The organism is Paraburkholderia sp. SG-MS1 (assembly GCF_012275575.1).
In the GTDB taxonomy this organism is placed as follows: domain Bacteria; phylum Pseudomonadota; class Gammaproteobacteria; order Burkholderiales; family Burkholderiaceae; genus Paraburkholderia.
The window spans coordinates 1-43,758 of sequence record NZ_NPIH01000006.1 but is presented as its reverse complement, the minus strand read 5'-3'; the positions used below and the strand labels follow the sequence as shown (position 1 = coordinate 43,758).

The following is a 43,758-nucleotide window of genomic DNA, read 5'->3' as shown; positions in this document are numbered from 1 at the left end:
AGTCGTGGAGGACAGACTTGGCTCCGTACGTGATGCGCGCCTATCGGGAAAGATGCTAGGCGCGCAGTGAGTACGTTTCCAGGAGCTCGAACTTTCATGTACTCAAAAACATACTCACTCGACGTCGGCTTACCGTGGGACGCGAGCATCTTTTAGGCGCCCCAAAAACAAAAAGCCCGCAAAAGCGGGCTTTTCATTAACATCAGATCTAGCAATTGATCTGGACCTATTTTTCTGGTGCCCAGGAGAGGACTCGAACCTCCACGGTGTTGCCACCGCTAGGACCTGAACCTAGTGCGTCTACCAATTCCGCCACCTGGGCACGTCTTCAAGCTAGACCGCTATTTTAGCAAGCCGATTCAGCGTGTCAATCCCTACTTCAAACAAACATCGCTTTATCAACCGCCCGGCCAAGTCGTGCAACGAAGCGATGCTTCACTACCCAACTTGCCGTCCTGCCAACCTCGCAAACTGATCGCTCAAACGAGTTGAATCGGTCACGAAGCTTCCTACAAAAATTAGAGCCGCCCGCAGGCGGCTCTAATTTCGAATCTGGTGCCCAAGAGAGGACTCGAACCTCCACAGTGTTGCCACCGCTAGGACCTGAACCTAGTGCGTCTACCAATTTCGCCACCTGGGCAGGTGATGAACAGCAAAGACCGCCATTATAGCGACAGATTAGGGCCTGTCAAGCGTTTCTCAAAACTTGCTTAAACATCTCGCCGACCAGCCCGCACGCGCCTCCCGGCGACCATTGACAGGCCGCGTGGCGCGCAAGACGGGTGTTAGAATGCCTCGCAGTAGTTCGTTGGTACGGTGCACACACGCCCGTCGACTCAGCCTTGAACGAGCCGGACCCGAGCAGTCTTTTCTGTGCATTTGCAGGTGCAACCAAGCGCAACGCAAACGCTTCTTCAGCCGAGCTACATCGCCGACCGACGTCCATGCAACGAGAAAAAATCATCGACAAGCCCTTGAGCAAATTTCCGTATCCGATTCCAAGCCGCGAAGAAATTCTGGGCGTCCTGCGCACGAGTGAAACGCCGCTTGCCGCGAACGACATCGCCGAAGCCCTGTCGATCAAGCGCCAGGAGCGCGAAGGATTTTTCAAGCGCTTAGGCGCGATGGAGCGCGACGGCCAGATCCGGCTCGACCAGCGCAATCTCTATCAGTTGACGCATCCCTCGAACTTCGTCGCGGGCCGTGTGCAAGGTCATCGCGACGGCTACGGCTTCCTGATTCGCGACGACGGTCAGGACGATCTGTTCCTGCCCACCGGCGAAATGCAGAAGGTCATGCACAACGACCGGGTGCTCGCGCGCATCGTCGGTTATGACCGGCGCGGCCGTCCGGAAGGGCATATCGTCGAAGTGACGGATCGCGCCAACAAGCGCGTGATTGGCCGCCTGCTCAACGAGAACGGCGCGCTGATCGTCGCGCCCGAAGACAAGCGCATCGGCCACGACATCCTGATCACGCAGAACACCAAAAAGGCCAAGGTGGGCCAGGTGGTGGTGGTCGAGCTGACCGATTTCCCGAGCCGTCATTCGCAGCCGCTCGGCCGCGTGGTGGAAGTGCTCGGCGATATCGACGACCCCGGCATGGAAATCGAAATCGCGGTGCGCAAGTACGGCGTGCCGCACGAGTTCAGCCCGGACGCGCTCGACGAAGCCTCGAAGCTGCCCGACGAAGTCCGTCCGGTCGACGCGCGTCACCGCATCGATCTGCGCGACGTGCCGCTCGTCACGATCGACGGCGAAGACGCCCGCGACTTCGACGACGCGGTGTATTGCGAACCGGTGCAGGTCGGCCGTGGCGAGGGCTTCCGTCTGATCGTCGCGATCGCGGACGTGTCACACTACGTGCTGCCGAAGAGCGGGCTCGACGCCGATGCGATCGAACGCAGCACGTCGGTGTATTTCCCGCGCCGCGTGATTCCGATGCTGCCGGAGAAACTGTCGAACGGCTTGTGCTCGCTGAACCCGCACGTCGATCGTTGCGTGCTCGTGTGCGACATGATCGTCACCGCGCGCGGCGAAGTGAAGGCGTATCAGTTCTATCCCGGCGTGATGCATTCGGCCGCGCGTCTGACCTATACGGAAGTCGCCGCGGTGCTGAAAAACACCAAGGGTCCGGAGGCCGCGCGCCGCGCCGCATTGCTGCCGCAATTGCAGAATCTGTATGGCGTCTACAAGTCGCTGTTCGCGGCGCGCCAGAAACGCGGCGCGATCGACTTCGATACGACCGAGACGTACATCGTCTGCAACGCGCAGGGCAAGATCGAGCAGATCGTGCCGCGCACCCGCAACGACGCACACAAGCTGATCGAAGAATGCATGCTGGCCGCGAACGTCTGCGCGGCCGACTTCCTCAAGCGCAACAAGCATCCGGGTCTGTTCCGCGTGCACGCCGGGCCGACCGCGGAAAAGCTCGAGAATCTGCGCACCTTCCTGCGCGGCATGGGCTTGACGCTCGCCGGCGGCGACACGCCGCACGCGAGCGACTACGCCGCGCTGATGGCCCAGATCCGCGAGCGGCCCGATGCGCAGATGCTGCAAACCATGCTGCTGCGTTCGATGCAGCAGGCGGTCTACAGCCCGGAGAACATCGGCCACTTCGGCCTCGCATATGAAGCGTATGCGCACTTCACGAGCCCGATTCGCCGTTATCCCGATCTGCTCACGCACCGCGCGATCTACGCGATCCTCCAGGGCCGCAAGTATCAGCCGGAGCCGCCGCAAGGCGTCGAGCTGAATACCGCGCTGTCGCCGCGCGCCCGCGCGATGCAACAGGCCGACGACGAAAAGCGCGGTCGCCAGCGCGGCAACAACGTCGCGATCTGGGAAGAGCTCGGACTGCATTGCTCTGCTAACGAACGCCGCGCCGACGAAGCCTCGCGTGACGTCGAAGCATGGCTGAAGTGCTATTTCATGCGCGACAAGCTCGGCGAAGAGTATGGCGGCATGGTGAACGGCGTGACGTCGTTCGGCATCTTCGTGCAGCTCGATTCGCTCTTTATCGAAGGCCTCGTGCACGTGACCGAACTCGGCTCCGACTACTTCCAGTACGACGAGATCAAGAACGAGCTGCGCGGCGAGCGCACCGGTATTCGTTATCGTCTGTCGGACCGGGTGCGGGTGCAGGTGAGTCGCGTCGATCTCGACGCGCGCAAGATCGATTTCCGGCTCGTGCGCGACACCCCGATCAAGCCGCCTGCGGCGCGTGCGGCGCTGGCCGACAAGGGCGCGGGTGAAAGCGGCGGCGCGCGGGTGCGTTCGCTGCCGCCGGCCGAAGCCGCCGCGACGGCGCCAAGCGGCGCACGGCGCAAGAAGGCCGCGCCCGCGCAAACCGTGGCGGTCAAAGAAGCGCGCGCGGCGCGTGGTGCGGCGAAGAAGTATGGCGCCGCGGCCAAAGCAGCGTCGAAACCGCAGGCACGCAAGAAACGCTGAAGCGGTCGCACCGCCTGAACCGCGCGCATCGGGTACGTTCATACGTGCCGGTTGCGCGCGGTCTGCGTTTTATCGCGGCGCGCAGACAAGCCACGAGCGCGGCAGGCAGGCAAAAGTATTCACGCGAAGTACTCAAACTCGTATTCATCACAGCAGCGCGTGTCGCAATCGCGCTCAATCAAAGGTTGTTCAGTCATGGCACGTCTCAAGGTTTTATACGGTTTCCACGCAGTGACCGCGCGTATCCGGCACGATGCGTCGACGGTCGAGGATGTTTATTACGACGCGACGCGCAAAGACCGTCGCATGACCGAATTCCTGCACTCGGCGAAGGAAGCCGGCGTGCGTCTGATCGCCGCCGACGAAACGCGTCTGTGGGGCCTCGCGCACACCGAGCGTCACCAGGGCGTGGTGGCCCGCGCGGGCGACATGCCGCTCGCGCAGAATCTGGCCGAACTGCTCGACGGCATCAACGGTTCGCCGCTGATTCTGGTGCTCGACGGCGTGACCGATCCGCACAATCTCGGCGCCTGCCTGCGCGTGGCCGATGCCGCCGGCGCACATGCGGTGATCGCGCCGCGTGATCGCGCGGTCGGTTTGAACGCGACCGCCGCGAAGGTCGCGAGCGGCGCGGCCGACACCGTGCCTTACATCACGGTGACGAATCTGGCGCGTGCACTGCGCGAATTGAAGGACGCGGGCGTGTGGGTCGTCGGCACGGCCGGCGAGGCCACCAAGAGCCTCTACGACACCGAGCTCGACGGTCCGGTGGCGCTCGTGATGGGGGCCGAAGGCGAGGGCATGCGCCGTCTCACGCGCGACACCTGCGACGTGGTCATGCAGATTCCGATGGCGGGCACGGTCGAAAGCCTGAACGTTTCCGTGGCGTCGGGCGTCTGTCTGTTCGAAGCGGTGCGGCAACGGGCGGTGAAGAAGTAATCGCCCGGCACTCGTGCATCACTCCGGTAAACTAGCGGTTCTATCGCTTTAACTGCTCGCCAGCCACTTCCATGACTCAAGACGAACTCAAACAACTGGTCGGCCAGGCCGCCGCCGACTATGTGAACGCCAATGTGCCCGAAGGCGCGGTGATCGGCGTCGGCACGGGCTCGACCGCGAACTGTTTCATCGACGCGCTGGCCGCCAGCAAGGCGCGCTATCGCGGCGCTGTGTCGAGTTCGCTCGCCACCACCGCGCGTCTGCAATCGCACGGCTTCAAGGTGCTCGACCTGAACGAAATCGATTCGCTGCCGGTGTACGTGGACGGCGCCGACGAGATCGACCGCAGCGGCGCCATGATCAAGGGCGGCGGCGGCGCGCTGACGCGCGAAAAGATCGTGGCGTCGGTGTCGGACGTATTCGTGTGCATCGCGGACGCCAGCAAGCTGGTCGACACGCTCGGCAACTTCCCGCTGCCGATCGAAGTGGTGCCGATGGCGCGCACCGCGATCGGCCGCCGCGTCACCGCGCTCGGCGGTGTGCCGGTGGTGCGTGTGACCAAAGAGGGCGTGCCGTTCATCACCGACAACGGCAACGAGATCATCGACGTCAAGGGTCTGCGCATCAGCGACCCGCGCACGCTGGAAACGCACATCAATGCCTGGCCGGGTGTGGTGACCGTGGGCCTGTTCGCGGGGCGTGGCGCGAACCTGTGCCTGCTCGGCACGGACACCGGCGTCGAGACGATCGAGTACAGCAAGGGCTGATCGACGGTGGTTCTGAAATCGCGCGTCACTCTGCAATGTGCAGGGTTGCGCGCGATCTGCTTTTGTATGAATCGTCTGAACCGACGCGCGGCTTGCCTGATTGCCGGGCCAAGCCCTGCCAACATCGAGTCGCCGCAGACGTAAGCCGCGCATCGTTTCGCGCGTCGCTCCGTGAGACGCTATGTGAGTGTCCCACCGGTGCGCAATGTCCTGATCATTGCGGCGAGCACAGCGCTTCTGTCACACCTCATCTCTTCGCCGATCACTACCCCGAACCGGCTCTGCCCAGTCGGCGTACGCCGGCGCGTCGCCTCATTCTTCCGGTCCGCGCGAACCCATGGCCCGAAGGCGAGCAGAGCCTTTCGCCGCCACATGCGCAAGCCACCGTTTCGCTCACGCATACGAACATCCAGCCGATTATTCGCGCACTGTCGCGCGTCGAATGTGGGCACCCGCACGCACAGCAATCAATGCGGCACATACACTCGTTGCTAGGCCCAAGAGGTGCGTTTTTCCCGACAGCTAGGAGAGGTCATGAAAGTGGCGATCGTGCACGACTGGCTCGTCGCATCCGGCAGCGCGGAGAAAGTGCTCGAGCAGATCATCGAGTGCTTTCCCGACGCCGACCTTTTCAGCCTGGTGGATTTTCTCGATGATCGCCGGCTGCTGCGCGGCAAGTCCGTCACGACGTCGTTCATTCAGCACCTGCCGTTCGCGCGGCGCCGCTATCGCGCGTATTTGCCGTTGATGCTGCGTGCCATCGGGCAGTTCGATCTCGCGGATTACGACCTGATTATCACGAGTTCGCGCGTGCTCGCCAAGGGTGTGCCGGTGGGCCCGGAGCAGACCCATGTGAGCTACGTGCATTCACCGATGAGCGAGGCGTGGGATTTGCAACATCAATATCTGCGTGAAGCGAGGCTGACGCACGGGCCGAAGTCGTGGGCAGCCCGCGCGTGGCTGCATTATCTGCGCAGTTGGGACACCCGTTCGACGAGCGGTGTCGACAGCCTGATTGCGAACTCGCAGTGCGCGGCGCGTCGCATGATGAAGACTTACCGGCGCGAGGCCGCCGTGATTCCGCCGCCCGTCGACGTGCATGAATTCGAAATGCGCGCGCAAAAGGACGACTTCTATCTGAGCGTGTCGCGCAGGGCGTCGGACAAGCGCCTCGATCTGATCGTCGACACCTTCAACGCAACGCCGCAGCGCAAGCTGGTCGTCATCGGCGACGGGCCGCAGATGGCGGCGCTGCGCGCGAGAGCCGGACCGAACGTGACGATCCTCGGCCCGCAGCCGCTCGAGGTTCTGAAGGATTATCTGCAACGCGCGCGGGCCTTCGTGTTCGCAGCAGAGGAAGATTTCGGCATCGCTCCGCTCGAAGCGCAGGCGTGTGGCACGCCGGTGATTGCCTTCGGCAAGGGCGACGCGCTGGACATGCTGACGCCGCTTGGCGACGCGCGTCCCACGGGCATATATTTCGCATCCCAAACGGTCGTGTCGATGCGCGAGGCGATCGAGCGCTTCGAACGGCTGCGTGAACGCATCACGCCAGCGGCTTGTCGCGCGAATGCCGAACGGTTTTCGGCAGCGATGTTCCGGCGCGCATTCATGGCCGAGGTCACCCGGACGATCGCTGCCGCCGGCATGCGTCAGCGCGTTGGAACGGCGCAGGTGGGTGAGCACGATCTGGAGACCGAGGACCTTGCATGGTCGGACAAGCCCGCCTCCAGGAGCAATTTGGGGCCGTGATGTGCTTGCGCCGGATTGTGGCGGGTGACTCGGCGTGATCCATAGTTGGCTCGGGGTATCTATTTATTCGCATCTTGAGAATGAACAACATGCGAATAAATAGATTTTCGTCGCACCGTAGTAGGCCGCACATGGCCGTCCGGGCTATACCAGTCCGACCGGCTATCGCTGTCGATCGGCTCCGTCTGGCCCTGCACGTATCCGCGCATCTTCGCTGCGCGCATACGTGCGGAGGAAGACGATGCGGGTCATTTCAAAGAAGGCGTTGCAGGACTTTATAAAGAGACATCCGGGGTGCGCGCAGTGCGCTATTGACGTGGCAGTAGCGCAGGCTTGCCTCGCGTATGGCTATAACGACCTGAAGCAGACGTTCGCCAGTGTGGACCAGGTGCCGCCGCAATACACCGTTTTCGGTGCAGGCGGCAACCGGTTCAGGATCGTCGCGGCGATTCACTACAACAGGCTGTCGTCATTCGTTCGTCATGTATGACGCATGCGGAGTACGACCTTTGGACGAGGAAGAACTTAATCTCATGAACGCCGATCGCCTTCCGGGACCTTTTCCCGACGTTGCCCAAACCTGGGTCGCGCTGCAAAACCAGTTGCCGATCACGCCTATTCGTACCGAAGAGGACTACCAGCAGATGGTGCGGGTCGCCAACTCGCTCGCCGATCAGCTGAACGGCAACAAGGAAGATCCTCTGGCCGACCTGTTCGCGATCGTCACGGAACTGGTCGCAAACTGGGAAGCGCACAACGTGACGATTCCCAAAGCGGAGCCACGCGAAGTACTGCGGCATCTGCTGGAAACCCACGGACTCAAGCAGAAAGACTTGATAGGTATCGCTTCGCCCACCGTGGTGAGCGATATTCTCGCGGGGCGGCGCGCCATCAGCAAGAAAGTGGCGAAGGCGCTTGCCTTGCGTTTTCATATCGACGTCAGCGCGTTTCTGTGAAGATCGCGCAACGCGGGCTTCGTGCCGGGCGCGGGGTGGAGCGTTAGCAGGCCGGCTCGCACTTGACCGTTCCATCCGCACGGGCGCTGACGGCTTGCCATCCTACCTTTGGTGTCGGGGCAACTGCATCGACGCGGCGACCGTTTGAGAGAGCGCAGGAGTGCGCCGTGGCCCGCGCCGGCACGGCCGCTTGTGCTGCATATGCCGGCTCACGTGACGGAACGGGCGCGTGGCGGCGCGAGGGCCTTGCCGCCGCAACCGGCCCGGATTGAAAGCGAAGGGTGGCTGCCTCGTGCGAAGCGGCTGCTTGGCCCAGTCAGCGTATCGCTTCCTGCCACGCGCCGCGCATTGCCCGCAGACCCACTCGCCATTTACGCAGCGCGAGCGCCACGCCGCCGCGTTCGAATGCGAGCGACAATGCGCGCAGAAAGCCCGGGTCGGCGCGCTCGCCGATCAGCGTCGAGTAAGCGACGAACGCCCATCGGCCATGCGGGCTCAGGTATTCGCACATGATGAGGCGGAGATTGAATGACGCGTTGTAGAAGGCTGCGTCGTTGAAAGCGAAGCGCGGATCTTCATCGCTGCGCGGCACGGGAAAGTGCTCGACCAGCAGCGAAGGGTCATAGATCAGAACCCAGCCGCGCCGTTGCACGTCAAGACTGAACGCCATCTCGCAGTGAGCTTGTGCGCTGTGGCCGCGCAAGCGCGAGTCGAACCTCAGCGCGCCGATCGCCTCGCGGCGAAACGCCATGTTGACGCCTTTGAGTACGTGCACCCGGCGTGCTTCGCCATGGCCGATATGGTGGTTACCGATGATCCGTCCATACCAGCGCACGAGGCCCACCCGCGGCGTGTGGCCCTGCAGGATGCCGTGGCGTTCATGCACGATGTCGCGGCCGCCCAGACCGCCGAGCGTGGGATCGTCGTTGAACGCGCGAGCGATTCGCGCGATCCAGTCGCTATGCGGCGCGGCGTCGTCTTCCGTGAAGCAGAGCACATCGCCGCTTGCGCTTTCGATGCCGAGGTTGTACGCGGCAACCATACCCGGCTTGCGCATCAGCACGACGAAGCGGCGCGGATCGGGCCGGTTGGCTTCGCGTGTGCGCAGCCAGTCGAGTGTGGCGTAGTCGTCGTGGCGCGCAACCACGATTACTTCGTCGGCGCGACGCTCCTGCGCGTCGAGTGCCGCAAGACAGCGGGCCAGGTCGGCCGTGCGCCGGTGCGTCGGCACGATCACCGACACTTTCACGAACGTTTGCCGCACTGGCATGGTCAGAACGCGTTGCGGCCGACGAAGCCCTTGAAGATGGTGATGAACACGATCTTCATGTCGAACCAGAACGACCAGTTCTGAATGTAGAAGAGGTCGAACTTGACGCGCGCTTCCATCTTTTCCACTTTGGTGGTGGCGCCGCGATAGCCGTTCACCTGAGCCCAGCCGGTGATGCCCGGCTTGATCCGGTAGCGGTGCATGTAGCCGTACACCTGATCCTTGTAGAGATCGTCGTGTTCGACCGCGTGCGGGCGCGGGCCGACCACCGACATCTGACCGAGCAGTACGTTCAGGAACTGCGGCAGCTCGTCGAGACTGGTGCGGCGCATGAAGCCGCCGAGTTTCGTCACGCGCGTATCGTTTCGCGAAGCCTGGGTGACCTGGCCGTGCGTTTCGTGATGAACGGTCATCGAGCGGAACTTGTAGATCGCGAACGGCTCGCCGTCGACGCCCTTGCGCGTCTGCCGAAAGAACACGGGTCCGGGCGAGCTGAGCTTGATGCCGATCGCGAGCACGAGGAACACCGGCGCGAGCACGAGCAGCGCGAGCGCAGCGAACAGCCGGTCGAACATTAGCTTGGGCCACATCTGCGGCGGCGAGAAGGGCGTCGCGCTCAGATTGAGCGTGGGTAACCCGACGACGTCGACCAGCGCGTGGTTGAACAGCGAGAGGCTGCGTACATCGGGAACGAAGCGCAGATTCACGAAGTCGTGTCTGAAGATATGCGTGAAGCGATAGATCGTATGTTCTTCGGAAAGCGGCAGCGCGAGCCACACTTCGCTTACACGCTCGTTGCGCACCTTGTTGACGAACGCATCGAGATCGGTCAGCACCGGCAGGCGCTTCAGGCGCGTGCCATAGTTGGCGGCGCCTTCGATGCTGGTGTCGAACACGCACACCGGTTTGAAGCCGGCTTGCGGCGCATGTTCGAGATGCGCGAGCAGCGTACGCGAGAAGCCGGGCGCGCCGACGATCGCGACGGTGCGAAAATTCATCCCGCGTCGCCGTACGCTGCGCAACACCAGGTGCGTGATGCAGCGGGTGGCGATGATCATCGCGCCGGAGATCAGCGTCGAATAACCGAACCACAGCCGCGACACCGCGTCCATACGATGCAGCGTGAACACCAGCACGAGGCCGGTAACGGACACCACCAGCCACGCCGCTGTGATTCTCGCCAGCACAGGCGCCAACGCCTTGCCGCGCCACGTTTCATACACGCCGAAGCCCGGAAACAACAGCAACACGAGCAGACAGTTGAACGCGATCAGAAGACGCTCGGTGTCCGACAACTCGATCGGCGTCGAGAAGCGCAGCCAATGTCCGAGCAGGCTTCCGGCAATCACGAAAAGCGCATCGAGAACCCGCGTAGTATTCCTGAACATATTTTTCTTTATTCTGTTGGTCGGTCGGCACCTGGCTTATTCGACGGTTTCGGCCTGGCGCAGGCGCGGCAGCAGACGGTCGAATTCGCGCTTGACGAGTCCGTAGCATTCGCATGCACGCGCTTCGAGGCCCTTGCGATCGAGCACCTTGATGTGGCCGCGGCTGTGATGAATCAGGCCTTCGTCGTGCAGCTTGCCGGCGGCTTCAGTGATGCCTTCGCGGCGCACGCCGAGCATGTCGGCGATCAGTTGCTGGGTTACCGTCAGATCATTCGACGCGACGCGGTCCACTTCGATCAGCAGCCAGCGGCACAGCTGCTTGTTCAGCGCGTGGTGACGATTGCAGGCAGCGGTTTGCGCGACTTGCGTGAGCAGGGCGTGCATATACAGCAGCATCAGGCGGCGCAGGAAGTCGGAGCGGGCGAATTGCTGTTTGAGCGCCTGTGCGCTCATCCGGTAGGCGAAGCCGGCGCATTGCACCTGCACGCGGTTCGGCATGGTTTCGCCGCCGGTGAGCACCGGCACGCCGGTCATGCCTTCGCGGCCGACCGCGGCGATTTCGACCGAGCTGCCGTCTTCCATCGTCGAGAGCATCGAGATGATCGCGGTCGTCGGGAAGTAGACGTGATGAATGCGTTGACCCGAGTCGCACAGCAACTGCTCAGTGCGCAGATGAACCAGTTCAAGATGGGGAGCTAGCGCTTGCCATTCGTGCGACGGCAATGCTCCGAGCAAGTGGTTACCGTGCAGATCGGATTGAAGTGTCAACATGATCGGTCCTCGCGTGAAAGTCGCGTTGAGGGCGGCTTTCTGTTTTTGATCCGATGTCTGCATCCGTGAAGGATCACAACTGCCTGGCGGCAGTGAAAGGATGGACAGACTCGGCCCCGTATTGGCTTGGTGCGCCGCCGCCGTTTTTGTGGACCCTGCTGCGGTGACGCTGCGTTGCGCTTAGCTATTAGCGAGGAGTGTGCCAACGCTACCTGAAGCGAGCGCTGGTGCGGCGCAGCGAACGAAACCTTAGCGACGCGCGAAGCGAAATGTGACTTTTTGTTTCAAATCTGTACAACGGGCCGTTTGGAGCTCCGCGTTTCGCGGGCTTGTTCCAAACGACCGAAGTCATTGGTGGTATTGGCCTGGAGCGTGTCGGCGGGGTTCACGCAGCAGGGGTCCCAGCGGCGAAATAGCCCCACCATGGGCGTTGTGGTGCGATGTCCGCGATGTGCCGGAATTGATTCAGATGTGTTCAATGCGCTGCGTACGCTGCCGCACGGAGTGACTATCCGACGGTCCCGAAGTCGCAAAAAAACCAACAGTGATCCGCTCCAGCAGACACATGGGCTCGCCAGGTGTGAGGTTTTATGCGGCTCGCGCGCGATACCTAGATCAGCGCGACATCTAGCGGTAGAAGGTGGCGGATATTGCATTGATCGCGCGCACTTCGCCGGCGGGTGTCGCGCATGTTGCATCAGCGTTAACCGTGGAGCTGGATGCGTGCGCAACGATTCGTTCTTGCGACGCGGTTGACGTCAGAGGAATCAATGGCACGGTAACGGGGCGATGCGCAGCGAGGTGAAACCAGTCGCGTGCAGCACGATAGTGTGGGTCGATGATATGAACAAAGCGTGCGAAGCGTTTCGTTTCGATGACGAGCTGCCAGCCGTCGCCGCTGCGCTCGACGAGAGCAGTCAGACCGAGGTCGTGACGCTCGCTCACGCGGCGATCGGGCAGATGAAACGCCTCGCAAACGATTTCTTCGCTTGCCACGTCGCGCAGTGTCGCCAGCGTGACATCATGCGCGCGCGGGCCGAATCGGTAGGCGTGCGTAAAGTCGAAGAACTGGCCGAGGCATGCGGCCGCGCTGAGACGTTGCGCGCTGCGCGGCGGCAACTCCACGGGGCAACTCGCGGACACGACCTTCACGCTGCCATCGCGCAGGCAGACCAGATCGAGTCGTCCGCTAAACGTTTGCGCGCGCTCGTTGATCAGGTGAATATCGAGGCCGTTGAGACCTTCGTCGGTCAGCGTGATCTGGATGGGTTGCAATGTGTGCGCGAGCCCGTGCAGCGCGCTTTTGGGCCGTCCTGTGGCGTCGATCACACCCCAGCCTGCGCCCGCGCGCAGATCCTGCAATTGCCAGACCAATCCGCCGGCACAGGTGGAGTCCGCGCGTCGCCATTCGGCGAACACGTCGCTCATCACCTCCGCCACCACCGCGCGCGACAGATCCAGATAACGCTCGGGGTCTTCATAGCGCAACTGCACCGGCTCGACGCCGTACAGCGTGCGCAGGTAGTGGTCGCGCACGTCGTCGAAATCCCAACCCGCGCCCGGGTCGCGCGGCACGGCAGCCTTCCAGCGCGGATCGTGCGAATGGACCGTGCCCAGCGCGCCGTGCAAGGTCGCGTCGTCGGGGACGTTGGCGAAGGCGAGGCATTCGGCGGCAAAGCGCACCCGCGCGCGGCGCGCGTCGTCGAGCGGACGCTGATACGCGCCGACCCCGTAGTAGTGCGTCACGCCTTCGTCGGTCGCAAACGGCCACGTTCCACCCGCAGGCGAGTTGGCGACATACGGCACGTCCGGCCGTTCGCGCGCGACGATCGCAGGTAACAGTTCGGTGAACACGGCTTGCGCGCGCAGCGAAGGCGGCAGGCCGAACATGGCCGCCTGCTGGTCGGCTTCGCTGCCACCGCACAGTACGGTGAGCGCCGTGAAGCGTCGTGTGCGGGCCAGAAACTGCGTGGCTTCCAGTTCGATCGACGCACGGAAGGCCGCATCGTTCGGGTAGTCGAAATTGGCCAGCGCGAAGTCTTGCCAGACGAGCAGGCCGTATTCGTCGGCAAGCGCATAGAACGCGTCGGACTCGTACACCATCGTGCCACCCACGCGCAGCATGTTCATGCCGGCGGCGCGCGCCAGCTCGAACGTGTGACGCAGTTGCGCTTCGGTGCCGGCGAGCGTCACGAGGTCCGCGCTGGTCCAGCACGCGCCGCGGCAGAACACGGGCACGCCGTTCACGTGGATTGCGAAGCCCATGCCGTCGGCGCCGCATTGCACGTCGAGGCTGCGAAAGCCGATCGAGCCCAGAGAGTAAGAATTCAGACGACCGTCATCGAGTTGCAACGTCAGAGGATATAAAGTCGGCTCGCCGTGCGTGTGCGGCCACCAGCGCTCGGCGTGCGGCACGCGCACGGCGCCGGTCAAGGTATAGGCGTCACGCCATTGCAAAGACGCAATGGCCGCGCCGCATTCGAGCGTCGCGCCGCAAATCGCGGCATCGTGCGGGTACGCGAAACGTAGCGTGAGCGAAACAAGGCCGTCATCGCCATCGACGCGGCTCGCCAGGTCGACCGTGTCGAATGCATGCGGCGCGTCGCCCAGCAGTTCGACTGGACGCCATGGACCGACCGCCTGAATCGACGGGCACCAGCCGGGCATATGGCCGAGCAGTGTAGTGCGCACGTTGCGCAGCGTCGGCGGCGAGACGAGCCGCGGCCGCCAGCGCGCGCGCGGGCGTTTTGCCGTCAACGCGGGTGTCAGCGCGCGAAAGCACAGCGCCAGTGTCGCGCTGCCATTCAGTTCGATGTCCAGATCATGGGCGATGAACATGGAATCGGAGTCGAGGCGCCGTACCTCGTCGAGCCAGACTTCGGCGAGCGTGGCGAGCCCGTGCAGCCGCAAGCGGCGTTTGCCTTTGCCGGTGAGCGTGACGCGATACCAGTGGTCGTCGAACGCGAGGGGCGGCGGGTGAGCGGCGTCGAGCAGACCCGCGGCCCGCCGTGCGCTTGCGACGGTGCCAGGCACCGGCGCAGCGAGCCAGCCATGCGCGGGCAGCGCCGCAGGCGACCCGCATGCGCCCGCCGGCGTGCTGACACACTGCCAGCCGGTGTCGAGCCGCTGCGGCCAGGGTGATGGCGTCGCCGCCTCGTGCGGTGCGGCCACGCATGTGCCCACTTCCTCGCTGGTGGCGATCTGCGCGGCTTCAGCGGGTGAGGCGGCGATGGTGGTGGTTGCGACAGCATGCGCAAACGAACCATCGCCGCGAGCGTCATCGGCCGCCGGCGCGTGCGTCAGTACATCCACAGAACCCCCAAAAAACGCTATATGGTGCGAGAAGCGCGCGTCATCGCACGAGCGCGGCGAGCGGTGGCAAGGTCGCTTCATAGGCGCTTTCGAGCACGTCGAAGCAGTCTTCGCACGCATCGCGCCGTCTGCGGGCAATGGCTCGCACGAGCCGGAACTGCATCACCATCGACTCCGACGCGATGCGTTGTGCCGCGGCCGGGATCGCCGCGGGCATCTCGAAGCCTTGCGTGCTCAGCCACAGCAGATACTTCGACAAAAACTCGAAGTTCGCGCCGAGTTGCCGCATCAGGTTGAACGAGTACGGATGGAAGAACGCCTCGCCGCGTTCGAGCAGCATGTCGAGATGCGCGGGAAATGCGGCACGCCATGACGAAACTGGATTGACGAGCGGCCTTCGCTGCAGATGCGCGCACAGCAATTCCGCCGACGTTTCCGCGAGCGCGGCGCCTTCGAGCGCGGGCCGCGCCTGTTTGGCGAATTCCACATATGGAAACAGCAGGTCGGGTTGCTGTGCGAATTGCGGAAGCTTGCGGAACACGCCGTCGTAGTCCTCGCCGTCGAGCAGGTGATAGCCGGTGTTGTGGAAATAGCCGAGGCGGCGCGCGGCGGGATCGATGAAGTCGATGCCCACCGTGGTCTTAGGATGCTCGCGACGATACGACGTGGCGCGCGTGTTCGGCAGGTAATAGCCGTCCACTTCCACCAGCACCGTATGGCCGCGCGTGGTCTGCGCGAACACGCGGGCTTCGAGCGAATCGTAGATGGCCAGTTCCTGCACCTGTGTGCCGTACAGCCGTTCGATGTCGTCGAGTGGGAATTTGAAGAACGTGAACTGGTCGCCCTCGAAGTCCTGGGTGACGGTAAAGGCGAATGCCGCGCGCGGATCGAGCCCGAAGCCATGCAACAGTTCGATCCACAGATCGACGTAGCAGTTGGTCTCCTGCCACACGCGCTCGCCTTGATGCAGCGCGTGCGGCACGTGCTCGCGCGGGCGCATGCCGGATCCCGGCGCGGCGGCGCTGTCACGCGCAGACAGGTCGACGCGCCGGGGCATCGGCAAAGCACTGGACGTGCTCATTGGCGTGGAGGTGAGAGACGGGCTCATGCGCTGCCTCCAGTGTGGATCGCGCTCGCCTGCAAGGTCCGCATGCCTTGCGCGACGCGCGCTTCGGTGTCGCCCCACAGCAGCGCGCGCACCTCGTCGGGCCAGCCGTTCACGTCGAGGCCATGATGACGGAACAGCGCGAGCGTGATGCGTTCCATGCCGAAGCCGACGCAGCCCGTATGCGCCACCGCGCCGTCTGCGCAGGCAATCTTCCAGATCGCGCCAAAGTGCTCCATGTGGTAGTTGAACGACAGGCAGGCAGTCTTGCCGCGCGGATCGGCGATGGGTATCAGCAGTTCGAACTTCAGCGCCTGGGCGCGCTGACTGTCGGCGACGATCTTGCCGCCGCGGCCGAAGAAAGGATCGTTGGCGAGATCCACTTCGACCGGCAATTGCAGCAACGTCACCAGCAGCGAGCCGCGATCGATCCACATCTGCCGGAACGCCATCACCTGTTCGGCGCTGCCGAGGCGCACGTATTCGCGCTGGCGGAACATCTGCATGCGGCCTGGATCGAGCGACGGCTCGTGGCGGAAGCAGTACGACAGCACGTCCACGGTGCGGCCTTCAGCGGGCAGTGCGCCGCGCCGCGCCAGCACCGGATAGATCGGATAGCAGGCGGCGGGCGTCAGCACCACACGCGTGGGCTTTTGCTGCGCCATCCATGCGTCGCTGCGCCCGTCGTCGCTGTTGCTGTCGGTCAGCGCGTCGTCGAGCGCGCGCAGCAGGCGGCGGTGACCGAGGTCGTCGCCGCAGAACGAATGGATCGTGCCCGCGAGATTCGGGAAGCTCTTCAGGTATTCGCTGTCTTCGAAGTCGGTGCGGCGCATCGCCGGTGGAAAGCGCAGCACTTCCGGTTGCTGGTCCGCGCCCAGATGCGTGATCGCCACGTTCAGGCGGTCGAGCACATCCTCGAAAATCTGGCTGCGGCCGTACAGGCCGTTTTCACCGGTATCGATCAGCAGGCCCGCGGCCAGCAGTTCGTCGCGAAAGTCCGGTGTGGTGCTCGCGTCGGTAATGGTGGCGGCAGCAGCAGCGGCCGCGGCGGTATCGGTCATCGTGTTCATTCAGGCTTTCCCCGGTGCGGCAGGACGCTGCGCGAGCAATAGACTCGCGGTGTTTTGCGCAATGCGGTCGTTGTTGATCATGAGCGGCGCGGAGTGCAGGTCGCGCAAATGGCGTCCTACGCTGTACGGCGTGCCGTTCTTGTAGCCCGCCATGCCGCAGATCATCAGCACTTGCTGGACGACTTGCAGCGCGGTGGTCGAGATGCTGGTCTTCAGCGTGTTCATGTCGGATGCGAAGCCGAGCAGCGCCGCGAGCGGCGCATCGGCCTGCGGACCGTCGTGGCGTGCCTGATGCGCGGCGCGTGCCGCTTCCAGCGCGACCGACAGGCGCGCCTGCATCATCTGCAGCAGGCCGACCGCTTCAGCAAGGCGCACGCCGGCCGGCGGAATTGAGCCGGGCGTCGCGCGTGCCTGAGCGCGGAAGAACGCCTTCGCGCGATTCACCGCGTCGATCGCGATGCCGGTCCAGACGGAGGCCCACAGCGTGTGCGAAACGGGCAGCATGGTCTGGTCGGCGATCTCGGCGAACGGCGTGGCGAGGATCTGCTCGGCAAGTCCGGTGGCGACCAGCCGGAAGCCCTCGCTGCAGGTGCCGCGCATGCCCAGCGCGTCCCAGCCGCCGCGCTTCTCGAGTTGCGTGTCATCGCGCAACGCGACGATCAGCACCTGGTCGGCGGCCGCCGACTCCGCGGTGCGGCGCGCGGTGACGAGAATGCCGTCGGCGTGCGCGCCGTAGGAGATCGTCGGCGCGAGCTTTTCGATCCGGAAACGCGGACCGTCGAGTTCGACCGAGCAGGCGCTCGTGCGCATGTTGCCGCCGATGGTTTCCTCGGAAGTCGCCGACGCCAGCAGCCATTGATGCTCGACCAGTTGCGCGAGCAGGCGCCGATGCCACGCCGACTCGCCACCATGCGCCTCGACACACGCGACCTGGATCTGATGCATCGCATAGACCATGGCGGTCGACGCGCAGCCTTGCGCGAGCGTCTCGCAGATGGCGCCGATGTCCGCGAGCGACAATCCCGCGCCGCCGCACGCGGTCGGTACCATCGCCGACAGCAAATGTTCGCGTTTGAGCGCGTCGAATGCTTCGCGGGGAAAGCGGGCCTCGCGGTCGACGGCATCGGCGAACTGCGCGGCCACTGCGGCGCAGCGGTGCGCGGCCGCGCGCCAGCCGGGCTCGGCTTCGACCGTCGTCAACGTGACGGCCGCTTCAGCGCTGTCGTGCGCTGGGGTCGCGGCGCTGGCCGCATCCGGCTGCGGGGCGCTCATGCTGCGGCCTTGCCCTGCTGCAATTCGGTGATCGCAGCGGCCATCGAATCGATGCTGGAGAAGAGCCGGCGTGTCAGCAGGCGATCGGGGATCTCGACGTCGAATTCATCTTCGATGGCCAGCATGAGATGCACGGTCGCTAGCGACGACAAGCCCGCGGCGTAGAGATCGGCGTCATCGGCGAGGCTGTCGACGGGCACGTCGAGACGGGCGGATTCGGAAATGATGCGTCGCAATGCAGTCTTCATGGTGCGGTGCCCCCTTGATGGTCCAACGGTCCTGAAACGGTGTAGACGGAAAACGCGTGAGACGTGTGCGCTTTCCGCGCTTATCTGCCTGGCGAGATCGTCGCCAGGCTTCGGAACGTATTTAAGGATTGAGAACGCGGAGCGTCAGTGCGATGGCGCACGGAAACGCGAGTTTCGCGGACGTACCGTGTGGACATGACAACGAGCCGGCATGTCGAGCCAGGCCGTCGAGGGTGGTGGGCACCGTTACCCTCGTTGAACTTTCTGACCGGTGGGGAACGTGATGAATTGGAAGACGCTGGAGTTCGATCAGCTTTCGGCCCGCGAGTTATATCTGATCCTGCGGGCGCGCAGCGCGGTGTTCGTCGTCGAGCAATCGCATGTCTGCCTCGATGCGGACGGTCGGGATGAAAATGCGCTGCACGTGTTCGCAGTGGAGGATATGGGAAGGCCGATGCCGATCCTCGCTTACGCACGTGTGCAACCCGGCGACGCGGAGGATCCGGAAATCACCATTGACAAGGTGCTGACGAGTCCGCTGCGGCGCGGCGACGGCACCGCGGAGCTGCTGCTCGACCGCGTGCTGGATGCGATCGCAGAGCGTTGGCCAGGACACGCCGCGCGCGTGAGTGCGCCGCTCAATCTACGCGGCTTCTATGAGCAGTTCGGTTTTCGCAAGACGGAAGGGCCGTTTCTCGAACATGGCGTGCCGTTCATCGGCCTCACGCGCCAGGTTCGCAGCAGTCAGCCGCGCTTTGGCGCGCGGCGCCGTGCGCGTGATGGTGAATCGCTTGTCGATACATTCGAGCTACTGTAGCGGGGGCATTGCTGGATCACGAATCGGACCTGACCTGACATCGACGGGAATCGTTCATGAATCGTATCGTAGAACCAGGCAATTCATTCGCTTCGCGCGCGGGCGTCTGCGACACAACGACGCGCGTTTCCGTGCAGCCGGCGATTTTCGCAGGCGGCCCCGGCACGCGGCTTTGGCCGTTCTCGCGCGAGCGCAATCCGAAGCAGCTGATCGATCTGATCGGCGACGAATCGCTGCTTGAAGCTACGCTGCGCTGCCTCGACGAGGCGTTCGTGGTAGCCGCACACGACATATCGTCCGTCGCCGCGCTCGCGATGGCCACGCCGCTGGTGGTCTGCTGCGAGGCGCTGCACCAGCAGACGCGCGAGCGCCTCGAACACTGCGGCCGCCCGGTGCGCATGGTGCTCGAGCCGGTGCCGCGCGATACCGCGCCCGCGCTGACCGTCGCCGCGCGCGCGGCGGCAGCGGCTAGCGATGATCCGTTCATCGTTGCGCTGCCCGCGGACCATCTGATCGCCGACCACGCCGCGTTCGGCGTGGCGCTGGCCGAAGCGCTCCGGCACGCGGCGCGCGGTGCGATCGTCACGCTCGGCGTGCCGCCGCGGCACGCGGCAACCGGGTACGGTTATATCCGCACGGGTATGGCGCTCGGCACGCAGGGCGCGCGTGCGATCGAACGCTTCGTCGAGAAGCCCGATACCGAAGAACTCGCCGAACGTTATGTCGCCTCCAGCGAGTACTGGTGGAACAGCGGCATGTTCGTGGTGCGCGCGTCGGTGTGGCTGGCGGCGATCGGGCAGTGTGCTCCGGTGATCGCGGCAGCGTGCGCGGACGCTTTACAGCAGGCCAGCGTCGACGACGACGGTGCCCTGCATCTCGGGCCCGACGCGTTCGCCGCGTGTCCGTGCGATTCGATCGACTACGCGGTGATGGAGTGCGTCGCCACCGATGAGCGGTTCGTCGGCGTCACGGTGCCGCTGGTGGCGGAATGTTCGGAGGTGGGGGCGTGGGACCCGGTGTGGACGCGTCGGCCTGGAATGGCGCGGGTAACATCGCACGCGACCGCGTGATGTTCGACGGCTCGAGCGACAGCTTCGCGGATTCGGAAGGGCGCCTCGTCGCGTGTGTCGGCGTGAGCGGCGTGGTCGTCAAAACCGCCGATGCGGTGCTGGTCGCCGCGAAGGCCCGCGTGCAGGACTCAAGGCGACCATCGGCCCGCTTGCAGGCGGAGCGCAGCGCCGAAGCGCAGAAGCATCGCAAGGTCGGGCGGCCGTGGGGCTTTTCTGATTCGCTCGACCACGGCGAACGCTTTCAGGTCAAGCGCGTCTTCGTCAAACCAGGTGGGCGCCTATCCTTGCAGATGCGTCATCATCGCGCCGAACACTGGATCGCCGTGCGTGGCACGGCATTTGTCACGCGCGGCGAGGAACGCTTCCTGCTCGCGGAGAATCAGTCGACGCATATCTCGCCCGGCGTCGCGCACCAGCTCGAAATCCGGACAAGCCATCGCTTGAAATGATCGAGGTGCAATCGGGCGGCTATCACGACGAGGACGACATTGTGCGCTTCGACGATCAATACGGCCGCGATCAGGCCGGCATTGAGGTGGGCAGGCGCGCGTCGCTTTACGTGCCTGTGCTCACGCAAGCCGACGTCCGAAACCCGCGCGCTTTGTTTCACCGCCATCGGTGCACGAACCGTCAGTTCTCCCAAATCAGACAATTCGTGCCGCTACGTGCGTATTCGCACGATGAACATTTTGCAACGCAGGCACGCTTGAGGCGCAAGCTTATGGCCCATCGAAACGTTTTGCGTTACACGAACGAAACAATTCTTCAGAGGGATAACCCTGTCGGGAAGTGTCCCAACTGGCGCAGAAGTTTTGAAGCTAGCAACGTATCGTCAAGAACTGCTGCACCTATAAGAAACGATACGCCAGGGCCGCTCAATTCAACAGGCTACGCGGGGAGAACACCGCTTCGGGGAGAGTGCCATGGAACAGGCAAACAAAGATCGATCGCTGGTCAGCAAGGTGATGGACGGACTCGTCACCGGCATCGTCGAAGAGAAGTACGGCGCGATCCTGCCACCGCAGGATGTGCTGTCGAAAGAGTTCGACGTCAGCCGCACCGTCATGCGCGAGGCGCTGTCGATGCTGCTCGCGCGCGACATGCTGGACGTGCGGCCGAAAATCGGCACGCGTATCCGGCCGATGAGCGACTGGCGCATGATCGACGAGGACGTCGTGAACTGGCGGTTTCGCGCGAAGCCCGATCCGCTGTTCCTGCGTGACGTGATCGAGTTTCGCATCCTGATGGAACCGCGGGCGTCGGCGCAGGCGGCCGCGCGGGGCAGCGCCGCGGACATCGCGGGGATTCGTGAGGCGTTCGAGGTGTTTCGCGTGATCCGCCCGGGCGAGGCCGGCTATCAGGAAGCCGACGAACTGTTCCATACCCGCATCGTGGTGGCGAGCGGTAATCAGTTCTTCAAGCAGATGGCAGCGATCGTGCGCGGCGCGCTCTCGACGGTGAATCCGATCGTCACCGACAAAGACGGCCTGTGGGAAGGCGCCGTGAGTTCGCATCAGCGCGTGCTCGAAGCGATCGAGCGGCGCGATCCGAACGAAGCCGAAATTGCGTCGCGGGCCTTGATCGACTTTACGGCCGGCGAAGTCGGAGGCAAATTTTCAGCGGAGCCACCCACGCGCGTCTAAGCGCGGATACGGTGGCCTCGTTTTACTGCGAGCTCTCCTACGGGATACAGCGGATCACGGCAGACGCCATCGGATCTCCACGCGTGCACGTTCGGCATGCGCGACAATAGCGCCTGTTCTGAACCGCATGGACCCGAAGAAACGATGACGATTGCAACGCAGGAAACGCCCTCGAACCGCGTGATTCGCTGGGGGATTGTCGGCACGGGCCGGATTGCCCGGCGCTTTGCGCAGAGTCTTGCGCATGTGCCGCATGCGCGGATCGGCGCGCTGTGGTCGCGTCGCGCGGAACCGGCGCAGGCCTTTGCCGAGGAATTCGGCGGCGAGGCATGCGCGAGTTTCGGCGCGCTGCTCGCAAGTGGTATCGACGCGCTCTATATCGCTACCGTCCAGGACAGTCACGCCGACTATGCGATCGCCGCGCTGCAAGCCGGCCTGCACGTGTTGTGCGAAAAACCCGCCGCCATCAACGGGCCGCAACTCGAGCGCGTGCTCGATGCCGCGCGCGCCGCGCAGCGGCTCTTCATGGAAGCGATGAAGCCGCCGTTCTACCCGCTCTACAGACAATTGCGCGAGCATCTCGCGGCCGAACCGATCGGTGACGTCGGGCTCGTGCGTGCGGGCTGTTCGGTGCCGGGCGTGCCGCACGATCATCCGTCACTGTCGTTCGAGCATGCGGGCGGGGCGCTGCTCGATATCGGCATCTACGAAATGTTTCTCGCGGTGGACTGGCTCGGCGCGCCGTACGAAGTGCAGACGCTCGGGCGACTCGGCGCGACGGGCGTCGATACGTTCGCGAGTCTGAATAGCCGGCACGAGCGCGGCATCGCGCAGCTTTTCTGCGGGCTCGATCTCCATGGCAAGGGCGATGCGCTGCTGATGGCCCCAGGCGGCCACGTGACGATTCACGAGCCGTGGTGGAATCCGTCGCGCGCGACGATCCGCTACGCCGACGGCCGCGTGATCGAACTGGACGCGCCGTTCGAAGGCGGCGGTCTGAACTACGAGACCGCGCACTTCTGCGATTTGATCCGCGCAGGGCTGCTCGAGAGTCCGGTGATGCCGCACGCCAGATCGTTGCAGATGATCGCGATGGCCGATGCGGCGCGTGCGACGCTCGGGCTGAAGTTCGCCGGGGAGTGAGCGCCGCGGGGCCGCGCCGAAGACGCGCCGCCCCGCGCTCCGGTGGTACGATGCCCGCGGGCCCGCCGCTGCGCCATGCTGCGCGCGTGCACGCCGCATTCGAATTCTTTCCACTGGAGCCTCGCCATGCGCATGCTCGGCAAACTGTGGCGCGACAGCCGAAGCCTCGTCGCGTTTCTCTTCCTGATGGTGCTGTTTCGCAGCGCCGTGGCCGACTGGAACGTCGTGCCGAGCGGCTCGATGCTGCCGACGATTCGCGTCGGCGACCGGATCTTCGTCGACAAGATGGCCTACGATCTGCGCGTGCCGCTCACGCATATCGCGCTCTTGCATTTGCATGATCCGCGGCGCGGCGACATCGTCACGATCGATTCGTCGGCCGCGCACGAGCTAATGGTCAAACGCTTGATCGGCTTGCCCGGCGACAGCGTCGCGATGCGTGAGAACGTGCTGTATGTGAATGGCGTTCGCGCCGATTACCAGCCGCTGAAACTCGCGCCGCTGTCGGGCGATGCCGTGTCTCACGGCGATTATCTGACCGAGCGTTTCGACGGCGTTGCACATACGGTGCGGCTCGCGCCCGACGCGCCGAGCCCGCGCGATTCGTTCGGTCCGGTCATCGTGCCCCCGGGCAAGTATCTGATGCTCGGCGACAATCGCGACGACAGCGCCGACTCGCGTTACTTCGGCTTTTTCCCGCGTACGGAATTGATGGGCCGCACGCGGCGCGTCGCGTTCTCGCTCGATCCGGAGCACTACTACGCGCCGCGCTTGGAGCGCTTCGGCGCGCCGCTGGACGCGGCCTCACCGCTCGCCGGCCGCTAGAGTCGGCGAGCAGGAGCCGGGCGCTCAGTGGCGCGACGGCAGCGCAAGGCGCCGTTCGTACCAGCGCTGCGCCCATTCGAGCACCTGGCATAGCACCCAGTACACCGCGGCGGCGGCGAGATAGAGCGGCAGCGGTTGATAGGTCGACGCGATCATTTCCTGCGCGCTGCGCAGCAGCTCGGTCACGGTGATCACCGACACCAGTGAGGTGTCCTTGATCAGGCTGATCAGACTGTTGGACAGGCTCGGCACCGCAATGCGCAACGCTTGCGGCGCGATCACGTAGCGCAGCGTCTGGCGGCGCGAGAGTCCGAGGCTATAGGACGCGAGCCATTGGCCGCTGGGAATCCCGAGAATCGCGCCGCGCATGCTCTCCGACAGATACGCCGCCACGTTCGCCGACAGTGCGATGACGCCGGCCGGCGTCGGATCGAGCGAAATGCCGAAGCTCGGCAGGCCGTAGTAGATCACGAAGATCTGCACCAGCAGCGGCGTGCCGCGCATCACGCTCACGTAGATGCGCGCGATCCAGTTCAGCAGCCGGTTGTGGCTGATGCCCATCAACGCGAGCATGGCGCCGGCAATCAGGCCGAAGATCATCGACAGAACCGCGAACTTGACCGTCAGGACGGCGCCCTGTGCGAGCACAGGAAGCGATTGGACGAGCAGGGAGGTGGTGGACATGAGCGGTGGTCTGGTTGGCGCACAAAGCGCACATCATAAACTTTGGCGGGCGTTAAAGGCGCGGATGCCGTGGGGAATTGCATGCGCAGGGGGCGCGCGTATCGATAGAGACGGGGCGGCGCGACGGGGGACGCGGTTTTTCATACGCGGTCGGTGTGGCGCTGCGTCGCTTGCGTCATGCGCTGCGAGCTGTCGCGTCACACAGCAGTGTGCGGGCAACGCGCCGTCCGGCGGCGGGAAGGCCCGGGCAATGCGGGCTCACGCCGCACGCACGGGCCCCGTGCCGCAGAAACGCGAAGGGCGGCATCGCCGAGGATGCCGCCCTTCGTTTTATACCGCGTGTCTTACTTGATCGGCTTGCTGACGTCGATACCGAACCACTTGTCCGAGATCTTCGCGAACGTGCCGTCCGCTTCGAGCTGGGTCATCGCATCGGCGATCGCCTTGGCGAACTTTGGGTTGCCCTTCCTGAACGGAATGCCCGACGGGTTGCCCGCGCCGACGTTCGCGCCAGTGCGCAGGGGCAGCTGCGAGTTCTTCAGCAGGTACGCAAGCATCAGACGGTCGTTGAGCGCCGCATCCAGCCGCCCGGCGGCCAGATCGCGCAGATACTCGGGCGCGCCCGGATACGTCTTCACGTCGATGCCCGGAACCGACTTCGCCATGTCCATGTAATTCGTGCCCAGACCGACGCCGAGCTTCTTGCCCTTCAGGTCTTCGAGCGTTTTGAACTCGCGCGTGTCGCCTTTACGCTGGATCAGCTGCGCAGCCGAGTACGTGTAGGCCGGCGAGAAGTCGAGGGCCTGCTTGCGCGCGTCCGTGATGCCGACCTGGTTGACGATCACGTCGAACTTGCCCGCCTGCAGACCGGCGATGATGCCGCTCCATTCGGTCGTGACGAATTCCGGCTTTACCCCGAGCTTCGCGGCGACAGCCTTGGCGATGTCGACGTCGTAGCCGACCAGCTCACCCGACGGCGCCTTCGAGTTGAACGGGGGAAAGGTGCCTTCCAGACCGACGCGCAGCGTGCCGCGCTGCTTGACCTGATCGAGCAGGTCTTCCGCGTGCGCGGCGACGGCGGTGAACGACGCGCCGATCAGACCGGCGACCAGAAGCTTTTTCAGCAGGCCAAATTTCATCGTGTTCCTTTTTATACGTCTGGCGTTTTAACGGACGAGAGCTTAACTAAGTGGCTATCGAAACCAAAATATCGTTTGTGTATGTCTATATTACCGGGTCGCCCGAAGTCTCAGGCCGACCCGGGCTGTGATCGATCGCAACTCAGCGCAGCGCCTGCGCGCATTCTGCCACCAGCGCGGGACCGCGATAAATGAAGCCCGTATAGAGCTGCACCAGCGACGCGCCGGCCGCCAGCTTCGCGCGTGCATCGTCGCCCGAGAAAATTCCGCCGACGCCAATGATCGGCACCGTCTCGCCCACCTCGGCGCGCAGCTTGCGGATCACTTCGTTCGAAGCGTCGAACACTGGCTTGCCCGACAGGCCGCCGGCTTCGTCGCCGTGCTGCATACCGGCGACGGCGGTGCGCGACAGCGTCGTATTGGTCGCGATCACGCCTTCGAAGCGGTGGCGCAAGAGCGTGTCGGCGATCGACTTGACCTGTTCGTCGTCGAGGTCCGGCGCGATTTTCAGCGCGAGTGGCACCAGCTTGCCGTGCAGGTCGGCGAGGCGCTGCTGCTTATCCTTGAGCGCGGCGAGCAGCGCGTCGAGTTCGCCCGCGCCTTGCAACTGGCGCAGGTTCTTCGTATTCGGCGACGAGATGTTGACCGTCACGTAGCTCGCGAACGGGTACACGCGCTCGAGGCAGTACAGGTAGTCTTCGGCGGCGCGCTCGATCGGCGTATCGGCGTTCTTGCCGATGTTCAGCCCGAGAATGCCGCGGTAGCGCGCCGCTTGCACGTTCTTCACGAACTGGTCGACGCCCGCGTTGTTAAAGCCCATCCGGTTGATGACCGCGTTCGCCTGCGGCAGGCGGAACATGCGCGGGCGCGGGTTGCCAGGCTGCGCGCGCGGCGTCACGGTGCCGACTTCGATGAAGCCGAAGCCGAGCGCGGCCAGTCCGTCGATGCAGGCGCCGTCCTTGTCGAGACCCGCCGCCAGCCCGACCGGATTGCGGAACGTAAGCCCCATCACGGTACGCGGCGCGTCCGGCACATGCGGCGCGAGCGCGCCCGCAAGGCCGGTGCGGCCGGCGGCGCCGAGCATGCGCAAAGTCAGGTGGTGAGCGTCTTCCGCGTCCATGCGAAAGAGTTGAGCGCGAACAAGCGGGTAGAGGGAACTGAACACAGGACGAAGCCGGGCGGCCGGAAAATGAGAACCCGTCATTTTACCGGTTTTGCGTTTTAATGAGATCGGTCGACGGAATCCGCGCCGTTGGCGCCGACGCCAGCGTTGAATCAGCGGCGCGGTGAATGGCGCGCCGCGTTATGGCCTGAGCGGTCCGCGCTTGCCGTGAAGCGCCAGATCGACCGGCGGCAGATCGATGCTTGCGGGATCGAGTACGCGCCACGCGCCGTCGATCAACCCTTCGAGCGGGCGGAAATTCGCCTTGTACGCCATCTTCGGGCTCTCGCGGATCCAGTAGCCGAGATACACGTACGGCAGCTTCAGGCTACGCGCCTGTTCGATCTGCCAGTAGATGTTGTAGGTGCCGAAGCTGGTTTGGGTGAGCCCCGGCTCGAAGAACGTGTACACCGACGAGAGCCCGTCGCCAAGAATGTCGATCATGCTGATCATGCGCAGGATGCCGGGCGCGTCCGGCCGGTCCGGCAGCGGCTCGCGGAATTCGACGAGGCGCGAATTGATCCGGCTCTGCAACAGGAACTGCTCGTACTGGTCGCGGCTGTCGCGGTCCATGCCGCCGCCCGCATGCCTGGCCGACTGGTAGCGCATGTACAGCGCGTAGTGTTCTTCGTCGTAATGGAGCGGCGCGACGCTGGCGACCATTTGGCCGTGCTTCTTCCACACCCGCCGCTGCGTGCGGTTCGGCTCGAACTGCTCGACCGGCACGCGCACCGGCACGCAAGCGCGGCAGCCGTCGCAATACGGCCGGTACGTGAAGACGCCGGAGCGCCGGAAGCCCGCCTTGACGAGATCGGTATAGACGTCGGAGTTGATCAGGTGACTGGGTGTGGCAACTTGCGAGCGCGCGATGCGGCCATCCAGGTAACTGCAGGGATAGGGCGCCGTTGCATAAAACTGCAACGCTGAAAGCGGAGAAAGAGGCAGCTCGTTGGGATGAGTCACGTTGGCAGCTCGCGAAGCGTCTCTGGTAATGCGAACCCGGCGCCCTGCAGTTTTGTCACCCGCGGCTCGGTGGACGGCGGGTCCGGATTCGGCCTGATTCTTCCTTCCTACGCCGCCCGCGTGACGATTTCGAGCAACGCGGTCTTGTCGAAGCGCCAGGGAATGGGCGCTGCGTCGACAGACGCGCGAACATGCGCGATGAACGCCTTGCGCGCTATCTCGCGACCGCCCAGCGATGCCAGATGCGACGTGTTCTGCTGGCAGTCTATCATTTCTATTTCGTGACGGCGCAAGTGGCCGACCAGCGCGGCCAGCGCGATTTTCGACGCGTCGGTGGCCTGCGCGAACATCGATTCGCCGAAGAACATCTTGCCGAACGACACGCCATAGAGGCCGCCCACCCGCTTGCCTTCGAACCAGCTTTCGATGCTATGCGCATCGCCCACCCGGTGCAGCGACGAATAGGCTTCGACCACGTCGGCGGTGATCCACGTGCCGCGCTGTCCGCGTCGCGGCGCTTGCGCGCAGGCGCGCATCACGGCGGCGAAATCAACGTCGACGCGGATTTCCCACGCGTCGTCGCGCAGCACGCGCCTGAGCGTCTTGCGTAGCGACGGCGACAGTTTGAATTCGGCGGGACGCAGGATCATGCGCGGGTCGGGGCTCCACCACAACACCGGCTGGCCGTCCGAATACCACGGGAAGATGCCGCGCCGATAGGCGTCGATCAGCCGTGAGGGCAACAGATCGCCGCTCGCCGCGAGCAGGCCGGGCGCGCCGCTCGTCGGGCCCAGTGCGCGCTCGACGGACGGGAACGGATCGTCAGCTCCGAGCCAGGGAACCATGCGCGCCGCTCAACCTTCGCGCAGCGAGCGGAAGATATCGCCCGTGTGCAGGCCGAAGCTGCCGGTGGCGCGGTCGGCGAAAAAGAACCGTAGCGTCTGGCCAACGGTGGGGAAGGCGATCTCGTCCCACGGAATTTCGTGTTCCTCGAAGAGTTTGACTTCGAGACTTTCCTCACCCGCGGCGATGTCGAGATCGAGCAGGCGCGCCATGTAGAACAGATGCACCTGATGCACGTGCGGCACGTTCAGCAGGGAGAACAGGCTTTGCACTTCGACGCGCGCGCCGGCTTCTTCCAGCGTTTCGCGCGACGCCGCCTCGGCGGTTGTTTCACCCATCTCCATGAAGCCCGCGGGCAGCGTCCAGTAGCCGTAGCGCGGTTCGATCGCGCGGCGGCACAGCAGCACCTTGTCGTCCCAGACCGGGACGGTGCCGACCACGTTGCGCGGATTCTGGTAATGCACCGTGCCGCAACTGCCACAGACGAAGCGCTCGCGGTTATCGCCCGGCGGGATGCTCAGACTGACGCCGTGGCCGCAGACAGAACAGAATTTCATAGGAAGGGGACGAGAAGGAGTGATGGGAGTTTATCACTGGGGCGGGGGTTTAATTGGGACGAAGGCCTGTGGCGGAGCGAGCGTCGGAATCGCCCCATGAGGCGCGGACCTGATCGCTTCGGAGTCCGATGGACGGCCGGCGTGACGCGCGTCGTGTGGAAATCCGATGCGTAGTAGCGCGTGGAAGATCTGGAGCAGATCGCGCAAAGACAAAAGAGCCGGGCGAGGGGAATGTGCGGGAGGCACAGCGCAAGAACCCGGTGACAGCGCAAAACAAAAAAGGCTTGCCGGTTTGGCAAGCCTTCAATGTTTTTCGACGATTCCAACCGATTGATGCTCGTGGTTGCGGGGGTAGGATTTGAACCTACGACCTTCGGGTTATGAGCCCGACGAGCTGCCAGACTGCTCCACCCCGCGTCCGTCGAAGAAAAGATTATAGGACAAAGCTTACGCTAGTGCAACAGCTATTTAAGAATCGCCTTCACTTCGCGCGTCGTGCCGGGCACCGCACGATACGACGCTTACGCCGCTTACGCGGCTCCGAAGTCGCCGCACGCATTGACCGCGTCGCATGCGGCAAAGCTCGCCATGAACGCTGCGCTAGAATCAGATTCTCTTTGCGCGGCTCGCCAGCCGTTCACGCCGGACCACGAACCATGGCGAGCGCCTCAACTCCTCCCTTGCTCTGAAATCCATGGATATCGCTCACGATCTGCAGGTGATTGCCGCTCAGGAACACGCCCTGGTGTTCCCTCAATTCGATGCCGACCGCGCATGGCAAATCGGCGCCTATCTGCACGAGGTTGCGAAGGCGCGCGGCATCGCCGCTGCGATCGACGTGCGCACCTTCGGTCAGCCGTTGTTCTTCAGCCTGCTGGGCGGCGCGACGCCGGACAACGTAGATTGGGCACGCCGCAAGGGCAACACGGTCGCGCATTTTCGCCGCAGCTCGTATGCGATTGGCCTGAAGATGCAACTGGCGGGCAGCACGCTCGCCGACAAGCACGGCTTGCCGAACACGGAATACGCCTCGCACGGGGGTGCGTTTCCGTTGACGGTGGCGGGCGCGGGCGTGATCGGTTCGATCACCGTGTCCGGCTTGCCGCAGCGTGCCGATCACGAGCTGGTGGTGGAGGCGCTGTGCGCGCATCTCGGCCACGACTACAGCAAGCTCGCGCTTGCCAAGGGCTGATGCAATGCGGGTGCCGCCGTACGCATTGCTGGGCATCGCGATCGTCGCCGAAGTGGTTGCGACGTCCGCGATGCGAGCTTCGGAAGGCTTTTCGCGGCTCCTGCCGTCGGCGATCGTGGTGCTCGGCTATGGCGTGGCGTTCTATTGCCTGTCGCTGACGCTGCGCAGCATTCCCGTCGGCATCGTCTACGCGGTGTGGTCGGGCGCGGGCATCGTGCTGATCACGCTGGTCGCGCTGCTGCTGTACCGCCAGGTGCCCGACGTGCCGGCGATCATCGGGCTCGGACTGATCGTTGCCGGCGTCGCCGTGTTGAACATCTTCTCGAAGATGCAGGCGCATTGATCCAGCGAAGCCACGCCGCGTCCGCCGGTGATCAGGATCTCGTCCGCCGCAGGGCCATGGTCGACGTTGAGCGTGACGTCGGCGCCGGCGTGCAGTGGCGCCCAACGTTGCGGATGGCGCTTACTTGCAGCGTACGATCATCGAGCGGTTTTTCACGTTGGCCGATACGACGTTGGTGACGCTGCCGCCCGCGGTGCCGCCTTCGTCGTTATCTTTCGACACGATCTCGTAACCGGTCGCGCCACATGCATTGCCAGCCTGCACGTAGCAGGAGGCCCAGCTGGAAGCGGCGTCGGCGCCGCTGCAATTCACGGCGAAACCGGTCTGGCCGTTCGGCAGGTTGATCAACGAGGTGGTGTTCGACGATGCGCAACCGGCGAGGCCCGCGCCCAGCAGCACCGCGGCGGGCAGGGCGGCCGACAGCGCAGCCCGGCGGACCAGCGCGAGCGCGGTAGTGGATCGGAAGCGGCCGGCGCGGCGCGGTTGAGTCCGCAGTTGCGTCATAAAATGCATCGTGATGATTTCCTTTCTGGTGTTCAAGTGGTTCGTGGTCTCGACGCCGCCACGCGACGCGCGCGCCGACAGCTAGGGTGTCTCGATCGTGATGCCCGCTGCGCTGACCAGGCGGCGGCTTTCCGCGCCGCTTTCAGTGGCCGCGTCTTCCCAGATGCTGATGGCTTTCGGAATGTCGATGCCATGGCTTTCGGCATACGCAAACCACTTGTTCGCCGCATCCGGCTCGGGCAGTTCCTGGTTCTGTAGAAAATATTTTCCCATATTGCGCTGGTCGCCCTCGAAATCGCGTCTTGCGGCAGCACGGATCGTGCCGACGTCGAAGTTCGACCCGCACGGCTCGAACAAGTGCAATGCGCAGCTACGCCGATACGCATCCGGTAGAACTTATCGGTGCGCGAGGCGCCTTACTTACTGGCTGTTTGCCAGAAGCGCATGCGTGCGACGGCATCTGCGGACCTGCGGCGAAGCGCAGGCCGACGCGCCGCGCGCGGCGCTCTCCATCAATCGCAACGAGGAGGAAAAACTATGGCTGAACGGGTCAGCGGACCTTATCGCGGCTATTACATCAGCGCCGCCGCGCGCTTCGTGCCGGCCACCGATACGCCGGAGGCGGGCGGCACCTACGTCGGTTCGGTGAGTCTCGCTGAACACGGTCCGGACGATCCGCGCCGGATGGAAACGCTGCTGGATCTCGGCGGCGAGCAACGCTTCGGCAGCGAGGCGGACGCGCTGGTTTTCGTGGAACAGGCGGCGCGCGACTATGTCGACCGTCTATTGGGTGGACACTGATGGCAGCACGGAATACGGGCAAACTCGCCGCCGCAGGCGCACAAAAGAGCGCATCTGGAAACGCGCCCGAAAACTCGGAAGAGCGCCCCGCGGCCCGCTGGACCGCGCGCCGGCCGCGCGAGTACCATAGCGGGGTTGGCGGCGCGCGGCCAGTTCTGGCCGGCGCCGCCTTCCTGCCGGAACCTTCTGATGAGGCGACCATGGAAATTCGGTTTCCCGCGGACGCGCCTGCCTACCGCGGCTCCAATCTGACCGTAGTCTTTCCCGCGCTGGTGGACGGCGAGCCGGTACCGTGCGCGATTTCGGTCGAAGCGCTCGAAGACCACTTCGGCGCCTACACCGAGGACCGCGAAGGCTGGCTGCGCGCGTTCGATGCCGGCCGTCCGCGCATCGAGGCCGTGGCGCGCGAGCACTTGCAGATCAGCAACGGCACACCTGTGCTGCTCAAGAGCGGCCATTTCCCACCCGGTAAGATGGCGGACTAGTCCGGCTCTCGCGCGCCTCATACGTGCCGCACATTCGTGCGACGCGCGGCAACGATACAGTCCGATCGACCTGCACCGGTTTCGCTGGCATGTGCCGCCCCGGCGCGGGCTGCGTCATTCAAACCGTTTTCGCGGCGCTTCGCTGCGTCGCGCCGTGAGTCGAAGCCGCGTCGCGCGCGGCTTCGACGCAGCGCCGGATCCCTTCCTCGTACGGCGTTTTGACGATCGGGCCGATCAGGCTCGTCAGCGCAGAGTCGTCGAGCACGACCGGCTCGGTCATCAGGTAGTTCATCTCCACCAACTCGCGCATCAGCGGATTGACGAGGCCGAGCACGCGCAGCAGGGTCTTGCCGGCCACCATCAGCTTCGGTGCGCGGCCCGCCAGCGCGTAAGCCTGCTGCGCCACTTCGCGCTGCGTGAGCGTGCCTGCGCCGGCGAGGTGCCACCAGCGTCCATAGGCTGCGAGCGTGCGGGTGAGCGTCTCGACCACCGGCCCGATGTCCGGCAGGTAAATGAATTCGTGCGGCACGTCCACCGGGCCGATCATCTGCGCACGCTTTCCGGCGACGGCGCCCTCGAATACGCCGTTCAGCAGGCTGCGCTCGATGCAGGGACCGTAGAAGTCGGGCAGACGCAGCACCAGCGTCGAAAGGCCCTGCTGGCCGTGCGCTGCCAGCACGAGATTTTCCTGCGCGAGCCGCATCCGGCCTTTGAATGTGTGCGGCGCGCGCGGATGATCCTCGCGGATCGGATTGCCGCGCGCGCGACCGTATGGATACACCGTGCCGATCAGAATGAAGCGCTCCACGCCCGCCGCCACGACGCCGGCGAGCGTTTTTTCCATCAACGGCGGATGGGCGGCGAACTGGTCGTACGGCACGCCGACCAGGTAGATCACGGTCTGCAAGCCGGCGGCCGCCGCGCGAATCGACGCGGCGTCGTCGGGATTCCACGTGACGATTCCGGCGCGCGGGTCGTGGCCGAACGCCGCTTCGAGCGGCTCGCGCGAGCGGCCGACCACGCGGTAGTCACGACCCGCCGCGCTCAGCGCCGCCGCGATGATCCGGCCGGCCGCACCCGCGGCGCCGAACAAACCCACTTTCCCTGGCTCTTCCATGACGACCCCTCGCAGGCTGCGCCGAAGCGCACTCGCACATTCAGACAACGATTGAAATTTACTGAACACCGTTCAGTAAACAGTGTTCAGTTTAAATTGACTTTTCAGTTTGTCAATCTGAAAATGTCCGACATGGGAATCGCCGAACGAAAAAGCCGCCAGAAACAGGCGCTGCGCGAACGCATCCTCGATGCCGCGCGGCGCATCGTCATGGGTGAAGGTTTCGCCGCGCTCTCGATGCGCAAGATCGCCGACGCCATCGAATATTCACCCGCCACGCTGTATCTGCATTTCGCGAGCCGCGACGAGATCGCGCATGCGTTGTGCGCAGAGGGTTATGCGCAATTGCTGCAGACCTTCGTGCCGCTCGCGGGGATCGTCGATCCGGCTGAGCGGTTGAAGGCGCTCGGGCGCGCTTATGTTGCGTTCGGCGTCACACATCGGGAGACGTATCGGCTGATCTTCATGGAGGATCAGAGTTATATGGGGGCGGCGCTGGCCGGCGCGGGGGCTTCGGTTGCGGGTAAGGCCAACGCGCTCGCCGACGACAAGTTGGCGCTCAGCGCGACGGACCCAATGACATCGGCGACCCCACCAGCTATCGAGGTGAACGACGACGCGGCCACCACCGCCGCCGCCGACGACCCCGGCGCGGCTGCATTGCACTTGATGATTGCGGCGCTCGATGCACTCAAAGCGGCGGGGCGCCTGCCGGCTTCGACGGATACCGCTGTGTGGGCCGAGGCATTTTGGGCGACCCTGCACGGCATCGTCGCGCTGAACCTCACGTGTCCGGTGTTTCCAACCGCATCGCTCGATACGGTGGTGGATGTTGCACTCGACGCCTGGCTCGGTGCATCACAAGCGGTGCCGCACACCGCGCCACCCGCCGCACGACGCGCCTCGCCATCGCGCCGCGTCGCGAGTACGGCCGGTGCGGAGAAGAAACAATCCGCACACAGGCAGACCACATCTCCCGGCGATCGCGGCAGTGCCCCGTCGTCGCCGGGCGCCGGTGGCAAGCCGGGCAAAGCGCCACGAGGCAAGACCCAGCGTCCGGCCACGAAGCGCAAAACCCCAGGCACGTGATAACGTTCAATTCCATTTCACTCAACGCCGCTGGGCCTCGTACGCCATGTCCATTTCCGCCTCGCCCGCCGTCAGCGACGAAGTCGCGACTTACGTAGCCAACCGCATCGGCTTCATCGAACTGGAAAGGCCGAAGGCGCTCAACGCACTGTCGACCGGCATGATTCGCGCGATCCACGCGGCGCTCGATCAGTGGCGCGACAATCCAGACGTGCTCGCCGTCGTGGCGCGCAGCCAGCACGCCCGTGCGTTCTGCGCGGGCGGCGATATCCGGTTTCTGTACGAGTCGGCGCAGCGCGGCGAGCATGACGCGCGCGACGTGTTCTTCATCGAGGAATACCGTCTCAATCACGCGATCTTCACTTATCCGAAGCCGTACATCGCGTTGATGAATGGCGTCGTGATGGGCGGCGGTATGGGCATCTCGCAAGGCGCGCATCGCACCGGTGGCCTGCGCGTGGTCACCGGCTCGACGAAGATGGCGATGCCCGAAACGCGCATCGGGCTCTTTCCCGATGTCGGCGCGAGCTGGTTTCTGGCACGCACGCCAGGCGCGATCGGCCGCTATCTGGCGGTGACCGGCGAGACGATCGGCGCGGCCGATGCGCTCTACGCGGGCCTTGCCGATGTGTATGTCGACGATGCGGCCTTGCCCGCGCTGCTCGACACGTTGCGCAGCGAACTGTTCGAACGCGGCGCGGATGTGGTTGCCTGCCTCGAGCGGGCGGCGCTCGCCCAGCATGTCGTGCCGGCGCCGGAGGCTTCCTCGCTGGCGGGCGCGCGTGCGTTGATCGACCGGCATTTCGCGTTGCCCGATGTCGCGCGGATTCTTGCGTCGCTCGAACAGGAGCGCGCCCAGCAGGGCGATGCAGCGGAGTGGGCCGAACAGATGATCGGTGTGCTGCGTGAGCGCTCACCGCTGTCGATGGCGGTGTCGCTGGAAGTGGTGACGCGTGGGGAAGGGTCGATGGCCGACGTGCTGCGCCGCGATCTCGATCTGACGCGCTCGAGCTTTCTTGCGGGCGACACGCTCGAAGGCATTCGGGCGCGCATCATCGATAAGGACAACGCGCCGCGCTGGCGCTTTGCGCGCATTGAAGACGTCAGCGCCGCCGACGTGGAGAAAATGTTCGAGAGCCCGTGGCCGGCGGACGAACATCCATTGCGTGATTTGCGCGGTTAAAGAGGGCGAGTGAAGTGAACGGGTTGAGGTGGGCAAGGTTGCGGGCATCAATCTGCAAGTGCGCTGGCGTAAAGCCCTGAAGCCCGCAAAGCTACGAGGCGAGCCTTCGGCGTGCCAGCCGCGTATCGCCGCAGTCGACTCACCCTCAGTCTTCTCACTCTTCGTCTTCGCTCGCCATAAAGGCGCGCATGAACACCAGCGCGCCCCAGCCCCACATTGCGTTCGCCGCGAACCCCACCGCAAGGCGCGGCAGCATGTTGCCGCTCGGCCAGATGCCGCGCAGCGGGTCGATCACGAACACGCTCGCCGCAGTCAACACGACACCGCCGAACACGAAAGCCGGCACCCACGGCGCACGCCGGTGCGGCGCGACGCGCAGCAGCCACGCCATCAGCACGGCCCAGAACGCGCTCCAGATTGCATTCGCGATGAACTCAGGCAGCCCGAGCGGTAAGAACGGCGCTGTCGAAAAACCGGTCGGATCGATCATGCCCGCTGCGTGCATCAGCGCCAGCGTGGATTCGTGAAAGAACAGGGATGCCAGAAAACCAGCGACGAACGGCAGGATGAGTTTTTGCATGCATTGCACCGCCAGGGTACAGGCGGCGTCATTCGCGTGGCCTGCACCGGATTATTGGAAACGTGCGCCATTATATATAGGGGTACCCCGGTTTCCGCGTGCATAAAGCGCAACACCCGTATGCTTTAACGTCGGGCTAATCACGAAAGTGGAAAACCTAAGCTAAAAAAAATCGTTCAAAAGGCGCCCCCCGATCCATAGACTGCTTCTTCATGCAGACGGCGTTCGGCGCCGTCGTCCGTTAATCGAGCGCGTCATGCGCACGTCTGGTCGAGGGAAGCCGTCGCGATGTCCTGCCTGATGCCGATCTTCACCCGCCGCATGGCGCAAGCGCGCCGGCGCTCTCGCCCGTAGCGCGCGCCACCACGCCCATTTCTCACTCGTTTTCGTTGCACCGCCCGGCCGTGTGCCGGCCGGATGCGCGCGGCCGGCGCGTGCGCGGACGCGTCCGCACCGTCCCCGTTCAACCCAGTTTCGAACAAGCAGGAGCAGCAAAATGAATGTGTTCTGGTTCATTCCGACGCACGGCGACAGCCGCTATCTCGGTACGTCCCAAGGCGCACGCGCAGCGGACTACGACTACTTCCAGCAGATCGCCGTCGCCGCCGATACGCTCGGCTACGAAGGCGTGCTGCTGCCCACGGGCCGTTCGTGCGAAGACGCCTGGGTCGTCGCTTCGAGCCTGATTGCCGCGACCAAACGGTTGAAGTTCCTGGTGGCGATCCGTCCGGGTCTTTCGTCGCCCGGGCTGGCCGCGCGCATGGCGGCGACCTTCGACCGTCTGTCGAACGGGCGTCTGCTGATCAACGTCGTGACCGGTGGCGACGCGGCCGAACTGGAAGGCGACGGCGTGTTCGTGGATCACGACACGCGCTATGAAATCACCGATGAGTTCCTGCACATCTGGCGCAAACTGCTCAGCGCGTCGCACACCAACGACGCGATCGACTTCGAAGGAAAGCATCTCAGTTCGAAAGGGGGCAAGGCGTTGTATCCGCCGGTGCAGAACCCGCATCCGCCGCTGTGGTTCGGCGGTTCGTCGCCGGCCGCGCACGACATGGCGGGCGAGCATATCGACACCTATCTGACGTGGGGCGAGCCGCCGGAGGCGGTGGCGAGGAAGATCGCCGACATTCGCGCGCGCGCCGCGGTGCACGGCCGCGAAATCAAGTTCGGCATTCGCCTGCACGTGATCGTGCGCGAGACCGAAGAAGAAGCCTGGGCCGCCGCCGACAAGCTGATCAGCAAGCTCGACGACGACACCATCGCCCGCGCGCAGGCCTCGTTCTCGAAGATGGACTCCGAAGGCCAGCGCCGCATGGCCGCGCTGCACGGCGGCAAGCGCGGCGGGCGCGCCGAACTCGAGGTCTATCCGAATCTGTGGGCGGGCGTGGGCCTCGTGCGGGGCGGCGCCGGGACCGCGCTGGTCGGCAATCCGGGGCAGATCGCCGCGCGCATGAAGGAGTACGCCGAGCTCGGCATCGACACTTTCATCCTGTCGGGCTATCCGCATCTGGAAGAGTCGTATCGCTTCGCCGAACTGGTGTTCCCGCTGTTGCCGAACCGCCGCAACAAGGTTTCGAATGGTCCGCTGTCGGGGCCGTTCGGCGAGATCGTCGGCAACAACTATCTGCCGAAGGCGGCGAGCGCGAGCTGAGCGCACGGGTGCCTCCGGCACGGACGAGCTTCGACAAGCAATGAGGAAAGCAACCATGACTCAAGCCACTCTGGGCGCGTCTCGCGGCGATGCGAACGCAAACGCGGGGGCGCACGCGAACGCAAGCCCCGACGCGGGCACGCTGCGCCGCATCGGCGCGCATCTGGCGCCATGGATCGCGCCGCTCGTGATTCTGCTCGCGTGGGAATTCGCCGCGCGCAGCGGCGTACTGTCCACGCGCGTGCTGCCCGAACCGCTCGCGGTCGTGAAGGCGGCGTGGTCGCTGATCCAGTCCGGTGAAATGTGGGCGGACGTGAAGGTCAGCACGTGGCGCGCGGTGTCGGGATTCGCGATCGGCGGCGGCATCGGTCTCGTGCTCGGACTCGCGACAGGCCTGTTCAAGCCCGCCGAAGTCGCGCTCGATTCGACCGTGCAGATGATCCGCAACATCCCCTCGCTCGCGATGATCCCGCTCGTGATCCTGTGGTTCGGCATCGAGGAGCAGGCGAAGGTGTTTCTCGTCGCGCTCGGCGTGTTTTTCCCGGTCTATGTGAACACGTTTCATGGCATCCGATCGGTCGACGCCAACCTGATCGAAATGGCGCGCAGTTATGGCGTGAAGGGTTTCGCGCTATACCGCCATGTGATTTTGCCGGGTGCGTTGCCGTCGATTCTCGTCGGCGTGCGGTTCGCGTTGGGGCTGATGTGGGTCACGCTGATCGTCGCCGAGACCATTTCAGCGCAATCGGGCATCGGCTACATGACGATGAATGCGCGCGAATTCCTGCAAACGGACGTGGTCGTGGTCGGCATTCTGCTGTACGCGGCGCTCGGCAAACTCGCCGACGTGCTCGCGAAGAGCCTGGAGCGCGTGTCGCTGCGCTGGCATCCGGCCTACCAACGAGGAGCGAAAGCATGAACGCAACGACATTGTCGGCTTCGTTCGGTGCGATTGCGGGCAGCGATCTCGAAGCCGAACTCGCGCAGCCGCGGATCGCCGATCACGACGCGGACCAGGCCGCTGGCTTTGAGCAGGCCGCTTCGACGCACGGCAAGCCGCGAGTGACGACGCGGAGCGACGCGCTCAGAACCGACGGCACGCTCGCGCGCAACGGCACGCCCGACGCGTCCCGTTCGTCGTCCGATTACTCGGTGCAGTTGCATGGCGTCGGCAAGCAGTACGGCGGACGCAAGGTGTTGTCCGACTTCGATCTGTCGATCGAGCGCGGCAGTTTCGTCGCGATCGTCGGCCGCAGCGGTTGCGGTAAGTCGACTTTGCTGCGGCTCGTCGCGGGCCTCGAAAAGACCAGCGCGGGCGTGCTCGACAAGCGCGCCGAAGACGGCGGCCCGCTCGACACCCGCATCATGTTCCAGGACGCGCGCCTGCTGCCGTGGAAGAGCGTGTTGCAGAACGTGATGCTCGGTCTTGGCCGCAGCGCGCGTGAGGATGCGCGCGCCGTGCTCGCCGAAGTCGGCCTGCTCGAACGCGCCGCCGATTGGCCGGCGCAGCTCTCCGGCGGCCAGCGGCAGCGCGTGGCGCTGGCGCGGGCACTCGTGCATCGTCCGCAATTGCTGTTGCTCGATGAGCCGCTCGGCGCGCTCGACGCGCTGACGCGGATCGAAATGCACGCGTTGATCGAACGCCTGTGGCGCGAGCATCGGTTCACCGCGCTGCTCGTCACGCACGACGTGCATGAAGCCGTGGCGCTCGGCGACCGGATTCTGCTGATCGAAGAAGGGCGCATCGCCCTCGATCAGCCGGTCGCGCTCGATCGTCCGCGGGCGCGCGCATCGGCGGGCTTCGCCGCGCTCGAAGACCACGTGTTGCAACGCGTGCTGAAGAACGCGCCGAACGACGACGCGCTCTCCGATCGCCCGTACGACGCGCGTGACGCTGGCCGTCTCACGCGGCCGACAGACGTCCGCTGGGCCATCTGAGTTTGCTGGCCTGACCTGCTTTTAACCGCATCTCTGGAGTCACTCGATATGAGCATTTCCGCAATCAACGTACGCAATCAGTTCAAAGGCAAGATCAAGGAAATCATCCGCGGCTCGGTGGTGTCCGAGGTGGATGTGGAGACGCCGTTCGGCATCGTCACATCGGTGATCACCACGCGCTCGGTCGACGAACTCGAACTGAAGGTCGGTTCGGAAGTGGTCGCGCTGGTGAAGTCGACGGAGGTGTCGATCGCGCGCCTGTAGCGTGTAAAGCCGCCGCTATTTCGCGTTCGCGCCGCTGGCGGGCGGCTCGTGCATCATCCGGTCGTTGGTCGGCTGGCGCGGACGTTTGATCGGCATGTTGTCCGGATTGCTTGAACCACCGGAGCTGGAAGCGGCTTCGGGCGGTTTTGCCATCGACGCGCTACTGTCCGCTGGCGCTGTTTTCGCAGTTTGTGCGAATGCCACGGGGGTGATGCTGATTGCGGTGGCCGCTGCAAGCGCGATGCCGGCGCTCGGCGTTGTCCATCTGCTTCGCTTCATTGGATCCTCCGCTGCGATGAGGTGGGATGCTGGCTGTCCCCTGGCGCCGAATATGGCGATGGACCTGGTGGGGACGCTGGTGCCGGGTACCGACTTCCCATCCGCTCTTCGGCGCCCATCACTCTGATACGCCGACATTCGCTCCCGCGCGGCCGGCAATGCTTGCGGGGGAAGCGTTTCATGATGACTTCCCCGGGTATCGGCGGCTCGCGCGAGGCGAGCTTGACGAGACCGTATGGCGGAGGCTGCCTGCGGACAGCGGTCATGAAAGGGAGTAGGCAAGCTGCAGACGAGCAAGCTCCATACCTCGGTCCAACGCCCCCGCGCCATGTCTATGCGTTGAGCGCACCTGCATACGTCCCCGAAAGTTGCTAGGATGAATTGAACATCCCGACGGAGACGGCCATGTCGAAGTCATTGAGTCCCGAAGCGGTTGAAGCGTTGCGGCGTCTGAACGACGTCGGCGTCGGTCAACCGGCGCCGCAGCTGGCGCAGTCAGTCACCGCGGAATTGCTGGCGGGGGGCCTGGTTGCCAGAACGGGCGGGGAAGTCCAGATCACCTGTAGCGGACGGCAGTATCTTTCCGGCGATTGCGATTGATCGCCTGACAGGAAGGGCAGTCCGCAAAGGCGCCGCAGCGTGCCGCGGAGCGGTGCGGTGCGTGCGCTCGCCGGAGCCGCTGGCCGCCTATTTCACCCCGGCACACAGCACTCATACAACACACTCACGGAGGCGGACATGGAGCCGAAGGGCCTCGACATGGGGGACTACGAGGAGCGTTATCAGGACTACGACATCGAGGTGGCAGTCGAGCAGGTGCTGACGGGCGTCAAGGCGCATTTTCGGGTGCTGCGGGAGGGCACCGTGGTAGTCGATTGGCGGCTCGTGCATATCGACAGTTTGTGGTCGACCGAGCGTGCCGCCGCCGAGGCCGGCTTTCAAGCGGCGCGGGAATTGATCGATGCGGGCCTGGCGACATCGTGGAGGGGATAACGCAAGCCCGGATGTCCAGCTTTGCCGCCGAGCCATGCTTCCTGAAGCGAACCGGAGCGCAGTGGACCGGGCGGGCGCGTTGTTCATCGCAATTCGAGAGCACGATCGATTCGATCAACCATCGGCTCGGGGTTTTGCGAGCGGGTACTCGAGGCAGACGTGTTGCACCTCGCACGCTGCGCTGTAAACGCCACTGGGCGCCGGCATCAGTCCTGCATGCGCGGCGCCCAGTCAGGCCGCTGCCCTTGCAGGCAGCGGATTCGACGGCGAGTGCTTAGTGGCCGAAGAAAACCGATTGCGGACCCGAAACCGGCTCACGCGTACCCGATTGCGACGACACATTCTTCACGCCGCCGTATGCATTCGCTTCGGTTTTGGCGCGTTCAGCCGCAACGGTTTGCGCGTTCTGACCTTGCTGCGAAGCCGGTGCGCCGACCGACGGACGATAGAACGGTGCCGGGCCGTAGCCGCTAGCAAAAGCGGGGGCGGCGATCGAGGCAGAAGCGGCAACCAGCAGGGCGGCGATGAGCTTGGTCTTCATGGTGTAACTCCGATAACGTTTCGACTTCATTTCAGGAAGGCGTCGCAGGGCGGTGGGGTGCCGCTGCAACGTCGATGTGAGGCAGTGTATACCCCTACTATCGAAAATTTGTGTCGATAAGCTGAAATTACTATTCCTGATTTCGGAATAATTCATCTCAGGCATGCGGCGTAAGCCTCGGCGGCGATCGGGCCCTGATGACCAAGCGGTTTTGTAGTTCAAAGGCCTGTTGGCAGGCGGGTTATTGGGAATGGCGGGCGCCGCCTTGGCGAGCGAGGCGAAGCTGGGGTGAATCCGGCCATTGCGACGGCCGGACATCCACCCCGACCAGGCGGTTTCCCGCGTTGCGGTAAAATTAGGGTTTTGATTCACGCCGTCCGACTGCCCATGTCTTCACCTCGAACTCCCAGCCCGCGCCGCGTCTCAGTGGCGCCGATGATGGACTGGACTGATCGCCACTGTCGCTCGCTGCATCGCGTCATCTCGCGCCATACCTGGCTTTACACGGAGATGGTGACGACCGGCGCGCTGCTCCATGGCGATGTCCCGCGCCATCTCGCGTTCACTCCCGACGAAGCGCCCGTCGCGCTGCAACTGGGCGGCAGCGAACCCGCCGACCTCGCCCGTTCGGCGAAACTCGGCGAGCAATGGGGTTATGACGAAATCAATCTGAACTGCGGGTGCCCGTCGGAGCGTGTGCAGCGCGGTGCGTTCGGCGCGTGCCTGATGAACGAGCCGCAACTCGTGGCCGACTGCGTGAAGGCGATGCGCGACGCGGTCTCGGTGCCGGTTACGGTCAAGCATCGTATCGGCGTCGACGCGGTCGAGGAATACGGCTTCGTGCGCGATTTCGTCGGCACGATTGCGGATGCCGGCTGCAACGTGTTCGTCGTGCACGCGCGCAATGCGATCCTGAAGGGCTTGAGTCCGAAGGAAAATCGCGAAATTCCGCCACTCAAGTACGACTACGCGTACCAGTTGAAGCGCGACTTCCCGGAGTTGGAGATCATCATCAACGGCGGCATCAAGACGCTTGATGAAGTCGAGCTGCATCTTCAACACGTCGATGGTGTAATGCTCGGGCGCGAGGCTTATCACAACCCGTATCTGCTCGCCGAGGTCGACGCGCGCTTCTATGGTTCGACGCAAACGCCGCTGACGCGCGAGCAGGTCGAAGCGAAGCTGATCGACTATTGCGCGGCTGAAATGACGCGCGGTACGTATCTTGGCGCGATCACGCGCCATGCGCTGGGTCTATATCGCGGCGAGGCAGGAGCGCGCGGCTGGCGTCGCGTCCTGTCCGATAGCAAACGCCTGGCCGCGCGCGATCTGAGCATCTTCGACGAGGCAAGACAGCATCTGCGTGAGCCGATCGAAATTTTTGAATAAAGGACTAGGCAAAGGGAAATCTTGTTCGTATAATCTCGTTTCTTCATCGACGAGCCAGTTTTTTCCGGCAAGTCAAGCAGATGTCAGTGGTGGCTGTAGCTCAGTTGGTAGAGTCCAGGATTGTGATTCCTGTTGTCGTGGGTTCGAGCCCCATCAGCCACCCCAAAGAATTCAGGCGGTAATGTTTTGCAAACGGCGTTGTGAGAAATCACAACGCCGTTTTTGTTTTGGTGCTCGTTCGGTGACTGGCTCGAGCCG

General features: G+C 64.3%; 43 protein-coding genes, 4 tRNA genes and 1 pseudogene. 25 read left to right on the top strand and 23 right to left on the bottom strand.

The window, feature by feature from the left end:
* Positions 1 to 235 precede the first annotated feature (235 nt).
* Both CIC12_RS00810 and CIC12_RS00805 read right to left on the bottom strand, forming a co-directional pair.
* Positions 236 to 322 (bottom strand) — tRNA-Leu (locus CIC12_RS00810).
* Between the two features lie 231 nt (positions 323 to 553).
* Positions 554 to 640: transfer RNA gene (locus tag CIC12_RS00805), tRNA-Leu, on the bottom strand.
* 304 nt (positions 641 to 944) lie between these two features.
* Between CIC12_RS00805 and rnr the strand changes: the two genes are divergently transcribed.
* From rnr to CIC12_RS00775, 6 genes are all read left to right on the top strand, one after another.
* Positions 945 to 3,449 (top strand): ribonuclease R, encoded by a 2,505-nt coding sequence (gene rnr / locus CIC12_RS00800; RefSeq protein WP_168661252.1) that lies wholly within the window; start codon positions 945 to 947, stop codon positions 3,447 to 3,449.
* 195 nt (positions 3,450 to 3,644) lie between these two features.
* Positions 3,645 to 4,388, top strand: a complete 744-nt coding sequence (gene rlmB / locus CIC12_RS00795; RefSeq protein WP_121319478.1) for a 23S rRNA (guanosine(2251)-2'-O)-methyltransferase RlmB — start codon at positions 3,645 to 3,647, stop codon at positions 4,386 to 4,388.
* A gap of 71 nt (positions 4,389 to 4,459) precedes the next feature.
* A complete protein-coding gene (gene rpiA / locus CIC12_RS00790; RefSeq protein WP_168661250.1) occupies positions 4,460 to 5,155 on the top strand; it encodes a ribose-5-phosphate isomerase RpiA in 696 nt (231 codons plus the stop codon).
* Positions 5,156 to 5,689: 534 nt separating this feature from the next.
* Positions 5,690 to 6,907, top strand: coding sequence for a glycosyltransferase (locus CIC12_RS00785; protein ID WP_168661248.1), 1,218 nt, complete (start codon positions 5,690 to 5,692; stop codon positions 6,905 to 6,907).
* A 316-nt stretch (positions 6,908 to 7,223) separates the two neighbouring features.
* Positions 7,224 to 7,397, top strand: a complete 174-nt coding sequence (locus CIC12_RS00780; protein ID WP_342030490.1) for a type II toxin-antitoxin system HigB family toxin — start codon at positions 7,224 to 7,226, stop codon at positions 7,395 to 7,397.
* A 43-nt stretch (positions 7,398 to 7,440) separates the two neighbouring features.
* A complete protein-coding gene (locus CIC12_RS00775) occupies positions 7,441 to 7,863 on the top strand; it encodes a helix-turn-helix domain-containing protein (protein WP_168661246.1) in 423 nt (140 codons plus the stop codon).
* A 316-nt stretch (positions 7,864 to 8,179) separates the two neighbouring features.
* Here CIC12_RS00775 and CIC12_RS00770 read toward each other — a convergent pair whose 3' ends face one another.
* The 8 genes from CIC12_RS00770 to CIC12_RS00735 form a co-directional block, all read right to left on the bottom strand.
* Positions 8,180 to 9,133 carry a glycosyltransferase family 2 protein gene (locus tag CIC12_RS00770; protein WP_168661244.1) on the bottom strand — a complete coding sequence of 318 codons (954 nt, stop codon included), beginning with the start codon at positions 9,131 to 9,133 and terminating at the stop codon, positions 8,180 to 8,182.
* Between the two features lie 2 nt (positions 9,134 to 9,135).
* Positions 9,136 to 10,521, bottom strand: a complete 1,386-nt coding sequence (locus CIC12_RS00765) for an undecaprenyl-phosphate glucose phosphotransferase (protein WP_168661242.1) — start codon at positions 10,519 to 10,521, stop codon at positions 9,136 to 9,138.
* A 36-nt stretch (positions 10,522 to 10,557) separates the two neighbouring features.
* Positions 10,558 to 11,292 carry a Crp/Fnr family transcriptional regulator gene (locus tag CIC12_RS00760; protein ID WP_006048767.1) on the bottom strand — a complete coding sequence of 245 codons (735 nt, stop codon included), beginning with the start codon at positions 11,290 to 11,292 and terminating at the stop codon, positions 10,558 to 10,560.
* Between the two features lie 627 nt (positions 11,293 to 11,919).
* Complete coding sequence (locus CIC12_RS00755) at positions 11,920 to 14,475, bottom strand: glycosyl hydrolase 2 galactose-binding domain-containing protein (RefSeq protein WP_446727887.1); 2,556 nt, start codon at positions 14,473 to 14,475, stop codon at positions 11,920 to 11,922.
* A 169-nt stretch (positions 14,476 to 14,644) separates the two neighbouring features.
* The gene (locus tag CIC12_RS00750) at positions 14,645 to 15,712 is read right to left on the bottom strand and encodes a DUF1839 family protein (protein WP_168661238.1); all 1,068 of its coding nucleotides are present in this window, start codon (positions 15,710 to 15,712) and stop codon (positions 14,645 to 14,647) included.
* A complete protein-coding gene (locus tag CIC12_RS00745; protein WP_168661236.1) occupies positions 15,709 to 16,779 on the bottom strand; it encodes an amino acid--[acyl-carrier-protein] ligase in 1,071 nt (356 codons plus the stop codon). The genes CIC12_RS00750 and CIC12_RS00745 overlap by 4 nt, the downstream gene beginning before the upstream one ends.
* Complete coding sequence (locus tag CIC12_RS00740; RefSeq protein WP_168661234.1) at positions 16,780 to 18,051, bottom strand: acyl-CoA dehydrogenase family protein; 1,272 nt, start codon at positions 18,049 to 18,051, stop codon at positions 16,780 to 16,782.
* A complete protein-coding gene (locus CIC12_RS00735; RefSeq protein WP_121318550.1) occupies positions 18,048 to 18,299 on the bottom strand; it encodes an acyl carrier protein in 252 nt (83 codons plus the stop codon). The genes CIC12_RS00740 and CIC12_RS00735 overlap by 4 nt, the downstream gene beginning before the upstream one ends.
* 283 nt (positions 18,300 to 18,582) lie before the next feature.
* Here CIC12_RS00735 and CIC12_RS00730 point away from each other — a divergent pair, with 283 nt between their 5' ends.
* The 5 genes and pseudogenes from CIC12_RS00730 (at position 18,583) to lepB (ending at position 23,797) form a co-directional block, all read left to right on the top strand.
* Complete coding sequence (locus CIC12_RS00730; RefSeq protein ID WP_168661232.1) at positions 18,583 to 19,116, top strand: GNAT family N-acetyltransferase; 534 nt, start codon at positions 18,583 to 18,585, stop codon at positions 19,114 to 19,116.
* A gap of 56 nt (positions 19,117 to 19,172) precedes the next feature.
* Positions 19,173 to 20,712 (top strand): annotated as a pseudogene (locus CIC12_RS00725) (mannose-1-phosphate guanylyltransferase/mannose-6-phosphate isomerase); the annotation flags it as partial.
* Positions 20,713 to 21,109: 397 nt separating this feature from the next.
* On the top strand, positions 21,110 to 21,829 hold the full coding sequence (locus CIC12_RS00715; RefSeq protein ID WP_168661228.1) for a FadR/GntR family transcriptional regulator: 720 nt from the start codon (positions 21,110 to 21,112) through the stop codon (positions 21,827 to 21,829).
* A 144-nt stretch (positions 21,830 to 21,973) separates the two neighbouring features.
* Positions 21,974 to 22,972 carry a Gfo/Idh/MocA family protein gene (locus CIC12_RS00710; protein ID WP_238812272.1) on the top strand — a complete coding sequence of 333 codons (999 nt, stop codon included), beginning with the start codon at positions 21,974 to 21,976 and terminating at the stop codon, positions 22,970 to 22,972.
* A 126-nt stretch (positions 22,973 to 23,098) separates the two neighbouring features.
* Complete coding sequence (gene lepB / locus CIC12_RS00705; protein WP_168661224.1) at positions 23,099 to 23,797, top strand: signal peptidase I; 699 nt, start codon at positions 23,099 to 23,101, stop codon at positions 23,795 to 23,797.
* Between the two features lie 24 nt (positions 23,798 to 23,821).
* Here the strand turns inward: lepB and CIC12_RS00700 are convergent, their stop codons facing one another.
* The 7 genes from CIC12_RS00700 to CIC12_RS00670 all read right to left on the bottom strand — a co-directional run bounded on the left by CIC12_RS00700 (position 23,822) and on the right by CIC12_RS00670 (position 29,562).
* Complete coding sequence (locus tag CIC12_RS00700) at positions 23,822 to 24,481, bottom strand: amino acid ABC transporter permease (RefSeq protein ID WP_168661222.1); 660 nt, start codon at positions 24,479 to 24,481, stop codon at positions 23,822 to 23,824.
* 344 nt (positions 24,482 to 24,825) lie between these two features.
* Complete coding sequence (locus CIC12_RS00695; RefSeq protein WP_168661220.1) at positions 24,826 to 25,620, bottom strand: cystine ABC transporter substrate-binding protein; 795 nt, start codon at positions 25,618 to 25,620, stop codon at positions 24,826 to 24,828.
* Positions 25,621 to 25,762: 142 nt separating this feature from the next.
* Positions 25,763 to 26,824: a quinone-dependent dihydroorotate dehydrogenase gene (locus CIC12_RS00690; RefSeq protein ID WP_174771848.1), complete on the bottom strand. Its 1,062-nt coding sequence runs from the start codon at positions 26,822 to 26,824 to the stop codon at positions 25,763 to 25,765.
* 99 nt (positions 26,825 to 26,923) lie between these two features.
* Complete coding sequence (locus tag CIC12_RS00685) at positions 26,924 to 27,745, bottom strand: arginyltransferase (RefSeq protein WP_168661216.1); 822 nt, start codon at positions 27,743 to 27,745, stop codon at positions 26,924 to 26,926.
* Between the two features lie 107 nt (positions 27,746 to 27,852).
* The gene (gene aat / locus CIC12_RS00680) at positions 27,853 to 28,590 is read right to left on the bottom strand and encodes a leucyl/phenylalanyl-tRNA--protein transferase (RefSeq protein WP_168661214.1); all 738 of its coding nucleotides are present in this window, start codon (positions 28,588 to 28,590) and stop codon (positions 27,853 to 27,855) included.
* A gap of 9 nt (positions 28,591 to 28,599) precedes the next feature.
* Positions 28,600 to 29,145 carry an NUDIX hydrolase gene (locus CIC12_RS00675; protein WP_042323950.1) on the bottom strand — a complete coding sequence of 182 codons (546 nt, stop codon included), beginning with the start codon at positions 29,143 to 29,145 and terminating at the stop codon, positions 28,600 to 28,602.
* A gap of 340 nt (positions 29,146 to 29,485) precedes the next feature.
* Positions 29,486 to 29,562, bottom strand: a tRNA-Met gene (locus tag CIC12_RS00670).
* A gap of 277 nt (positions 29,563 to 29,839) precedes the next feature.
* Between CIC12_RS00670 and CIC12_RS00665 the strand changes: the two genes are divergently transcribed.
* Positions 29,840 to 30,337 (top strand): heme-degrading domain-containing protein, encoded by a 498-nt coding sequence (locus tag CIC12_RS00665; protein ID WP_168661212.1) that lies wholly within the window; start codon positions 29,840 to 29,842, stop codon positions 30,335 to 30,337.
* Between the two features lie 10 nt (positions 30,338 to 30,347).
* Complete coding sequence (locus CIC12_RS00660; RefSeq protein ID WP_425497361.1) at positions 30,348 to 30,680, top strand: DMT family transporter; 333 nt, start codon at positions 30,348 to 30,350, stop codon at positions 30,678 to 30,680.
* A gap of 120 nt (positions 30,681 to 30,800) precedes the next feature.
* Here the strand turns inward: CIC12_RS00660 and CIC12_RS00655 are convergent, their stop codons facing one another.
* Together CIC12_RS00655 and CIC12_RS00650 are read right to left on the bottom strand one after the other, a co-directional pair.
* Positions 30,801 to 31,193, bottom strand: coding sequence for a hypothetical protein (locus CIC12_RS00655; RefSeq protein WP_174771847.1), 393 nt, complete (start codon positions 31,191 to 31,193; stop codon positions 30,801 to 30,803).
* Positions 31,194 to 31,265: 72 nt separating this feature from the next.
* Positions 31,266 to 31,457, bottom strand: a complete 192-nt coding sequence (locus CIC12_RS00650) for a hypothetical protein (RefSeq protein WP_121319474.1) — start codon at positions 31,455 to 31,457, stop codon at positions 31,266 to 31,268.
* Between the two features lie 264 nt (positions 31,458 to 31,721).
* On the opposite strand from CIC12_RS00650, the gene CIC12_RS00645 reads away from it, so the two are divergent.
* A complete protein-coding gene (locus tag CIC12_RS00645) occupies positions 31,722 to 31,985 on the top strand; it encodes a hypothetical protein (protein WP_168661210.1) in 264 nt (87 codons plus the stop codon).
* A gap of 200 nt (positions 31,986 to 32,185) precedes the next feature.
* Positions 32,186 to 32,470, top strand: a complete 285-nt coding sequence (locus CIC12_RS00640) for a DUF1488 domain-containing protein (protein WP_168661208.1) — start codon at positions 32,186 to 32,188, stop codon at positions 32,468 to 32,470.
* A 118-nt stretch (positions 32,471 to 32,588) separates the two neighbouring features.
* On the opposite strand, the gene CIC12_RS00635 is transcribed toward CIC12_RS00640, so the two are convergent.
* Positions 32,589 to 33,587: an NAD-dependent epimerase/dehydratase family protein gene (locus CIC12_RS00635; protein WP_168661206.1), complete on the bottom strand. Its 999-nt coding sequence runs from the start codon at positions 33,585 to 33,587 to the stop codon at positions 32,589 to 32,591.
* Between the two features lie 132 nt (positions 33,588 to 33,719).
* Here CIC12_RS00635 and CIC12_RS00630 point away from each other — a divergent pair, with 132 nt between their 5' ends.
* On the top strand, positions 33,720 to 34,676 hold the full coding sequence (locus CIC12_RS00630) for a TetR/AcrR family transcriptional regulator (RefSeq protein ID WP_168661254.1): 957 nt from the start codon (positions 33,720 to 33,722) through the stop codon (positions 34,674 to 34,676).
* A 46-nt stretch (positions 34,677 to 34,722) separates the two neighbouring features.
* Positions 34,723 to 35,859 (top strand): enoyl-CoA hydratase/isomerase family protein, encoded by a 1,137-nt coding sequence (locus tag CIC12_RS00625; RefSeq protein WP_168661205.1) that lies wholly within the window; start codon positions 34,723 to 34,725, stop codon positions 35,857 to 35,859.
* Positions 35,860 to 36,013: 154 nt separating this feature from the next.
* On the opposite strand, the gene CIC12_RS00620 is transcribed toward CIC12_RS00625, so the two are convergent.
* A complete protein-coding gene (locus tag CIC12_RS00620) occupies positions 36,014 to 36,439 on the bottom strand; it encodes a hypothetical protein (RefSeq protein WP_168661203.1) in 426 nt (141 codons plus the stop codon).
* A 496-nt stretch (positions 36,440 to 36,935) separates the two neighbouring features.
* On the opposite strand from CIC12_RS00620, the gene ssuD reads away from it, so the two are divergent.
* From ssuD to CIC12_RS00600, 4 genes are read left to right on the top strand one after another with little or no spacing between them, the layout of a single operon-like run.
* A complete protein-coding gene (gene ssuD, locus CIC12_RS00615) occupies positions 36,936 to 38,096 on the top strand; it encodes an FMNH2-dependent alkanesulfonate monooxygenase (RefSeq protein WP_168661201.1) in 1,161 nt (386 codons plus the stop codon).
* Positions 38,097 to 38,151: 55 nt separating this feature from the next.
* Positions 38,152 to 39,015, top strand: coding sequence for an aliphatic sulfonate ABC transporter permease SsuC (ssuC, locus tag CIC12_RS00610; protein WP_168661199.1), 864 nt, complete (start codon positions 38,152 to 38,154; stop codon positions 39,013 to 39,015).
* Positions 39,012 to 40,034 carry an ATP-binding cassette domain-containing protein gene (locus tag CIC12_RS00605; protein WP_168661197.1) on the top strand — a complete coding sequence of 341 codons (1,023 nt, stop codon included), beginning with the start codon at positions 39,012 to 39,014 and terminating at the stop codon, positions 40,032 to 40,034. The genes ssuC and CIC12_RS00605 overlap by 4 nt, the downstream gene beginning before the upstream one ends.
* Before the next feature lie 48 nt (positions 40,035 to 40,082).
* Positions 40,083 to 40,298 (top strand): TOBE domain-containing protein, encoded by a 216-nt coding sequence (locus tag CIC12_RS00600; RefSeq protein ID WP_074763818.1) that lies wholly within the window; start codon positions 40,083 to 40,085, stop codon positions 40,296 to 40,298.
* 15 nt (positions 40,299 to 40,313) lie between these two features.
* Here CIC12_RS00600 and CIC12_RS32865 read toward each other — a convergent pair whose 3' ends face one another.
* A complete protein-coding gene (locus tag CIC12_RS32865; protein ID WP_238812270.1) occupies positions 40,314 to 40,577 on the bottom strand; it encodes a hypothetical protein in 264 nt (87 codons plus the stop codon).
* A 405-nt stretch (positions 40,578 to 40,982) separates the two neighbouring features.
* Between CIC12_RS32865 and CIC12_RS00590 the strand changes: the two genes are divergently transcribed.
* Both CIC12_RS00590 and CIC12_RS00585 read left to right on the top strand, forming a co-directional pair.
* Positions 40,983 to 41,177: a hypothetical protein gene (locus CIC12_RS00590; RefSeq protein ID WP_168661193.1), complete on the top strand. Its 195-nt coding sequence runs from the start codon at positions 40,983 to 40,985 to the stop codon at positions 41,175 to 41,177.
* 138 nt (positions 41,178 to 41,315) lie between these two features.
* A complete protein-coding gene (locus CIC12_RS00585; RefSeq protein ID WP_168661191.1) occupies positions 41,316 to 41,570 on the top strand; it encodes a DUF6566 family protein in 255 nt (84 codons plus the stop codon).
* A 274-nt stretch (positions 41,571 to 41,844) separates the two neighbouring features.
* On the opposite strand, the gene CIC12_RS00580 is transcribed toward CIC12_RS00585, so the two are convergent.
* On the bottom strand, positions 41,845 to 42,111 hold the full coding sequence (locus CIC12_RS00580) for a hypothetical protein (protein ID WP_168661189.1): 267 nt from the start codon (positions 42,109 to 42,111) through the stop codon (positions 41,845 to 41,847).
* A 387-nt stretch (positions 42,112 to 42,498) separates the two neighbouring features.
* Here CIC12_RS00580 and dusA point away from each other — a divergent pair, with 387 nt between their 5' ends.
* On the top strand, positions 42,499 to 43,500 hold the full coding sequence (gene dusA, locus CIC12_RS00575) for a tRNA dihydrouridine(20/20a) synthase DusA (RefSeq protein ID WP_168661187.1): 1,002 nt from the start codon (positions 42,499 to 42,501) through the stop codon (positions 43,498 to 43,500).
* Positions 43,501 to 43,589: 89 nt separating this feature from the next.
* Positions 43,590 to 43,665, top strand: a tRNA-His gene (locus CIC12_RS00570).
* Positions 43,666 to 43,758 lie beyond the last annotated feature (93 nt).

Excerpts from the sequence above, each read along its gene's own strand:
- CIC12_RS00645 (WP_168661210.1), top strand. The coding sequence starts at position 31,722 with ATGGCTGAACGGGTCAGCGGACCTTATCGCGGCTATTACATCAGCGCC.
- CIC12_RS00630 (WP_168661254.1), top strand. The coding sequence starts at position 33,720 with ATGGGAATCGCCGAACGAAAAAGCCGCCAGAAACAGGCGCTGCGCGAA.
- CIC12_RS00695 (WP_168661220.1), bottom strand. The coding sequence starts at position 25,620 with ATGAAATTTGGCCTGCTGAAAAAGCTTCTGGTCGCCGGTCTGATCGGC.
- lepB (WP_168661224.1), top strand. The coding sequence starts at position 23,099 with ATGCGCATGCTCGGCAAACTGTGGCGCGACAGCCGAAGCCTCGTCGCG.
- CIC12_RS00635 (WP_168661206.1), bottom strand. The coding sequence starts at position 33,587 with ATGGAAGAGCCAGGGAAAGTGGGTTTGTTCGGCGCCGCGGGTGCGGCC.
- CIC12_RS00735 (WP_121318550.1), bottom strand. The coding sequence starts at position 18,299 with ATGAAGACTGCATTGCGACGCATCATTTCCGAATCCGCCCGTCTCGAC.
- CIC12_RS00715 (WP_168661228.1), top strand. The coding sequence starts at position 21,110 with ATGGAACAGGCAAACAAAGATCGATCGCTGGTCAGCAAGGTGATGGAC.
- ssuD (WP_168661201.1), top strand. The coding sequence starts at position 36,936 with ATGAATGTGTTCTGGTTCATTCCGACGCACGGCGACAGCCGCTATCTC.
- CIC12_RS00655 (WP_174771847.1), bottom strand. The coding sequence starts at position 31,193 with ATGCATTTTATGACGCAACTGCGGACTCAACCGCGCCGCGCCGGCCGC.
- rlmB (WP_121319478.1), top strand. The coding sequence starts at position 3,645 with ATGGCACGTCTCAAGGTTTTATACGGTTTCCACGCAGTGACCGCGCGT.
- CIC12_RS00690 (WP_174771848.1), bottom strand. The coding sequence starts at position 26,824 with ATGACGGGTTCTCATTTTCCGGCCGCCCGGCTTCGTCCTGTGTTCAGT.
- CIC12_RS00775 (WP_168661246.1), top strand. The coding sequence starts at position 7,441 with ATGAACGCCGATCGCCTTCCGGGACCTTTTCCCGACGTTGCCCAAACC.
- CIC12_RS00650 (WP_121319474.1), bottom strand. The coding sequence starts at position 31,457 with ATGGGAAAATATTTTCTACAGAACCAGGAACTGCCCGAGCCGGATGCG.
- CIC12_RS00750 (WP_168661238.1), bottom strand. The coding sequence starts at position 15,712 with ATGAGCCCGTCTCTCACCTCCACGCCAATGAGCACGTCCAGTGCTTTG.
- CIC12_RS00770 (WP_168661244.1), bottom strand. The coding sequence starts at position 9,133 with ATGCCAGTGCGGCAAACGTTCGTGAAAGTGTCGGTGATCGTGCCGACG.
- CIC12_RS00745 (WP_168661236.1), bottom strand. The coding sequence starts at position 16,779 with ATGAACACGATGACCGATACCGCCGCGGCCGCTGCTGCTGCCGCCACC.
- CIC12_RS00730 (WP_168661232.1), top strand. The coding sequence starts at position 18,583 with ATGAATTGGAAGACGCTGGAGTTCGATCAGCTTTCGGCCCGCGAGTTA.
- CIC12_RS00675 (WP_042323950.1), bottom strand. The coding sequence starts at position 29,145 with ATGAAATTCTGTTCTGTCTGCGGCCACGGCGTCAGTCTGAGCATCCCG.
- CIC12_RS00620 (WP_168661203.1), bottom strand. The coding sequence starts at position 36,439 with ATGCAAAAACTCATCCTGCCGTTCGTCGCTGGTTTTCTGGCATCCCTG.
- CIC12_RS00580 (WP_168661189.1), bottom strand. The coding sequence starts at position 42,111 with ATGAAGACCAAGCTCATCGCCGCCCTGCTGGTTGCCGCTTCTGCCTCG.
- CIC12_RS00700 (WP_168661222.1), bottom strand. The coding sequence starts at position 24,481 with ATGTCCACCACCTCCCTGCTCGTCCAATCGCTTCCTGTGCTCGCACAG.
- rpiA (WP_168661250.1), top strand. The coding sequence starts at position 4,460 with ATGACTCAAGACGAACTCAAACAACTGGTCGGCCAGGCCGCCGCCGAC.
- CIC12_RS32865 (WP_238812270.1), bottom strand. The coding sequence starts at position 40,577 with ATGAAGCGAAGCAGATGGACAACGCCGAGCGCCGGCATCGCGCTTGCA.
- ssuC (WP_168661199.1), top strand. The coding sequence starts at position 38,152 with ATGACTCAAGCCACTCTGGGCGCGTCTCGCGGCGATGCGAACGCAAAC.
- CIC12_RS00760 (WP_006048767.1), bottom strand. The coding sequence starts at position 11,292 with ATGTTGACACTTCAATCCGATCTGCACGGTAACCACTTGCTCGGAGCA.
- aat (WP_168661214.1), bottom strand. The coding sequence starts at position 28,590 with ATGGTTCCCTGGCTCGGAGCTGACGATCCGTTCCCGTCCGTCGAGCGC.
- CIC12_RS00665 (WP_168661212.1), top strand. The coding sequence starts at position 29,840 with ATGGATATCGCTCACGATCTGCAGGTGATTGCCGCTCAGGAACACGCC.
- CIC12_RS00605 (WP_168661197.1), top strand. The coding sequence starts at position 39,012 with ATGAACGCAACGACATTGTCGGCTTCGTTCGGTGCGATTGCGGGCAGC.
- CIC12_RS00600 (WP_074763818.1), top strand. The coding sequence starts at position 40,083 with ATGAGCATTTCCGCAATCAACGTACGCAATCAGTTCAAAGGCAAGATC.
- dusA (WP_168661187.1), top strand. The coding sequence starts at position 42,499 with ATGTCTTCACCTCGAACTCCCAGCCCGCGCCGCGTCTCAGTGGCGCCG.
- CIC12_RS00590 (WP_168661193.1), top strand. The coding sequence starts at position 40,983 with ATGTCGAAGTCATTGAGTCCCGAAGCGGTTGAAGCGTTGCGGCGTCTG.
- rnr (WP_168661252.1), top strand. The coding sequence starts at position 945 with ATGCAACGAGAAAAAATCATCGACAAGCCCTTGAGCAAATTTCCGTAT.
- CIC12_RS00640 (WP_168661208.1), top strand. The coding sequence starts at position 32,186 with ATGGAAATTCGGTTTCCCGCGGACGCGCCTGCCTACCGCGGCTCCAAT.
- CIC12_RS00625 (WP_168661205.1), top strand. The coding sequence starts at position 34,723 with ATGTCCATTTCCGCCTCGCCCGCCGTCAGCGACGAAGTCGCGACTTAC.
- CIC12_RS00585 (WP_168661191.1), top strand. The coding sequence starts at position 41,316 with ATGGAGCCGAAGGGCCTCGACATGGGGGACTACGAGGAGCGTTATCAG.
- CIC12_RS00765 (WP_168661242.1), bottom strand. The coding sequence starts at position 10,521 with ATGTTCAGGAATACTACGCGGGTTCTCGATGCGCTTTTCGTGATTGCC.
- CIC12_RS00785 (WP_168661248.1), top strand. The coding sequence starts at position 5,690 with ATGAAAGTGGCGATCGTGCACGACTGGCTCGTCGCATCCGGCAGCGCG.
- CIC12_RS00740 (WP_168661234.1), bottom strand. The coding sequence starts at position 18,051 with ATGAGCGCCCCGCAGCCGGATGCGGCCAGCGCCGCGACCCCAGCGCAC.
- CIC12_RS00710 (WP_238812272.1), top strand. The coding sequence starts at position 21,974 with ATGACGATTGCAACGCAGGAAACGCCCTCGAACCGCGTGATTCGCTGG.